This window comes from Paenibacillus sp. P4_E11 (assembly GCF_056401635.1).
Genome location: NZ_JBFUIX010000035.1, coordinates 1 through 57,671, shown reverse-complemented (window position 1 = coordinate 57,671; position 57,671 = coordinate 1). Strand labels below are relative to the sequence as shown.

Here is a 57,671-nt window from a genome sequence, read left to right as displayed (position 1 = left end):
GCCTAAGGCTACTGTTGCAGGTCCAAGTAGGAATACGATCAAATCCCCACCAACTCGATAAGAATCGTAGGAGATTCCGCTGAGTGTAAGAAACAGGATGAGGGCGGTACAGCACACAAACATGGCGTTTATACGCGGCCAGCGCTTTTGCAAGCCTAGTGCTACGACATAAGCGATCAACGTCACGGTTACGCCAAATAAGGGGCTATCCCCCAAGTGTACGGGATTCATGAGGCGCCTCCTTATCCTTGTCAACTCCCGCTCCTAGCTGCGTAACCCAACCGGTTACCAACACGGTAACGAGCGTACTGAATACTAGGCTGAGCACTATTGGGACACCGTTGTTAATAATGACGGGTACGAAGGCAATCGTACCTACGATAACGGGCACACAAAACAACATCATATGCTTAAGCAGAAATTGTGCGCTCTCCTCTACCCACTCCAGTCTGACCACACGGGTAAACAAAGCAGTAGTAAACAGGGCTAGCCCGATTACATTACCTGGTAATGGGAAGCCGGACACTTGATGGATCAGGGTGCCTAGCCATTGAAAACCGAATAATATTGCCAAACCTTTCAACGCCATTTCCCCCAATTGCTGTGCAAACTGTGCAACTCTTCTCTTGTTATACGACGACTCGGTTTAGATTTGCAACTTTTTTATTATCCTTCCGTAAAGTTAGGGGATGTTATTATTGAACACTAGATTTATTCCAACTTTCAAGGAGGCTATTAACATGATTATTACAACTACACCGACGATTCAAGGCAGAGAGATTACCGAATATGTGTCCATCGTAACCGGTGAAGCCATTATGGGGGCTAATATCGTCCGAGATTTTATGGCATCAATCACCGACATAGTGGGCGGTCGTTCCGGCGCTTATGAGAACAAGCTGAAAGAAGCTCGCGAGGTAGCATTCGATGAAATGCGCTCATCCGCTTCACGTATGGGGGCGAACGCCATCGTAGGCATCGATATCGATTATGAAGTCATTCGTGATGGCATGTTGATGGTCGCCGTAAGCGGAACTGCAGTAAAAGTTCAATAACATTTCTCACAATTATTGTGAATCAAAAACGGAAGTCCTATCGCTCACCATGAGCCGGACTTCCGTTTTGTTATATTCCGGTAGGCGTGACTCGCTCCGATTGCATCACAACGACAACATCGTTTCCTCATACTTCGCCTGATATTTATGCACATCGCCTGCTCCCATGAACAGTAACACACAGTCGGAATAATCCCGCAGCACGTCCATGTTATGCTCCGAGATCAATCTAGAAGAAGGAATGCGGTCAATCAGATTCTCGATAGAGATGTTGCCTTGATTCTCGCGTGCTGATCCGAATATGCCGCATAAGTACACTTCATCCGACCCTGACAAGGAGTGGGCGAAATCATCCATAAATTTCTCCAAACGTGAATACGTATGGGGTTGGAACACGGAAACGACTTTGCGGTCCGGATACTTGCTGCGTACAGCATCCAATGTTGCCCGAATTTCTGTCGGGTGATGAGCATAATCGTCGATCAGCACATTACTAGCGAGAAGTTTCTCCGAAAATCTTCGTTTCACCCCGCTAAATGTAGCCATATGCTCACGAACCTGATCGAGATTGAAGTCCTCCAACACACATACCCCGATAACGGATAGTGCGTTAAGCACGTTGTGTTTTCCATAGCCCGGAATCGTGAATCTCCCCAACGAATGACTGTGCAGGACCGCTTCGAAGGAGACCCCTTGCTCGTCAACATTCAGATCAACGGCTCTCAGATCGTTTCGTTCACCAAAACCATAATGCATGACCGGTACTTTAGGACGCAGCGAGCGAACATGCTCGTCATCGCCATAAGCAATCAAATGCTTGCGTACTTGATCCGCCATCGATTGGAATGCAGCCGTAACGTCTTCGATCCCGCTGAAATAATCAGGATGATCGAAGTCAATGTTCGTAATAATCGCATAATCCGGGGAATACGCGAGAAAATGCCTCCGGTACTCACAGCTTTCAAATACGAAGTGCGTGCTGTTCGGTACACCAGCTCCCGTTCCATCGCCAATCAGGTATGAAGTGGGCTGAATCGCCTTGCACACATGGGCCAGCATGCCGGTCGTTGACGTCTTCCCATGGGCCCCAGTCACCGCAACACTAGTAAATTGATGAATCCATTCCCCCAAGAAACTGTGGTACCGGTAATACGGCACATGCTGACGCATAGCAGCCGCTACCTCCGGATGATCATCCTTAAAAGCATTGGATGCAATGACGCAACGGGCCGAAGCCCCCGAGATATTGTGCTCGTCGAACGGCAACAGTCGGATGTTCTTGTGTTCAAGTGGCGCCTGCGTGAAAAAATAGGTGTCCACGTCCGATCCTTGAACGTCATGACCCATATCGTGCAGCACTTGCGCTAATGCGCTCATTCCAGCCCCTTTGATCCCAATCATGTGAAACTTGGTCACGCGGATCCCTCCAGACTTCCTTAATGATGTTAATAGTCAACTTACAGATTTCGGGTCTCGACTCAGTATATGAAGCGAATCGGAAGTATGCTTCTGCCTATTGACATTTATGCGAAAGCTGTAGTTCTATGTAGCTTTCCCATAACTAGGCAGGGATATAGCTCACCCGGGGCGATCTATTCCAAACGAAAGTTATTCGGGAGTTGGAACCGGAAAACATGCGAAATCCGAGGCAATCTCGGTATTCGGGAACGTCTTCCTTGCTTGCTCCAGCAAATCTTGTCCATCGTCACTGGCGTATCGGGAGCTGATATGCGTCAGTATGAGCGTCTTCACACCCGCTTCAACAGCCACCTCAGCCGCACCGACCGAAGTCGTGTGATAATACTGCTGAGCCATCTGCGCGAGCTCGCCGGCGAATGTCGCCTCGTGCACGAGCACGTCGGCGCCACGGGACAGCTCCACGACCGACGCACAGCGCCGCGTGTCGCCCATAACCACGACCGTGCGCCCCAAGATCGGCGCACCGACGCAGTCCGCGCCGCGCAGCGTACGGCCATCCTCCAGCGCGACGTCTTCGCCGCGCTTCAGCTTGCCGTACAACGGCCCGGCAGGCACGCCGAGCGCCCGAAGCTTGGCTTCGTCCAGGCGGCCTGGACGGTCGCTCTCGCGGACGCGATAGCCGTAGCTGGCGATGCGGTGTTCCACCTTCGCCGCACTTACCTCGAATTGGTCGTCGGCGTAGACGACCCCCTCGCCAATCTCTTGCACCTTCAGCTCATACGTCAGATGAGCTTGGCTTAACCCTAAGGCGGTATCCACAAATTCCTTGATGCCGGGCGGCCCGAACAACGTCAAGGGAGTGTCGCCCCCTTGATAGGACCGGCTTGTCAGCAACCCCGGCAAGCCATAAATATGATCCCCATGCAGATGGGTGATGAAGATAAATTCAAGCTTGCTCAGCTTGAGCGGCGAACGCAGCACTTGATGCTGCGTGCCTTCCCCACAGTCGAACAACCAGAAAGTCCCCCTCTCCTCTAAGAGGCGAAGTGCTATCGCAGTGACGTTACGATCCTTGGAAGGCATCCCCGCCCCCGTTCCGAGAAAATATAGGTCCATCTTGGTCTAGTCCTTTACATGAATCATAGTGAGAATCGAATGTTTAAGCTTTATCCACATTGAAATAACGGGCTTCTGGATGCGCGAATACCATCGCTGTTACCGATGCTTCTGGCTCCATCATGAACCCTTCGGTAAGTTGAATGCCGATATCCTCGGGCTGCATCAGACGGAACAGCGGCTCCTGGTCTTCGAGATTCGGACAGGCCGGATAACCGAACGAGACGCGAATGCCTTGGTAGCGTGCGCCCCAGCGCTGTTGCATCGTCAATTCAGGCGAATCCGGGTATCCCCAGACGTCTCGCATCATATGATGGACACGCTCGGCAAAACCTTCCGCCATCTCCAGAGCCAAAGCCTGTAAGGCGTGCGATCTCAAGTAATCGCCCTTGTCCTTCCATTCGTTCGACAGCTCGCGTACACCCTGTCCGGCTGTGACAACGAGGAAGCCAACATAGTCCATCTCCCCGCTCTCCACCGAACGTAAGAAGTCGGCGAGACAGAGGAACGGCTCCACATCCTGACGCGGGAAGCTGAAGCGATGCAACACCTTCGTCGTATCGGTCGGGTCATAAATCAGAATATCGTTGCCTTCCGATTGGGCCGGGAAGAAACGATACATCCCTTGTGCACGCAGCGTTCCCGTCGTTCTGGCCTGGGTAAACAGCTCGTCGATCACTTCCTTCAGGTGTACGGCCTTCGGATCGCGCTCAGCGAGTAATTGCTCGACCTTGCCCTTCAAGCCAAGATGATGGCCGATAAGCGTCTGCAGGTTAACATACGGGAATATATGATCGATCGGATATTCTCGAAGCACATGCCGATCAAGGTCCGGCGGAATATACACTTGTACGTCGCGTGCCACAGATGAACGCGTAGCGCGGGTAAGCTTCACTTCCGTGTCCTTCGCACGTAGCCCCGCTTCCATCACATCAGACTGGATGCTCTCACGCAGCTCTTGAATCATCTTCTGGCGTTGATCGACATCGCTGATCTTGTTGGCAATGTCCAAGCCGTCCATTGCGTCCTTGGCATAGACGACCAGTCCGTTGTACTCCGGCGCGATGCGAGTCCGTGTGAACTTACGGGTAAGCGCGGCTCCACCGACCAGAATCGGCACATCGATGCCGGCTGACTTCAAATCCTGCGCGGTCGTCACCATCTGCTGGGCTGATTTCACGAGTAGCCCGGACAATCCGATAGCATCCGGCTTTTCCTTACGGGCCGCTTCAATAATCTGCTCAGGCGGTACTTTGATCCCAAGGTTAATGATTTGGTAGCCGTTGTTCGACAAAATAATCTCAACCAGGTTTTTACCGATGTCGTGCACATCGCCTTTAACAGTTGCGAGCAATATTTTCCCCTTCACGGCACTTTCGTTCCGCTCCATATACGGTTCCAAGTGGGCTACGGACGCCTTCATGACTTCTGCACTCTGCAGCACTTCCGCCACGATCAGCTCATTGTTATTGAACAATCTGCCGACCTCTTCCATCCCTCGCATAAGCGGTCCGTTAATGACTTCAAGCGGTGAATAGGTCTGGAGCGCAATCTCCAAGTCCGGAATAAGGCCTTCCTTGGTTCCCTCTACAACGTAGGAGCCGAGCCGCTCTTCAAGAGTAAGATTGGATATCTTCTCCTTCTTCTCCACCTTCTTCTCACGGAAATGAGCGACAAACTCTGCAAGCGTCTCATCATTCGTATTGAAAATCAGATTCTCAGCAAGTCTGCGTTCTTCTTCGGGAATCGAAGCGTATCTCTCCAGCTTCTCCGTATTTACGATCGCATAATCGAGACCTGCTTTTGTACAATGGTACAAATAGACCGAGTTCAACACTTCCCGACCTGCTGGAGGAAGACCGAACGAAATGTTGCTGAGCCCAAGAATAGTCTTGACCTCGGGGTACTTCAGCTTAATATTGCGGATGCCCTCGATTGTTTCCACGGCGGAACCTAGGTATTGCGGATCACCAGAGCCAATCGGGAACATATTCGGGTCAAAAATAATATCTTCTGCTGCAAGACCATATTTGTTAACTAACAGGTCATACGAGCGGGTAGCTACTTCCATCTTCGCTTCACGGGATACAGCTTGCCCGCGTTCATCAATTAGAATGACGACGACGGCCGCGCCATAACGGTGTATGAGAGGAAGAATGGCTTCAAATTTCGTCTCGCCGTCTTCCAAGTTAATGGAGTTAATGATGGCTTTCCCTTGCGAGTATTTCAGACCAAGCTCAATGATGTGATCGTAGGTAGAATCAATCATTAAGGGGACTTTCACTTTCTTAACGACAAGCTGCAAAAAGTTCTCCATCGCATACTTCTCGTCTATATCTGTATCCTGAAGGTTAATATCAACGACCTGTGCCCCATTCTTCACTTGTGCCCGGGCCACTTCAGACGCTTCTTCGAACTTGCCTTCCATAATGAGCCGCTTGAACTTACGAGAACCGGAAATGTTCGTCCGCTCCCCTACCATGTAAGGCCGATTCTCTGCTTCCAGATACACGGTCTCAATCCCTGATACAGCTGCCGGATGTTGACCCGTTTGCGGGCGCGGCTTGTAGCCTTTCATCGTCTCTGCGAGCGCCTGAATATGACTCGGCGTCGTTCCACAGCAGCCCCCTGCCATATTCAGCCAGCCTTGTTCTGCGAATCCGGCGAGCTTCATAGCTAGAGAAGTAGGGGATTCATGGTACTGACCGTTCTCGTCCGGCAATCCAGCATTCGGATAGCAGCTCACTGCAGTCTTCGCAATACTGGATAGCGATCGGATATGATCCTTCATAAACTCCGGTCCGGTCGCACAGTTAAGCCCGACAGAGATCGGCTTCAAGTGCTCCAGTGAAATATAGAACGATTCGATATTTTGCCCGGCTAAGGTTGTCCCCATCGGTTCGATCGTTCCTGATATCATAATAGGCAGTTCGCGGCCTAATGTTTCGAACGCTTTGCGTATCCCGATACTGCCTGCTTTTACATTCAGCGTATCCTGTGACGTCTCCAGAAGCAGCGCATCGACATCGCCCTCCATGAGCGCGAGCGCCTGTTCGTAATAGCTATCGACCAATCCGTCGAATGTAACTCCACCAGTCACGGATAACGTCTTGGTCGTCGGGCCCATGGCACCCGCTACATAACGCGGCCACTCGGGTGTCGAGAACTTGCGGGCCGCATCAACAGCCAGCTTGGCTGCAGCCAAGTTCAGTTCCCGTGCTCGCTCCGGAATATCATATTCCGCCAGTACGACGCTTGTAGAACCGAACGTGTTCGTCTCCAGAATGTCAGCACCTGCTTCCAGATACTGCTCATGAATGCGGGAGATGACATCTGGACGCGTCATACACAAGATCTCGTTGCAGCCGTCCATCTCCTCGCCGCCGAAGTCATCCGCGGTAAGATCGGCTTGTTGAACCATCGTTCCCATGGCTCCGTCCAGAATCATAATTTTATTTTTCAATTGTTCAGCTAATGCAAGTTTTTGCAACCCCGTCCACTCCTTTAACTATTTACCCTCTAGTTTTCGTATCAGACGCGCTTCCCGCTCGGAGATGCCACGTTAATGATCTGCATAGCAATGTAACCTTTAGTGTACCAGAATCGGCCATATTCGGAAAGTCGTATATTATACAGTTTTCTTATCGGAAATATCGGTAATATTTATGCAATCGCATCGACATCACTTATCGGATGTTCTATAATACTTAATAATGAAATGAATATCAATCTGAATGTGAGGGATTCTAATGGCAGAAATCCGTGTCCGTTCTACGAATGAACGAATTCAAGGTGAGCATAACGTGAAGTCTTTTCTGGAACGTCAAGAAGTGTTATATGAGCACTGGGAGCCTTCGAAGCTTCCGGCCAACCTGCAAGAGAAGTTTGTCCTTTCCGATGAAGAGAAAGCCGCTATTTTACAAACGTATGATAGTGAGATTCGTGATCTTGCTTCCCGCCGCGGGTATAAGATTTGGGACCTGATTGCATTATCCGAAGAAAATCCTAACCTGCCTGAGCTTCTGAAGAAGTTCGAGCAAGTACACACGCACACCGAAGACGAGATTCGTGCCATTACGGCCGGTAAAGGGATATTCATCATTAAAGGCACCGATGATGTCGGATACTTCGATGTCGAGCTTGAAGCGGGTGACGTCATATCCGTACCCGAGAATAAGCCGCATTTCTTCACCTTGATGGAGAATAAGCAAATCGTAGCCGTTCGTCTGTTTATTGAAACAGACGGTTGGATTGCTGAACCTTTCGATGATCCTGCTTTCCAAAAAGCTTAGCACACGCTTGTAATACACAAAACCCGCAAGTCTCACCCTCGTGGATGACAGCGGGTTTTGTTTTATTGTCTGCATAAAATTTCTGGTTAAGTGCGAACGATAGGAAGCAACTCACTCAAGCTGCGAATCTCATAGGCGGGGATGATCTCATCCGAGCGAACAATATCATGCCGATTCAGCCAAACTGACTTCATACCTATCCCATTCGATCCGAGGATATCCGTCGTTAACTTGTCCCCAACCATAACACCTTCGTCCGGGCCGATCTGAAGCAACTCCATGGCATACCGGAATATAGCAGCAGCCGGTTTACCTTGACCGAACGTTCCAGACACAATAATATGATCGAAATAAGCAGCCAACTGCGGGACACCATCGATTTTTTCCTGCTGGAGATCAGGCGATCCGTTCGTGAGAAGCAGAAGCTTATAGTTTCCTTTCAGCTCATCGAGTACTCGAAATGTCTCTTCATAGACGAGCGGACGAGCACGGCGTTCTGCCGGGAACGTGTCAGCAAGCCGTTTGCCCAACGTTCGGTCGGTCACGCCAAGCGCCGCAAGCCCCCGCGTCCACGCTTCCTCCCTATAACCAGGAGCAAGCTGCTGCAGCTTGCGGAACTCCTCTTGCTCGCCACCGGTAAAGTTGGCCCACAGCGCTTCGAAAGGATTTATCCCGATATTCTTGGTAAATGGGAACGTGTCGAACGATTCATACAACGCTCTAGCTTCACGACGAACCGATTGTTCCAACTCAACCGGATCAACGCCAGTCTCCAGTTGGCCCAACTCGCAAGTCGCACGAAAAGCCTCCTGTACGCTGCGTTCATCCCATAACAATGTATCATCCAGATCAAACAGAACTGCCCGTACCGCCATGCTACTCTTCTCCCTCGTCTCCCACTTTGGGGTCTGTTATACGGCTTTCCCGCTCGGGATGCCTTCTTCTTCATACTGGATTTGATGCTGATTTGCGAATACCTTCAACCGTTCTGCCAGAGCAGGGATATTGTATAAGTTTTGAAATTTCGTAAATACCCAGCGACTTTTCTTATCTTTCAGCTTGATTGTTACGCTTCCTGGTAGAACGGATATGGATTCGATCTCATCCGCCTGCAAAGACCGTTCCACACCCATCTTCTTCGTAGCCACTTTGTTCTTCCCTACCTTCAAGTAAGGCTTCCGCAAATAATACATCAACCCCAGTAGCAAGTAAGCGCCTATCGTCGCCCAGAGTAACGTGTCCGCTTCGTAGAAAGCGATGGAAATGGTGGCAAAAAACGCCGATACGGCCACGAAGAGTGCCGGTAGAAACCAACTACGGCCATAGAAGATGTCCATCTGTTCACTTGTCGAAGCTGACAGTGTCGGTTTACCCGTTTTGACCCGACGTTTATTTAGTTCTTTTTTGTTTTTCAATACCATACGTTCCCATTGTCGGGACATCCATGCTCCTCCTTATTTTTTGCGATTTTGCGGTTTATATGGTTTTCCGCCTGGCTCATCTACGAATTCGATGGTGTCAAGCTGGGCACGCATGTTAGTTTTGAACGCTTCAATATAACGCTTGCGTAACTCGTTGCGTTCTTCCAGTTCTTCGTCTGTTAACCCGGACGTCTTGGCTTTATGTGCCAATTCATTAATACGGGCGATCATTTGTTCGGTAATCATTATGCCTATCCCCTCTGAACTGTTCTGGTGTATAAGAACAAGGTCTTATAGTCTCTATTAATTTGACATTATTCCATTCCGCTTGTCAAGCTGACACCCTCATCTAGCTCTACGAGGTATAGAACGTTTGTTCTGTACATAAGAAAAACCCGGCTTATGGCCAGGTCCTTGGTGGTTGTGTTCAGTTTGGCGCGTGGGGAGGGAGTGAACAAGAGGTTCCACCCGCTGTTGAAATCGATTCCTTTGATTGAAATGTTGTCGTGGTTAGGAATCGGTTTCAAAGGCGGACGCTTCGCTTCTCCACTCTCCTGCTCACTCCCTTTTTGTTCTGCTTTCCTTCAAGGAGTTTCCTTTGTCCGTACGCTCCGCGTCCGGCTCACCACTCCTTATAGGATCGCTTCCTGCTCTTCACGAGCAATACACAACTTGTCCCTAAGGTAACACTAGCACTTGCCCCGCACGTAATGCACTTGAGGATAAATGGTTGGCTTGCTTAACCTTCTGAATGTATGTACGAATATCTTGACCCTTGGGAGCGTGTGAGTCTGCAATCGACCATAACGTATCTCCGATGCCTACGATGATTTGCTGCTTCTCGGGCTGGACTGATACAGGGGATGCGGACATTGTAGTTGCAGAAGTAGTCGCAATTGTAGCAGTCTGTACAGAAGCAGCTTGAACTTCGTCACTGCCGGTTATGATATGTACGACAATACCCATGAAGAAGCACAAGAGCATAGCCGCACAGATCATATAGATGCGAATATTCTTGATGGGAAGGAAAGCACGGGCTTCCTTCGTAGAGCGATTCTTGAGTGAGGATGCATGTAACTGATGGCGAGAAGCTCTATTGGGCAAAGATGTTATCGACCGAGTGTGGTTATTCGAATAGTAGGAATAGTTGGATACAGCGTTCATTAGAATCACTCCCAAACGTTTGTTCTTATTGATCCAATCATAGCACGAACAAATGTTTGCGTCAATAACAAAAAGAACGTTTGTTCCCTTTATTGCGAAACAATTTTGGATGAATTGACATGGGCCTGATTCAGGTCTAGATTATGCATATAAGATCATCTGAAAGGACGAAACGCGTATGTGTGGCAGATACACAATAACCATTACATTAGAGGAATTGGTTGTGAGGTTTGTCATGAATCGAACATCCGTTCCCTATAATAGACCTAAGTATAATGTAGCACCAGGCCAGATGATATTGAGTGTTATCCATGACGGTAATGCCAATCGCGCAGGAGAATTGAAGTGGGGACTCGTACCTTCATGGGCCAATGATGCCAAGATCGGCAACAAGATGATTAACGCAAGGGCGGAGACATTGCTGCAAAAGCCGGCTTTTCGACCCCTTCTGGAGCGCAAGCGTTGTTTGATTCCCGCAGACAGTTTCTATGAGTGGCGCAAAAATGCAGCAGACAACAGCAAGCAACCGATACGCATCCAACTTACAGGCGGTTCGCTATTCGCGATGGCCGGCTTATACGACACATGGCTCGCCCCTGATGGAACTAAATTGGGCACCTGCACCATCATTACGACCGAGCCCAATGAGCTCGTAGCGGACATTCACAATCGTATGCCGGTCATTATCCGACCTGAAGATGAGGCCACTTGGTTGGATCGCAACAACCGCGATGTTTCCATGCTGCAGAAGATGCTCAAACCTTTTCCTGCCAAGGAGATGCAGGCTTATCCGGTGTCTTCCATAGTTGGCAATGTGAACAACGACTCTCCGGCATGCGTGGAGGAAGTACCTGCTTTGTTCTAGCCACATTGTGGCACGACATGAAAAGGCAGACCCCCTGTCAGAGAGTCTGCCTTCTACTGCCTTCTTATATTGTCTTGTTATTCCGTCCACGTAGCTATCGAAACATGCCCCATAACTTGATTAGATGGAACGTATTGTTCGGATCGATCTTCGTGTCGATCACGAATTGGACCACTTGTTCCGTCTGTTTCGAGGAAAGCGGCTCATTCAACACTCTAGATAACTGCCCAACTAGTGAGCGTACCTTCGTTTTGTCCTGCAAGTCGTTCTTCGTCACGCCGTCCAGCACGGATTTGACCCGATCTTTCACTTGCGTGTTTTTCAACTTTGCTTTAATGCGCTCTACCAGCTCGCGCTCAATGCCATACTTTAGATAGCTCATGTCGACACCTCCGGAAAACGTCATTCTCCATTGTATGCGGCATTCGTCTATTTCGTGCCTGAAGGTGCTCATCTACTGGAAAATGTTACGTCAATCCAGCGATTCCCCGTCCAGAATCTGTTCCCTCTGCAAATATTCCCTTAACGACAAAAAAGCTGCTCCAGTCCAGAAATCCGTCCTTGCCACAAGCTCCGCCGTATCATCTCTGGCTGTCTCCATCGTCTCGAAATCCTTCATCAGATCAGCTACATGGAACTCCGGCATGCCACTCTGCTTCGTCCCGAAGAAATCCCCCGGTCCACGCAGCTCCAGATCCCGCCTTGCAATCTCGAAACCATCGTTCGTCTCGGTCATGACACGCATCCGTTCCTTGGCCGTCTCGTTTTTCGGGTCGGCGATCAATACGCAGAACGATTGATGCTCACCCCGACCCACACGACCACGCAACTGATGCAGCTGCGACAATCCGAAGCGTACAGCATCATATATCACCATGAGTGTGGCATTCGGTACGTCAACACCGACCTCGATTACCGTAGTTGCAACGAGTACTTGCACTTTATTCTCACCGAAGTCACGCATCACTTCGTCCTTCTCAGCCGTCGTCAGTCGACCGTGCAGCAACCCGACACGGAGTTCAGGGAAGGCCTGGCTTAATTGTGCGTGCACATCGAGTGCGTTCTGTACATCAAGCTTATCGGACTCTTCGATTAACGGACAAATGACATATGCCTGCCGCCCTTGCATAACTTCACGGCGAATGAAACCTAACACACGATCAAGCATCTCATGACCGACTGCATAGGATTTGATCGCCTTACGCCCTTTCGGCAGCTCGCGAAGCGTCGACACGTCGAGATCACCGAAGGCGGTTATGGCCAACGTCCGGGGAATCGGAGTAGCCGTCATCGTCAGCACATCAGGGTTCAACCCCTTGCGACGCAGTACACTTCGCTGATTAACCCCGAAGCGGTGCTGTTCGTCTGTAACGACGAGAGCCAGCTTGCGGAACAATACATCATCCTGGATGAGCGCATGTGTGCCGACTACGACGTCAATGAGTCCCATATGCATCGAAGCAATCATATCTCGACGTTGTCGATCGGTTAAACTGCCGGTCAGGAGCCCTACTTGGATACCATACTCAGCGAACATACGTTCCAAAGAGCGCTTGTGCTGTTCTGCGAGAATTTCTGTCGGCACCATAAGTGCCCCTTGTCCGCCCGCCTTCACAGCTGCGAACAACGCGGCCGCCGCGACAACCGTTTTGCCCGAGCCTACATCACCCTGCAGCAGCCGATTCATTGCATATGGCTCCTTCAGATCTTGCAAGATCTCCCCGATCACTTTCTTCTGGGAGTCGGTGAGTGTGAACGGCAAACTGCGTACGAACTGACGTACGTCCTCATTATCGAATTCATGGGCAATCCCATCCGTTCGCTTACGCTGTATGGCTCGGAACGCATGAAGCTTGAGCTGGAAGAAGAACAACTCCTCATACACCATCCGTCGCCTCGCTTCTTGCCCGGCCTCAATTTCTTCCGGATGGTGCAGCGCATGAACGGCTTGCTTGCGCGGCATGAACCCATACTTATTGATGATCTCGGCAGGAAGCACCTCTGGAATCATCGCGCTGAACTGCGTCAGCGCTTGTCCAATCGCTTTGCGCATCCATGCCTGGGTAATGGTCCCTCCGACGGAATACACAGGCTGCAGCGTCCCCGAACGCCCGCCAGAAGCCCCGCCAGGGAACTCGGAATCCGTAACCGTCATTTGCTTGCGTCGCTGATCCCATTTGCCGGACAGCACGATCGCCTGACCCGCGACCAGCTTTTCCTTCAGAAAGGGACGGTTGAACCAGACTGCCGTCACGATAATTGAACCGCACAGCACCCTAACGGACAGACGGGATTTGCTGCGACCATAACGTTGTAAGACCGCCTCGCTATAAATGCTGCCCTCTATGGTCACCTTCTCACCATCACTAACATCGGCCAGATCACGGATTCGGTAATCCTCATAGCGAAATGGAAAATACTCGATCAGCTGCCCAATCGAGTATATACCGAACGATTCTAATTCCTTGGCCTTCTGTTGACCGACTCCCTTTACCTGTGTGAGCGGAAGAGTGAATAAGTCCAAGCCCGCGGATAACCCTTGCATCTTCATCGTGCCGGAATCATGAACACAGCCAACAAACCTGGACCTGTGTGCGTGCCGATGACCGGTCCGACAGAAGTGTATGACATCTCACGAATATTGAGATGTTCACGCAGCTGCCCACTGAACTCTTGTGCCGCATCGGGGGAATTGGCGTGAGCGACTGTGGCCAGTACCTCAGATTGTCCGAATTCAGCTTTCAATAGCTCCAGTATGCGGGCAATTGCCTTCTTCTGACCCCGCACTTTATCGACTGGTGCTACCTGTCCTTCGGTATCAATTGTCAGTATAGGCTTAATGTTCAACAACGAACCGAATAAAGCGGACGCTTTCCCGATCCGGCCGCCCTTCTGCAAATATTCCAACGTGTCTACCAAAAAATAGATTCGAGTCTCACCGCGTATTTGCTGGATCAGTTCGACGATCTCTTCCTTGCTCTTGCCTTCCTGCGCCGCCTTGGCAGCAGAAACTGCTAACAATCCGAACCCGTATGAAGCGGATTTGGAATCAATCACGGTCACATCCACCTGCTCGTCCAACAACGACTTAGCCAATACCGCTGATTGATAAGTTCCACTTAATGCAGAGGAAAGCGTTAAGGCAATAACAGGGCGGGACTGCTCCTCCCTGCTACCCTTAAATGCATCAACAAAATCGACTGGTGAAGGCTGCGATGTAGTTGGCAGCTTCGAAGTTGTCTTGAGCTTCTCATAGAACTGTTCCGGTTGAATCGTAACAGCATCATAGAACGTTTCAGTATTGAAATGAACTTTAAGCGGCACCATCTCGATACCGAGTTCCTTGCGTACCTGCTCAGGAATATCGGACGTGCTGTCAGTCAATATCCGAATGTTAGCCATGTATGTTCCTCCATTCGAATGCGAATTTATTCTACAGCAAAAATATAATAATAAAGCGGCTGTCCGCCTCTATGCACTTCCACTTCTGCATCCGGGTATTCCGCTCCTAACCAGTCCACCAATTGCGCAGTTACGTCCTCCGGAGCTTCTTCCCCAGACAAGATCGTAATAATGTCGCCGCTATCAGCAGTCATGGAACCTAATAACGCCTGACACGTCTGAATTAATTCCGGTGTCGAGGTAACGATCTTATTATTGTGAATACCTAAGTAATCGCCTTGCTTAATATCCAGTCCGTCAATCTGCGAATCGCGAACGGCGTATGTGACTTGCCCCGAATGTACCCCTGCAATCGCGCGAAGCATCGCTTCCGTATTGCGTGACGTATCCGCGTTGTCCTGATAGGCAAGCAACGCTGACAAACCTTGTGGAATCGTCTTGGACGGAATTACGATCAGTTCCTTATCCACCAAGCTCTTCGCCTGCTCCGCTGCCATGATGATATTCGAATTGTTCGGCAGGACGAATACAGTCCGCGCCGCAACTCGCTGAACCGCATTCACGATATCTTCAGTGCTAGGGTTCATCGTCTGACCCCCAGACAGGACTACATCGGCTCCCAGACTTTCGAGGATAGCGGCTATACCGCCGCCCATCGATACGGCTACGAATCCGAATGGTTTCTCTTCCCCAGTAGTCCTAGTGGAAACAGCTTTACCATCATGATCAGAACCTGACTTCGACGCCGCTTCTACTTCTGAGTCCTCTACTAGCAAATGGGTGTGCTGTTCCCGCATATTCTCAATCTTGATCTTGATCAATTCTCCATATCGTTGCGCCATTGTCAGCACTTCACCTGGGTGTTCCGCATGCAGATGCACCTTCACCAAGTCCTCGTCTGCTACGACAAGAACCGAATCGCCGTGCTTCTCCAGGTCGGAACGAAACCCGAGCTCGCTGAACACCCAACCAGCTGATTTACCCGCCTCGAGTTGAATCATAAATTCCGTGCAGTAGCCGAATTCAATATCTTCCGTAGACAGCTGCGCTTGGGCACTCCGCATTACATGAGCATGAGAAGCCTGATCGAATCCAGAAGCGGTATTCACTCCTCTTGATAAGGATGCCTCAGCTCTTGATCCCCCAGGTACAGATGCTGTCCCCGAAGTAGAAGAAAGCAGCTCACCCTCACCTCGAAGCGCTGACACGAAGCCTTCATAGATGCAGACGAGCCCTTGCCCACCAGCATCTACGACGCCGACTTGCTTCAGCACGGGAAGTTGCTCCGGAGTTTTGGCCAGCGCTTCATTCGCTTTATTCAGCACTTCGATCATGAGTTCCAGGACGTCGCTCGTACGACGGACAGCTACGGATGCATGTTTGGCCGCTTCACGGGCTACCGTTAATATCGTGCCTTCAACAGGCTTCACGACCGCCTTGTATGCGGTATCGACGCCGTTCTGAAGAGCGGCTGCGAACTGTACGGCGTTAATCTCACCTTGTTCCGGAATCGCTTTGGCGAATCCTCTGAACAATTGCGACAATATGACCCCGGAGTTGCCTCGCGCGCCCATAAGAAGCCCCTTGGATAAAGCTTCTGCACACTTCCCTATATGTGAGGACGTTTTTTTCTTAAGCTCTTCCACTCCTGAAGTCAAGGTCAAATTCATGTTAGTTCCAGTATCTCCGTCCGGGACGGGAAATACGTTCAACGCATTGACATGACTTACATTTGCGTTTAAATTCGCCGCCCCCAACAATACCATCTGGGTGAAATCCGACCCATTGATCAAATTAAAGCGCTTACTCAAGAAAAAATCCCCTTCCTATCGCGATACGCGGACACCTTGTACAATTATGTTAACGAAATCGACGCGAAGCCCGACTACTTCATTCAATACATACTTCACTTTGGACTGCACATTATGTGCGACAACCGATATCTTGGTCCCATAGCTGACAATGATATGAAGGTCGATATGTACCATCTCAGAATCGAGTCGCACCTCGACGCCACGGCTTAGATTGTCGCGGCCGAGCAGCTCGGCGATCCCGTCCTTCAACTGTTTGCGTGAAGCCATCCCCACAAGCCCATAACAGTCCAATGCCGCTGAACCGGCTAGAACCGCAATAACATCATTCGAAACGTGTACGGTTCCCAAATCGCTCTTGATTTGCATCGGCATGCTCCATCCTTCCTTGAAAAATCGGCCATCATTCCAATCCATACTTCACATCAAAAGTTAGATGTCTTTTCATTTTACTATAATCGACCCAAGAAATAAATGCAAACGATGCATCTGTTATCATTGACTACCTGAAAGTGGTTATGCTATTATATTAAAGTATGTTTTCGGAGTTATTTCGCTGCACTTGAAGTTATCGTTAGGAGGTGTTTTAATATGTCCCGCAAATGCTTTATTACAGGAAAAGGCCCTCACCAAGGCAACAACGTTTCCCATGCTAACAACAAGACGAAGCGCACCTGGGGAGTGAATGTTCAGAAGGTTCGCATCCTCGTGGACGGTAAACCGAAGCGCGTGTATGTGAGCACTCGAGCTCTTAAGTCTGGCAAGCTCGTTCGCGTGTAACTTATGCATTCGGCGTCAGCCGAATCTGCATAGACAAAAAGCACCTTCAATCGGAGGTGCTTTTTTTTGTGTGCGAACCTCTACGCTGACTCCAGAGGTCACATCTTAAGTATGATGGTGGCAATCAAATGTTGCTTCGAACATCAGACTATGTCGGATTTAATTTTTACTGAAAGAACCCAGAATCGCTTTCACGAAACCGCCCAGAAATTTCGGTAGCTTGATCGTATAAAATTTCACCTCTACCCCTCCTTAAGCATTTGCCAATGATTAAGCCATATAATACATCTTATTCAGCGATCCCGACAAAAGTGCCTGCCCACAAAAGAAAAAAACTACAGGGATTCGGCTCCTGTAGTGATGTGTATGCGAAATACTTCCCAAACATGCAGACTAGGCTTACATATTGAGTCCTGGTGGTTCGAGATTKAACAATGGTATTTTCCCCACAATGACATAAAAGACGGTGAGGATAAAGTAAAAAAGGACCGAAACAAGAATGAATGAGATTCGTCTCCATTTGGACTCATACATTTTGAAGAAATAAATGCCTAGAAACAATGCTCCCAAGGAGTATACATATCGGAATATCGAGGTGCCGCTCCACGAAAAAATGAGCAGCAAATGGCCTGCGATAAAACTAAACAAAAGTAACTTCAACGTCTTCATGCTAGTGGGTGTCCCCCCCTCGTCCTCGAATCCGTTCCATTGCCAACCTGCGGTCAGTCATGCCGAATACGGCATTGCCGGCTACAAGTACATTAGCCCCGGCTTGAATAACCAAGGGCGCGGTCTCCTCTTTAATCCCGCCGTCCACCTCAAGATACACCTCAGACCGTCCAATACGTTCAAGTCGATTGCGAAGTTCGGCGATCTTAGGGATCATGGACTGAATAAACTGCTGGCCGCCGAACCCGGGATTGACGGTCATAATCAACACCAAATCAACCTCATCTAACACGTGGTCCAATGAGGACAGAGGGGTAGCCGGATTCAATACGACACCTGCCTTAACGCCGAACGACTTTATATACTGGATCGTCCGGTGCAGATGCGGGCAAGCTTCCGTATGAACGGAAATAATGTCAGCACCCGCACGGGCGAACGATTCGATATAAACGTCCGGATTCGATATCATCAGATGCACATCGAGAGGCAGCTTTGTATAGGGACGAATCGCCTCAACGATAGCAGGCCCGAGTGTAATATTAGGAACAAAGTGGCCGTCCATGACGTCGACATGTATCCAGTCGGCGCCGCCCTGCTCAACGTCGCGAATTTCTTCGCCCAGCCGGGCGAAATCAGCCGATAATATCGAAGGAGCCAAAACTACCATCGGTCAGTACCTCCGTTTCCTCTCCTTCATTTCAATCAGAAATGAGCTGTAATGCCGATAACGGCTAGGTGCAATCTTCCCTTGCCCCAGTGCTTCCAGCACCAGACAGCCTGGCTCTTGCTGATGCAGACAGCCACGGAACTTGCACCCTGCACTGTAGCCCCGCATCTCGGCGAAGCAACCTGACAAGTCTTCCGGTTCGAGCTGAAGGAAATCAAGCTGGCTGAAGCCTGGCGTATCGGCAACGAAGCCGCCGCCAGCCAAGGGAAACAGCTCCACATGGCGTGTCGTATGCTTACCCCGACCGAGCTTCATACTGATTTCATTCGTCTCTAATGTTAGTCCAGGTACAATCGCATTCAGCAGTGATGATTTACCTACTCCGGATTGCCCAGAGAAGACACTGATCCGATTGGCTAACGCTGCACGGACTTCATCCAGGCCTTCCCCGGTCTTGGTACTCGTAATAATAACCGTATAGCCGATCGACTCATACAGCTGCTTGGCTTGTTCCAGGGTAAGCTCATCTGTAACCGTAGTCACTTGACCGTCAAGTAATAGATCCAGCTTGGTCAAGCAAATAATCGTGTCCAAACCAGCTTGTTCGGTATGAACCAGAAACTTGTCCAACAGCTGCAAGTTCAAATCGGGTTCGATCGAGGAGAAGACGAGCAACGCCATATTCACATTAGCAATTGGCGGCCGGATCAATTCGGTGGAACGAGGAAGGATCTCATCTACAGTCCCTTCCCCGTTCTCCGTCTGCTCGTAGAGCACATGATCCCCCACAAGAGGGGTGATCCCTTTTTTCTTGAAAATCCCTCTTGCCCTGCACTGTGTGACTTCCCCGGCATGTTCCGCTGCATCAGAGGGCTGTACGTAATAAAAACCGCTCAATGCCTTTATAATCAATCCTTCTGGCATTAGTTCCGGCCTCCAGTACCGGTTCCGCTTGGTGTAGGTGTCGGAGTCGGCTGCGTGGTAGTACTAGGCGTACCGTTAACAGGCTTGCTCGTAGGCGATGGAGTAGGACTTGGGCTGGTTGAACCGCCAGTACCCGTGCCGTTACCAGTGCTTGAGCCGCCAGTTCCCCCGGTCCCTGTTCCCGGCTTCGCATTGTACAGAACCGATTCAATGTCAATCCGGTTGCCATCGACGAAATACTGAATCGAGCCGTCTTTATCCGGCGATAAGACCAGAGGGACGTCGAATGTCTGCACATCGGATATTTTCCGCTGACCCCACTCAATATTGTCGCCTCTTGCGTCACTGTAAATGATCTTAATCGTGCTTTCTTTCCCTTTGACTGCAGGCGAGATCGTCCTTGATTTCGTCACTTCTTTAGCTTCGGGTGGGTATCCGCTGCTGACAAATATTTTGATCTTCTCTCCCTTGGTGACGAGCTCACCTTTCTTGTACGGGAATTGATCGAACACTTTACCTTTGGGCTGCTTATAAGTAGGCGCATTCTCAATCGTAGGCTTCAGCTCCAGAACTGTAGCTTGCTGAGTTGCTTCCGATGCCGTCAGTCCTGACAAATCCTTCATTTCGAACTGTTCGCGTCCCTTGCTATACGTAAGCTTGATCGCAACAGTCTTCGGATCGTATTCCTCATTCGCTGCAGGAAGCTGCTTCATAATCGTTCCCGGCTCATCTGTGCCGAATATTTCGTCACGGGTTACTTGAGTAGGCGCAATCCCTAAACGGACAAGTTCTGTATTTATAATGTCGTTGACATTTTTACCTGTCCAGTCAGGCATCTTCAGCTTTTCCGTTCCCAGGCTCACATAGAGCACGACCTCATAGTTAATCTTTACTTTCATAGGTCCTGGGTTCTGATCGAATACGATGTCTTTGGCGAACTCTTTGCTCGGTTGTTGGACAACCTTGGTCTTAAGCTGAAGTGCTTCCAGTTCCTTCTGAGCATCCGCCACATTCTTGTTCACAACATTCGGAATGTCCACCTCAGGCACTGTAATCATATCTTTCACTACCCCTACGGCATACCAAAGTCCGAGCAGCAGCGCGATAATAACAACGGCCCAGATCGTCGGCTTCAGCCATCGCATGCTGCGCTTAGGCTTATCCGTATAATCTCCACGCGAATCGAGAGATCGGTCATTGATACCGTAGCCATCACCCTTGATCGCAGGCAGCACCCTCGTCTTCTCCTGGTCATCCGCATCGCCCGCGAATACGATCTTCGGCTCATTGCGTCGCTCAGGTAGCAGACACGTCTCTAAGTCCATAAGCATATCTTTGGCTGACTGATAACGCTCATCCTGATTTTTGCGCATCGATTTCAGAATCATATTTTCTACACTTTGCGGAATAAGCGGGTTTACCTTACGAGGTTCCTCAACATTTTCCTGCAAATGCTTCAACGCTACGCTGATCGGACTTTCTCCAGAGAACGGAAGAGTATCCGTCAACATTTGATACAGTACGATTCCTAACGAATAAATGTCGGACTTCGCCCCGGTAGACGTACCCTTTGCATGCTCAGGAGAAAAGTAATGGACAGAGCCGACGACAGAGCCGGTCTGCGTAATCTGTGACGAATCTGCAGCTCGCGCAATCCCGAAATCTGTTACTTTGACTCTGCCGTTCTTGCCCATCAAAATATTGTGCGGTTTAATGTCCCGGTGTATGATCTGGTTGTGGTGGGCGTGGTCAAGCGCATCGCATATTTGACCGGCAATCTGGATTGCTTCCTCCACTTGCAAGGGCGCACGCTCTTTGATCACATCGTTAAGCGTCTTGCCTTCCACATACTCCATCACAATATAGTGAATCTCATCTTCCTGACCCACGTCATATATACTGACCACATTCGGGTGGGATAGTGAGGCAGCAGCCTGAGCCTCACGCCGGAACCGGCGAATGAATTCCTCGTCATGCACGTATTGCTGGCGCAGCACCTTGATTGCCACTTTACGATTAAGTAAGATATCATGCCCTTTGTACACCAAGGCCATGCCTCCGCCGCCAATCCGGTCAAGGATCTCATAGCGTCCTGCCAACACGTGACCGATCATTCATCATCCCCCCCGTCTTTTATAAATTTGGTCGTTTCCTTATTCTCGAGCAGTACGACGGTAATGTTGTCATCTCCGCCCTCTTGCAGCGCCAATCGAACCAATTCGTCCGCTTTCCATTCCAGATCCTGGTTAGTAGCCAGCACTTGCGCCATAACGTCGTCATCGACAAGACCGCTCAAGCCATCACTGCACATAAGGAGGATATCGCCATACTGCCACGTGAGCAGAGTAACATCCACTTCGGCGTGTTTATCCGTCCCAAGTGCACGGGTCAGAACATTGCGCCGGGGATGTGTGCTTGCTTCGGTTGGTGTAATTTGACCCGAACGGATCAACTCATTAACAAGCGAATGATCCTCAGTCACTTGGCGGAATTGAGCGGCACCCTTCCCTTTGTCAGCGTCATTAACATGCCACAAATAAGCCCGGCTATCGCCGATATGGCCTATCGTAATGTCCTTTACGGAAGCTAAGGTCACAACGACAGTCGTCCCCATTCCGTAGTAGCGCTGTTGATTCGATGCAAATTCGAACACCGTTTCATTGGCGTGAACAATAGCCTGTCTAACCGCTTCTGGACGCCGTTCGTTAGACAATCCATTATGTACGGCAAGCAGATGCGATTGGACTAACTCCACCGCCATCTTGCTTGCAATTTCCCCTGCCTGGTGTCCTCCCATCCCGTCGGCCACAATGGCGAGGGTGAAACCATTCAATCCAGTTTGAACGGCAGCCCGATCCTCGTTAATTAAACGGACCTTCCCAATATCCGTTCTATAGGCCGTAAGCATCCTTCTCACCTCACCCCTGACTCCAAATGCTTTGCACGCAGCTGACCACAGGCGGCTGCTATATCACTTCCGTGTTCTCTGCGGATCGTTGCCGGGATATTATGACGTTCCAGTATGCGTTGAAACGTGAATATATCATCCCGAACCGTTCTCTTGAAATCCCGTTCCAATACGAAGTTGACGGGAATCAAGTTGACGTGGCAAAGCGGCAGCATCTCCTTCAACACGAGGCCAAGCTCTTCCGCATGTTCAGCTTTGTCGTTGACCCCACCCATTAAGGCGTATTCGAACGTGATGCGGCGACCCGTCTTCTCTAGATAATACTTGCAAGCATCGATCAGTTCCTGGAACGGATACCGCCGATTCACTGGCATCAGCTTGGAACGAAGCTCATCATTCGGAGCATGGATGGAAATCGCCAGATTGATCTGGGTTCCAGCGTCGGCGAATTTATAGATGTTCGGCACGATGCCGCTCGTAGAAACGGTAATATGCCGCGCCCCGATGTTCAGACCTTTCTCATGGATCATAATGCCGAGAAACGTCATCATCGCTTCGTAGTTCTCGAACGGCTCCCCGATTCCCATGATGACAATACTGCTCACCCGTTCACCGTTAGCATCAAGTGTTTTCTGAGCCTGAACAACCTGAGCGACGATCTCTCCAGCAGACAAATTCCGCTTCAGTCCACCTAATGTGGAGGCGCAAAATGTGCAACCGATTCGACAGCCAACTTGCGTAGTTACACATACGCTGTTGCCATAATTATGTTTCATTACAACGGTCTCGATCGCATTCTTGTCTTGCAGCTCGAACAAAAACTTGACCGTGCCGTCCTTGGACTCTTGCTTGGCGATCTCGGTCAACGAGACGAATTCGAACTGGTCGCACAGCTTATCACGCAAGCCCTTGGATAAGTTCGACATCTCGTCGAACGAATTCACCCGCTTCACGTACAGCCAATCGAATATTTGACCTGCACGAAAAGCCGGTTCACCGTTGTCCTGCACCCAAGCTTGCCAGCTTTCCAGGGAGAGGTCATATACAAACGGCTTTTCCGGCACATGGGGGGCAAGCGGTTTTAATGGTTTCAATCGTTGATCTTCGTTCATCGAATCACTACCCGTATATTAATTTCTATTCATAACCGAGGATACGGCTATTTCAACTAGTTTATCATAGTTTGCCGAATTGCTAAAGTTACGCCTCTATTCGACGAAGCCGGGCTATGAAGAATCCGTCGGAGCCATAGTCAGGAGGCAGAATCGTTACCTTGCCGCTATCAGCTCCCGGTAGATGGCGCAAGGCTACAGGCATGGAATCGAGCTGGAAATCTGGGTGGTCAGCGAGAAACCGTTCAATAGCATCTTCATTCTCCTCGGACATCAAGGTGCAGGTGCTGTACACGAGCACGCCGCCTGGAGCAACGAGTTGCTGAGCGCTCTCGAGCAGTTCGGCCTGCAGGATGGCGATAGCGGCAACCTCATCAGGCTGCTTGCTCCATTTCAGATCCGGCTTGCGGCGTATCACACCGAGCCCCGAGCAAGGAGCGTCCAACAGCACGCGATCGAACGAACCGGCAGGGAACTTGTCCGGCAGCTCGCGGGCATCGCCAGTTCGCGTCTCGATGCATGTCAGCTCCAGGCGGCGCGCCTGATCTTCGATCAGTTGCCGCTTGTGCTCATGCGCATCGCAGGCGACGATCTGGCCGCGATTGCCCATGCGCTCGGCCATATGAGCCGTCTTGCCGCCTGGCGCGGCGCAACAATCGAGTACCCGCATGCCAGGCTGCGGGTCGAGTGCCTCGGCCACGAGCATCGAGCTCTCGTCCTGGATGGAGAGCAGGCCTTCCTTGTACCAAGTGGTGAAGGCCATATTACCTCCACCCTCGGCGATGATCCCCGCCGGGGCAAGCTCGGACGGCCGTACCGATACGCCGCCGTCTGTCATGGCAGCCAGCAGCTGTTCCCGGCTGCTGCGATTCGTATTGACGCGCACGCTCACCTTCGGTGCGGTGTTGTTCGCGGCGCAGATGCGCTCCGTCATCGCTTCCCCGAACTTGGCGATCCACGCCGACACCATCCATAACGGATGGGAGTGCGTGAGCGCGATCCGCTCCGCCGGTGGCAGGTCGGTGGGGATGGTCAGCGAGCTCCGTTGCCGGATCAAGTTGCGAAGCACGCCATTCACCATGCCGGAAATACCAGCATGGCCCTTGCGCTTGGCCAGGTTCACGGCCTCGTTCACAACAGCATGTTCCGGAATACGGTCCAAGTACACCAATTGATACAAGCTGAGCCGAAGCAGATTGCGTACCCAAGGTTGAAGCTTGGGTACGCCTTTGTCTACGAACTGGCCCAACCAATAATCGAGCGTATTAAGACGTTGAATCGTCCCGTAGACGAGCTCAGTCGTAAGAGCGGCATCCGGACGATCCAGGGAGTGCTTCTGTAGGGACTGATTCAGCAACAGGTTACTGTATGCCTGTTCCTGCTCAACCCGGGTCAAGATGTCCATGGCAAGCTCGCGGGCACTGATTGGGCGAGAAGTTGGTTTACTCTTCATTGTGCGGCCCCTTCCTCTTCCACTGCGGAAGAAGACGARGCTCCCAGCACTGTCCCTCGCGGAATGGTCGTGCCGCGAGAAAGCTCGGATACATCCATTGCCTTCTTGCCTGCTGGCTGGACTCGAGTCAGCCAGAGCGAGCCAGAACCGGTCTGTACTTCTAGGCCATCAGCCGTCATCTGAAGCACAGTTCCTGGCTCAACAGACGACTTCTCCGGGTGAATAGAGGAAGAAGCGTTGGACGATTCGGGGTTACGGCTAGCCCATACTTTGAATACATCGCCCTCATACGTGGTGAAGGCACCTGGAGATGGGTTCAGTCCGCGAATCTGATTGTACAACTGCTTGGAATCCCGATCCCAACGGATCAGCTCATCCTCACGACTAATATTCGCTGCATACGTTGCTTCCTCGTGTAATTGTGGGACGGCCTTCAGCTCACCTGCAAGCAGCGAAGGCAATGTGCGCTTCAACAGCTCGGCGCCGGCTATACTCAGCTTCTCGAACATCGTTCCATTCGTATCCTCGTCACCGATCGGAACCTCCACTCGGCTGATCATATCACCCGTATCAAGTCCTGCAGCCATATACATGATCGTGACGCCAGTCTCTGGCTCTCCGTTCATGATCGCATGATGAATCGGTGCACCGCCTCTGTACTTCGGAAGTAATGAAGCATGCACATTGATGCAGCCGTATTGCGGCAAGCTGAGTACTGCCTTGGACAACAGCTGTCCATAGGCGGCCGTTACGATCAAGTCCGGTTGTAGTCGAGCTAATTCCTCCACTGCAGCAGGATCGCGCAGCTTGGCAGGCTGCAGCACCGGAATGCCGTGCAGCAGTGCTTCTGCCTTGACGGGTGTCGGGGCCAGCTCGCGCTTGCGTCCCTTCGGCCGATCCGGCTGGGAGATGACACCAACTACGTTATACCCTTCTTGCAACAGCGTTCTTAGAGAAGGAACGGCGAATTCTGGCGTCCCCATGAACACGATGTTCATGCGCCTCACTCCTCGTCGTTTCCTGGCCGGTCCGCACTGCGGTATACGCTTTGCGCTAGATCGGTGAACAGGACGCCATTCAGATGGTCTAATTCATGCTGGAACGCTCGCGCTAGCAGTTCCGATCCGGTATATTCAATCGATTGTCCGTTGCGGTCTTGACCCTTAACCGTCACTTTCAAGGCACGGTTGACGTCGCCAGTCAGTCCTGGAATACTAAGGCAGCCCTCGGGACCGAACTGCTCACCTTCCTTGCTCACCAATTCCGGATTTATCATTTCAATCAAGCCATTCTCATCGCCCACATCAACTATGATAACTCTTTTCAATATGCCGATTTGCGGTGCTGCCAATCCTACGCCTTCCGCGTCATACATCGTGTCCGCCATGTCGTCCAGCAATTTATGCAGATTGGCATTAAATTTACTCACCGGAATCGCTTTTTCCCGCAACACCGGATCAGGTTCTTTTACAATTATACGTATGGCCATTACAGCACGCTCCTTCAACTTTCTCTTATAGCTTGTGTGCTTACATGAGCACTTGCGGATTGACGTCCACGCTAATCAGCAGCTTCTGCTGCCGTACCAGCTCCTCGAAGGCATCGGTCGTTGCACCGATCATGCCTGTCGCATCGATATCTCCCCGATATTTTACCATGCATTGAAATCGATATCTATCCTTGATTCGGGGAATCGGCGAGGCAATCGGACCCAGCAGCTCAAATTCATTTCCAGGTATTCCACAGGCAGCACAACGCTCCCACTTTTCCCGTAAATTAGTTGCAAAGGCTTCCGACGCTCRCACAAGAACCGGAACCTGTTCATGTGAAAACGTAATGAGGATCAGCTTATAAAAAGGAGGATAACCCCGTTCATGTCGCGCATGCAGCTCCTCTCGCAGAAACGATCCATAATCATGATGGCTCGCATGCTCGATGCTATAATGCTCAGGCGTATACGTCTGGATGTATACTTCGCCCGGAAGGGTATGCCGTCCAGCTCGTCCTGCTACTTGTGTCAGTAATTGGAATGTCTTCTCAGCTGCACGGAAATCAGGCAAATTCAACACCGTATCGGCCGCAATGACGCCAACCAGAGTTACATCAGGGAAATCGAGCCCTTTCGCCACCATCTGCGTCCCTAACAGCACGTCTGCCTGCTTGTTACGGAATCGGGTCAGTAGCTTCTCGTGGGAGCCCTTCTCGGCCGTCGTGTCGACGTCCATCCGAATGACGCGGATACCAGGGAACAGCTTGCCAAGCTCTTCCTCCACCTTCTGTGTTCCCGTACCGAAATATCGAATATGCTCGCTTTCGCAACTTGGGCATATCCGAGGCTCCGGTTCGCTCAAACCGCAATAGTGGCAGCGCATCGTGCGTGATACCTGGTGATACGTCATCGCGATATCGCAATGTGGACACTGGACGACGTAACCGCACGAACGGCACATCACAAAGGTGGAGTACCCCCTGCGATTCAGCAGTAAAACGATCTGTTGTTTCTTGTGTAACCGATCTTCAATCGCTTTATACAGCGGTCGGCTGAACATGGAGCGATTGCCGCCGCGCAGCTCGTCTCGTAAGTCTACGATATGAACTTCCGGCAACGGACGGCCTTCCACACGTGAATCCATACGCAACAACTCGTAAGGTGGCTTGAGTTGCAGCCCCGTGATGGAGCCGTCATGCGTCTGCCGGATCAATCCAGCGGTTCGCGCTCCACGCTCGCCTTCGAACGACTCACTGCCATGCTGCGTCCGATAATAGCTCTCAAGGGATGGTGTTGCCGAGCCTAGCACAACAGCGGCTCCATGGGAGCGAGCTCTCGCAATCGCCACGTCACGGGCATGATATTTGGGGCTCTCTTCTTGCTTATAGGATGACTCATGCTCTTCATCAATAATAATAAGTCCAATTCGGGTAAACGGAGCAAACACTGCAGATCGCGCTCCAATCGCTACCTTTACTTGCTTCAAGCCAATCTTGCGCCATTCATCATACCGTTCTCCTGTGGATAGCCGGCTGTGAAGCACGGCGACCAGGTCGCCGAATCTCCCCTTGAATCGCTCCACCATCTGCGGAGTGAGTGATATTTCCGGGACGAGCACGATGGCTTCCCGCCCTTGATCCAGGCATTGTTGTATCGCTTGCAAGTACACCTCAGTCTTCCCACTACCGGTCACACCATGGAGCAGGAACACCTTGTGAAGTTGATCGGATAATGACTGGGACAACGGCTCGAACGCTGCGCGTTGTGTCGGGGTCAAGGGCAAAGGTTCGGTCGGCACGAAGTGACGGCCCGCATACGGGTCACGGAATACCTCCACCTCTTTGATGTCGAGCCAGCCTTTGTCCGCCAAACTCTTGACCGTCCCTGCACTTATCCCATACTGAGCTAGCAAATCCGCCAGCTTCATCGGCTCTGGATGATCGATGAAATGTCGGATCACATCTTGCTGCCGTTTGGCACTGGTGGACAGACTCGCAAGCGCTTGTTCCAAAACTTCTCCGGTAACCACGGGAGTAACCGTTAACGCCGTCTTCAGACCCATCTTGTCCTTGACAGTCTGCATCTCACTTAACACGCCATGCTCCAGCAGTCGTTTCAGCAGCTTGCCTTGCCCGGGGAACTTTTGCAGCAACAGCTCTGTCTTTACTTGCCCCCGGTTGCGTACGAAGCGGAGCAGTTCCTCTTCTTCCGGATCCGCGAAGGACATTTGCATGGAAGCTGTATCTTCGTTGCCATATACCGGTACGGCTGCAGATGTAGATACGGTAACTACTTTCTCATACTTCGCTTTCAACGCACCCGGAATCATCGCTTGAAGCGCCGTTACCTCATGGCAAATATACGATCTGCTCATCCACCGCGCCAGYTCCACCAGCTCTTCGGTCAACGGAGGAACAAGGTCCATTACTTCCTGGACTGACTTCATCTTGGCTGGAGGCGTATCCGAGTGGTCGGACATTCCAACGACGAACCCTTGCACATTCCTCGGCCCGAATGGCACGCCGACGCGGCTTCCGATCTGAACCCATTCGCGCAGCGCTAGTGGAATGGCATAATCAAACGGCCGATTCGTCTGCTTGGAAGAGACGTCGACAATTACTTGTGCGTACATCAATGGTCACTCCCGACCTCTGCGTCAGAAGTCGCAGTTTGTGTCGGACCGCCCGGCACTCGCGTGCTGATACGATCAGCCACTAACGTGAGCAGCTCATGAGCTACTTCCTGCTTACTCATCAGAGGTAGAGCACGAACTAGACCGTGTTCATCATACAGCTTCACAATGTTCGTATCCGTGCCGAATCCCGCTCCTGGGACAGATACGTCGTTTAGCACAAGCAGATCACTTTTCTTCCGCCGGACTTTATCCATCGCATAGTGCTCCCCATCGTTCGTTTCCGCAGCGAAACCGACGATGTATTGATGCTGCTTGTGCTCCCCTAACCATTGCACGATGTCTGGATTTTTCACCAGTTGGAGAGTCAGCGTCTCTTCTTTCTTCTTGATCTTGCGATCCGCTACTTCTGCAGGACGATAGTCAGCAACCGCAGCTGCTTTCACTACAATATCCGTACTTGCGAATCGGTCCTGGACCGCCTTCATCATATCCACAGTCGAAACGACATCCACGATCTCCACACCCGAAGGAGGTACAGCCGTCGTCTTGGCTTTAATAATTGTAACCCGTGCGCCCATGTCTCTCGCTGCTTCTGCGATCGCAAAACCCATCTTGCCGGATGAATCGTTCGTTATGTAACGAACCGGATCGATACGCTCCAAAGTACCACCCGCAGTCACCATCACATGACGTCCGAGTAAAGGCTGGTTGGGATGAAGCATACGGCTGATCGCCGCCATCAGTTCTTCGGGCTCTGCCAGTCGACCTTTGCCCACATAGCCGCACGCCAACTGCCCTTCGCCCGGCTCGACGAAATGGATGCCGCGATCGCGCAATGTCTGCATATTCGCCAGCACGGCCGGATGGGCGTACATATGTACATTCATGGCAGGCGCGACCATCACTGGCGCTGTAGTGGCAAGCAGGGTCGTACTGAGCATATCATCAGCCAATCCGTGAGCCATCTTAGCCAGTATATTCGCCGTAGCCGGTGCCACTACAACCAGATCGGCCGAGTCGGCCAAGTTGATATGTGAAACGACAGACGCGTCCTTCTCATCGAACGTATCGATGATGACATCGTGTCGGGACAGTGTCTGGAACGTAAGCGGCGCAACGAATTTGGTTGCCGATTCCGTCATGATGACGCGCACATCTGCCCCGGTCTGAGCGAGCTTGCTGCACAAGGCAGCCGCTTTGAAGCAGGCAATGCCGCCCGTAACCCCCAACACGATCGTTTTACCTTTCCACATCGCGATTCCTCCTACTTCAGGCCGATTGTTGTTCCTGAGAACCCCGAATTTAACTATTTGCTGAAAAAAATAACAACCTCTGCGAAGGTTGTCACTTTTCCGAATTCAATTACTTGATGTTCTCGTGGTCGGATTCGACCAGTACCAACCCGCCATATATTTCTTCCAACGCTACACCAACCTGCTTATGAGCTTTCGGATCACGTAATTCTGACTTCGTGCCTTCCCTCAGCACTCTCGCCCGTCTCGAAGCAGCTACAACCAGCGAATACTTACTGTCCACCTTGTCGATCAGCAAATCTATTGAAGGATATAACATGTTAGTGCACCTCTTCCATCCATTTTTGAATACGCGGCAGAACTCGTTCCCGCTTGCAATGCTCAGCAATTAGAATCGCTTGTATGCGCTGGCAGGCCAAATCCACCTGATCGTTCACAACCGCATAATCATACTGCTCCATCAATCGGATTTCATCAATCGCCACCGTCATCCGGCTGCGAATCGAATCTTCCGTCTCGGTTCCTCTGTTCACAATCCGACTCTGAAGTTCAGGCAATGATGGCGGTGTGAGGAAGATAAACACTCCTTCAGGAAATTTCTCCTTGACCTTGAGCGCCCCTTGAACCTCGATCTCCAATATGATGTCTTTGCCTTGATTCAACATTTGTTCCACGAAGCTGCGCGGCGTCCCATAGTAGTTGCCTACGTATTCCGCCCACTCCAACAGCTCATCGTGCTCGATCATGGAGCGGAACTGTTCCTTCGTCTTGAAGAAATAATTAACGCCATCCGTTTCTCCGGCCCTTGCGTTCCTAGTAGTTGCGGATACCGAATAGACTAGTTCTGGAGCCAGCTTGCGCAATGCTGTACATACTGTTCCTTTTCCTACTCCGGATGGTCCAGACAGAACAATAAGCAGGCCTCTGTCCGTACCGGGCCGTACACTATTCGTCATGATCGTCATCCTTATTGTTCGACAATCGATGAGCCACCGTCTCCGGCTGTACCGCCGACAAGATTACGTGATCGCTGTCCGTAATAATAACGGCGCGAGTCCGTCTTCCATAGGTTGCATCGATCAGCATGTGCCGATCGCGTGCTTCCTGAATAATTCTCTTGATCGGTGCTGACTCGGGACTGACAATCGAGATGATCCGATTCGCGGAGACGATGTTTCCGAACCCGATATTGATTAATTTAATGGCCATTATTGCCCTCCTACATCCTTTTACCCCACAAAATTGAAGCGGTGCGTCGAAACGTTATCCGAACCCTTTATGGGACCCCATAATCAAGAACTGCTTGGCGGTTGATGGCAAACTTATACAGTCTGCTCTATTCTTACCGTTTCCGCATTTACTCATACTTTTACCGCTTATTAACGCTGGTTGCGGCCTTATCCTCCGCCTTACTCGATATTCTGAGCCTGTTCGCGCATTTTCTCGAGTTCGGCCTTCATCTCCACGACCTGGTTCACGATGTCAACGCGGTTCGCCTTGGAACCAATCGTATTGACCTCTCGATTCATCTCCTGAATGTAGAAGTCAAGCTTGCGTCCGATCGGTTCGTCTGCCTGCAGCAGCAAGCGGCATTGGACGAAGTGACTGTCCAGACGGGTCAGTTCTTCCTGAATATCGGACCGCTCCGCAAGCATGGCGACTTCCATCGTCAGCCTTGCCTCATCTTGCACCCCGCTGACACTTCGATCACCAAGCAGTTCGTTCAGACGCTGTGTCAGCTTGGCCCGATATTCAACGGCAACAGCGGGAGCCACTCCAACCACTTCACGCTGCATGTGCTCCAGGGCACCTATGCGTTCGGCGATATCTCGCGACAGATGTGCTCCTTCCGCTTCACGAACGACAACCAATCGTTTGGCCGCCTCGCGGGCAACGTCCAGTAGCGCATCCTCCAGCTTATCGTTGGAAGGTGCACCTGCTGCACCGCCGTGTTCGCGGACGACGATAAGATCGGGCAGCTGCAGCAGCTGTGTGAGTGTCAGCAGCTCCGATTCCGGCAATCCGAGCCGGTGACGAAGTTGTTCCGCTGCATCGCGATACGCCTCCACAAGCGCCCAATCAACTTCCACCGTTCTTCCAGCTGCAGTCAATCGTTCCAGCGTTACGGACACTTCGATGCGACCGCGCTTCACGAACGGCTGGATCGTGCGTTTGATCCCATCCTCCCAGACGAGCCATTCCCGTGGCATTCGTACCGACATCTCACAGAAGCGGTGATTGACTGTACGAATTTCCACTTGCATGTAGTAACCGTCGCAATTACCCTCAGCCAGGCTATAGCCTGTCATACTGCGAATCATTTGGGATCACATCCATTTCCACCATTTTAATAGATTTTACTAGTGGGTACAAGTGGAATTGTTCCTAATGCGCAGTCGAGCTATTAACACGCGCGGTCTGACCTGTCTTTTCCCATACATATTGCGTTAAGTCCACACACATCCCGTAAAAATGCATGGGTGTCATCAAGTAGATTCCATTGAAGAGAGGCAAGGTCACATCCAACAGTTCCTTCATGATCGTAACACCCATAGCGCGACCTTCAGGCCCGCTCAAGCCAGCCATCCGGCTCCTTACTTCGTCGGGAAGTACGATACCCGGTACTTCATTGTGTAGAAACTCTGCATTATTCCCGCTGACCAGCGGCATTAGTCCCATGAATATCGGCACATTCAAATGCTTCGTAGACTCATAGATCCGCTCAACTAGACGCGCATCGTATACCGGTTGGGTCATGATGTAATCAGCCCCGACTTCGATCTTCTTCTCCAGCCGTTGAACCGCTTTATCCAAATGCTTAACGTTCGGATTGAACGCCGCGCCTACTACGAAATTAGACTTCATCTTCAGCGGCTTGCCCGAGAAAGCCATCCCCTCGTTCAATTGCTTGATCATCCGGATCATCTCGAATGAGGTCATGTCATACACCGAGCTCGCTCCGGGCAAGTCACCGAACTTCGACGGATCGCCGGTAATGACGAGCACATGATCGATCCCGATCGCATGCAGCCCCATTAAGTGCGATTGCGTGCCGATCAGATTGCGATCCCGACAGGCAATGTGCAGCAGCGGGCGAGCGCCCAGTCGCTCCTTCACGAGGAAGCCAAGCGGCATGTTGCTCATCCGCGTAACCGCGAGCGCATTGTCCGCCATCGTGATGGAATCCGCGCCTACGGCCATGAGCGCTTGCGCGCCTTCCATGAAGCGCGTAATGTCCAGGTCACGCGGCGTGTCCCACTCGACGATGACCGTGTGGCGCTCACGCGCCAGCTCAACCAGCGTCGGCGCATCCGCCGCCGCCGACGACGCCCCGCCGCCCGCCTCTGCGGCGGCGGAAGCCCCTGCCGAGCCCGCTGCGCGGGGCTCGGTCACTTGCACCGGCGCCGCGGCTAGCGCGCCGGTATCACTTGCCGCGCCGCTGCCCGGCTGCGGCGCGTAATCTTGCAGCGCCGCGGCGATCGCGGCGATATGCTCGGGCGTCGTGCCGCAGCAGCCGCCGACGATACGGGCGCCGAGCGCCGCGAACTTCAGCGCGTTCTCGGCGAAGTATTCAGGCGTCGAGCCGTACACGTAGCGCCCATCGACGTAGCTCGGCAAGCCTGCGTTCGGGAACACCGATACAGGCAAGCCTAGTGTCGGTGGAAGCTGCTCCAGGGAACGGAGGATGCCGTTCGGGCCACTGTGGCAGTTGAAGCCGACAATGTCAGCGCCAGCGTCGCGCAAGCGGGTAAAGGCGTCCGCGTACGGAACGCCGTCTCGCGAACCGCCGCTGCCTTCGGCGGCGAACTGGCAAATGACCGGAAGCGAACCTCCAAGTCTCCTTACCACTTGCAGCGCCAGCTCCAGCTCTTCGAGCTCGTAGAACGTCTCCAGCAAGATGCCGTCTACACCTTCCTCGAGCAAGGCAGCGATCTGTTCTTCGTAATCGTTCAGCAGGGCAGACGTCTGGATCGCGCGTCTTCCACCGCCGCGAATCGAGCCCACCGCTCCGACAACATAGGCGTCCGATCCCACCGCGCTGCGCGCAATTGCTGCTCCAGCCCGATTGATCGCCCGGACTTCCTGCTCCAGTCCGAACTTGGACAGCTTCTCGCGGTTCGCTGAGAACGTATTCGTCTCAATTACGCGCGCACCTGCTTCGTAGTAGCGGCGATGGACGTCCGCGATCGCATCCGGATTCAGAATGTTGAACTCCTCATAGGATGCACCAACGGTAAAGCCAAGCTGATACAAATATGTCCCCATCGCGCCGTCGCCAGTCAATACTTGACTCGCTAATACGCTTCTAAAATCTTTACGCATCCCCATCTCCACCATTCTCTTAAATAACCTCACAAAGTGAAGGCAAAACCTACGTATCTTAAGCTATCTAGGTTACTGACGGCAGCTCACCGTCAAATACGATTTCCGCTCCGCCTGTCATGTATATCCGATTGTTCGACTCGTCCCATTCTATCGTCAAATCTCCTCCGGCCAGCGACACGGTAGCGACACGATCGGTCAAGTCATTCAACACCGTGGCAACCAGTGTGGCACATGCACCTGTTCCGCATGCAAGAGTTGGACCCGCTCCCCGCTCCCATACGCGCATATCGACATGGGCTCGAGAGCGCACGGTCGCGAATTCCACATTCACCCGGTTCGGGAACAGGGGATGAACCTCTAACTTAGGACCCCAATTATGCAGATCGTATTGGGGAGCATCCTCCACGAATATGACACAATGTGGGTTGCCCATTGACACCGCAGTAATCTGAAACACGGTTCCATCAGCTGCAACAAGAGGTTGATTGACGATCTGCTCTTGCTCAAGCGTAGTTGGAATGGCCGGTCCTTGCAAAATCGGCTCCCCCATATCCACCGTTACAGATGAAGCTTTACCGTCGACAGCAACGATGCGAACCGACTGTACACCGGCACCAAGCGTCTCAACTGTAAGCTCCAACTTCTCAGTCAAGCCTCGGTCGTATACATATTTGGCCACGCATCGGATGGCATTTCCGCATTGCTCTGCTTCTGATCCGTCGGCGTTAATGATGCGCATCCGGAAATCCGCCTGTTCAGACGGAAGTATATATACAAGACCGTCGGCACCTATGCCGAAATGACGGTCACACCATTGTATAGCAAGCTGCGAAGCTTGTTCTGGCAATACGTCTAGGCCGGCAATGACGATAAAGTCGTTGCCCAGGCCGTGCATCTTCGTAAAGTTCATAGCGATCCTACTCCTTTTTCAATTAGCCCTTATTATATTGCATATCACGGTCTGTGCATAGTAGATGTCCCATAAGTGACTACTGTTGGAGCCACAAGAGCTTATGCAAGAAGTAAACAAAAAGCCCGTTGTTGCAGGAGCAGCTACTTTCAGCTGCTTCTGCAACAACGGGCTTCCTCGGTCATTCCATATTATCTGGTAATCGGCTTGGAGCTGTATTTGATCGGTGGACGCTTCGACTTCTTGCTTGTGCCCATCACGCTGCCTAGACCCATCAGGAACGTTGGTATGCCGGCGAAGATGAGCACCACCATCCAATCGATCAGGTCAAGCGGCACGGTCTTGAAGATGGGCTGCATCGGTTCGATATACACCACACCGAGCATGAGCACTAACGACGACAGCACCGCCAGTACCAAATACTTATTTTGAAACGGATTACGATGGAAGATTGACCTCGAACTGCGGCAGTCAAACACATGAATGAGTTGGGCCATGACAAGCGTTGCGAAAGCCACTGTCTGAGCGTGTATGAGATTGCCGGCGCTGGTCGGATTGTCCTTCAGGACAATCCAGAAAGCGACCAACGTACATACCCCGATCAGAATACCGCGACTAATGATCTTCCAACCTAATCTCCGTGCGAATATATTTTCCTTGGAGCCGCGTGGTCGTTGCTGCATCAAATCCTTCTCAGCTTGATCGACACCAAGCGCCATTGCAGGCAAGCCGTCAGTCACCAGGTTGACCCACAAGATCTGGATCGGGATAAGCGGCAGCGGCATGCCGGCCATCATCGCCAAGAACATCGTCAGAATTTCACCAACATTGGAAGCGAGCAAATACCGGATGAATTTCCGAATGTTCTCGTAAATACCGCGCCCTTCTTCGATAGCCGCTACGATTGTAGCGAAATTATCGTCGCTCAATACGAGTGCGGATGCTTCCTTGGACACGTCGGTACCGCTGATCCCCATCGCAATACCGATATCAGCCGCCTTGATCGCCGGGGCATCATTCACCCCGTCTCCGGTCATAGCCACGACGTGGCCTTGCCGTTGCAACGCCTTGACGATGCGCAGCTTATGCTCAGGTGATACGCGAGCGTACACATAAATCTGATCGGCCTCCGCTTCCAACTGTTCATCGCTCATCGCAGCAAGCTCCTGCCCATTGACGCATCGACCTCCGCTTGGCAACATGCCGAGCTGTTGAGCAATCGCTTCTGCTGTTGCTTGGTGATCCCCCGTGATCATTACCGTCTTGATCCCTGCCCGACGGCATGTAGTGATCGAATCACGCACTTCTTTGCGCGGAGGATCGATCATACCGGTAAGACCCACGAAGATCAGTCCGCTCTCCAGACCTTGGGCGGTGTCATCCCGTTCTGTCGTCTTCAATTCCTTATAGGCAAGACCGAGTACACGCAGCGCGGATCTAGCCATCCCAACGTTTGCCGCTAACACCTTCTGCTTCAAAGTTGAAGTGAACGGAATCACCTTTCCGTCCCATAATATGTACGCGCATTTGTCAGCGATCACATCCGGCGCGCCTTTCGTATACAGCAACCGCCCTCCTTGATGCTGCACCAGCACCGACATGAGCTTACGCTCGGAGTCGAACGGAATTTCGCCAACACGCTTGTACAGTCCTTCCAGTGAACTGTTCGTGACACCACCTTTAGCTGCCAGGACGACAAGAGCGCCTTCCGTAGGATCACCTTGGATGCTCCATATTGGCTTCAGCACTTCCTTGGACGATTTCTTCTTCGATTCCGGTAATTCTTCTACCAGTGAGGCGTTATTGCATAACACTCCGATCTGTAGCAACCGCCGCATCATCTGGTTGTTTCTTACGTCCATATGTGCTCCGGATGATAGGATATTGCCATTCGGTTCGTAGCCTTCACCGGTTACTTCCAGTACGTCTCCGCCGAGCCATACGTGAGTAACTGTCATTTTGTTCTGAGTGAGCGTACCGGTCTTGTCGGAGCATATGATAGAAGCACAGCCCAGCGTTTCAACAGATGGAAGCTTGCGAACGATGGCCTTACGTTTGATCATGCGCTGAACGCCCAATGCGAGCGCAATCGTCACGATCGCAGGCAATCCTTCGGGGATGGCGGCGACTGCAAGGCTTACTCCAGCCAAAAACATGCCATACACCGGTTGGCCATGCATAATGCCAGCGATCACGACCATAATGGTCAGGCCAATTGCGACGGCGATTAATATTTTCCCAAGTTGCTCTAATCGATGCTGAAGTGGTGTTTCCATAGATTCGGTATTCTGAATCAGATCCGCAATCTTGCCCATCTCCGTTGCCATTCCTGTTCGGACTACGAGGCCGCGGGCCGTTCCGCGCGTCACCATCGTGCCCATAAAGCCGATGTTCTTCTGATCACCTAGCGGAATATCATCGCCTGTCAACGCCTCAGTTAGCTTGCTGACAGGTACGGATTCCCCGGTGAGCGCGGATTCTTCTACATACAATGCGTTCGTCTCCAGGAATCGTACATCCGCCGGCACCCGGTCTCCACTTTCGAGCAACACGATATCTCCCTGCACAAGATCACGTGCTGAGATTTGCTGAATCGTCCCACTCCTTAACACTTTGGCAGACGGGGCAGACAGCTCCTTCAATGCTCGAAGGGACCGTTCTGCGCGAAACTCCTGGATAAAGCCCAAGATACCGTTCATGACGATTATGGCAACGATGGTGATTGCATCCAGGTATTCACCCAACAGCCCAGATACGAGCGTTGCCGCCATCAGCACCAGCACCATGAAATCTTTAAACTGGTTCAAGAACAAAGTAATGAGCGGGACGCCTTTCTTCTCCGACAATTCGTTGTATCCGCCTTGTTCCAGGCGATCCCGGACTTCGTCACTGGAAAGCCCTTGCGACGGATGCACCTTGTTCTCGGCTGCGGCTTCCTCCGGATTTAATTGATACCATTGCTTCTGACTCATCCCGTTTTTCCCTCTTTTCCACGAAAAATCTGTACAACCCTAAAGTATTCAGACAAGCTGGGAAATATGAGGCGATTGTGTAAATGTTATAGATGATGATCCCTCCATTCGTCAGGAGAATCGACTCCTATTCAAAGTCTCCTTTGCTTTTTTGTCCAAGAGTATTTAAACTTTCAGTTAGCCGGGCAAGTTGCGGCTGCAAGCCAAGTTTGAAAGGACGTGTTTCGATTATGTCACTAGACGGTCTCGTTACTCATGCAATCGCCCACGATCTCGGGGTATGTGCAGGAGGACGTATTCATAAGATCCACCAACCTACTGAGCACGATATCGTGATGCAAATTCGTTCACAAGGATCGACTTATAAGCTGCTGTTGTCCGCCAATCCTACATATCCACGCGTACATTTCACCAGCGAGTCGTTTGTCAACCCGACTGAAGCTCCTATGTTCTGTATGCTGATGCGCAAACATTGCGAAGGTGCTGTTATCGAATCCATCTCTCAAGTCGGTATGGAGCGCATGATTCAACTGGACGTTCGGCAACGTGATGAAATTGGTGATGTTAGCTCTAAGCGGGTTCTCATTGAGATTATGGGCAGGCACAGCAATATTATATTGATGGACCCGCAGTCAGGCATCATTCTCGACGGCATTCACCATGTCACCCCTGCGATTAGCACGTACCGAATTGTTATGCCGGGGAGCGCCTATGTGTTTCCTCCTGAGCAGGGCAAGCTCAATCCACTGAACGTCATCCAGGAACAATTTGTCGCTGCGATGGCCGATCACCCCGTTGACTCGGAACAGCGAACAACCTTACAACAGCAGTTGGTCGCGAAGTTCAGCGGGATTAGTCCCCTAGTCGCCCACGAAATTGTTCATCGCAGCGGATATCCAACTTCGTTGGGAAGCGAGCATGCTGATACTTTGCAAGTGTGGAGTCCTTTCGAATCAATGATGCAAGATGTCAAGGAACATCAGTACAAGCCGAACATCGTCATCGACTCCAAAAGCGGCAAGGCTATATTCTCCATCGTCTCGCTGACGCATGTGAATGGTGATGCAAAGTCGTATGCCACGGTAAGTGAATGTTTGGAATCGTATTATGGCGATAAAGCGGAACGTGATACGGTTAAGCAACGCACGTCCGATATGAATCGATTCCTGATTAATGAGCGGAACAAAAACGTCAAGAAGCTGGAGAAGCTCGAAGAAACGATTGAGGAAGCGAAGGATTCCGACAAATACCGGATCATGGGGGAACTCCTCACGTCCTCGCTGCATCTCATTCGCAAAGGGATGAAGCACGTGGAAGTCGTCAATTATTATGATTTGGAGCAGCGATCCATGCGGATCGAGCTTGATCCGCTACTTACACCTTCGGAGAACGCTCAACGATTATTCCGCAAATATACGAAGAGCAAGAACAGTCTCGCGATCGTCTCGGAGCAAATCCAGAGCACTCACGAGGAAATCGTTTACTTGAACACGATTCTTCAGCAGCTGGATAATGCAGGAATCGTGGACATTGAAGAGATCCGTGAGGAATTAATCCAGCAAGGCTACATTCGAGATCGCAGTAAAAAAGCACGAAAAAAGAAAAAACCGACTGACAAGCCCGTTCTTACCTGCTACACCTCAAGTGAAGGATTTGCCTTGTATGTGGGGAAGAACAACAATCAGAACGAGTATTTGACTAATCGATTGGCTCAAGCCAATGACACGTGGCTGCACACCAAAGACATTCCTGGATCGCACGTCGTCATACGGGGAAGCGGCTTCGGCGATCAGACGCTGCATGAGGCGGCGAATCTCGCAGCCTACTACAGTCAAGCCAAGTCATCCAGTCAAGTCCCAGTCGACTACACCATGATCCGTCATGTTCGCAAACCGAACGGCGCAAAGCCAGGTTTCGTCATCTATGAGCAACAGAAGACGCTGTTCATCACGCCAGACGAAGAGCTGGTTAAGCAATTGCCCTTGTCGGTCAAAGCTTGAGATTCGTCTAAGTAAAGAAAAACCGTCCGGAAGATCGATTGATCATCGGACGGTTTTTGGCGTTTGAGCTCTGTATTTCGCGGTGAGGAGAAAGTATGTGGAGGATTCCGACCGCTATTGAAATCATCGCCCTTGGATTATAGGTTTGTCATTGTTGGGCCAACATTTCAAGGCGGACACTGTCGCTTCTCCACTCCATCTGCCTGCCTACTCCTGTTCTTCTTTCCTTCAAAGGGATCTAAGAACAGGACTTTATCAAAACTGCTGCAAATATGCAGGATTTCAGAGCTAAAAGCCCATTCGGAGGGAAAAATCTTGCAAATGTACAGGATTTCGTGGCCTTCCCTCCCTGAATGGGACCGTTTGGCGGAACAATGATGTACTTTTGCAGCAATTCGACTTAAATGGGGGATTCCAGCTACAAATGATGTATATTTGCAGAATTTCCCCCTCCCAAGTAGTATTCGATCCTTGTACCGGCAGTTCGATTCCGCCCACTTGCAGCAGCGTTATGGCTCCACTGTTGCTAAAATTACCAGAAAAACCGCTCTCAAACGATCCATCCGAACGGCTTAAACTCAGCAAGGGGTCCAACATGTTCGAGCAAAGCCGTTCCGTTGGCGACCGTTCCGCTCGTATGGGTCGGTTCGGACGTGCCCGTCGTGCCCGCCGTCGTACATCGGTAAACCCGGTTAGCCGTCGTATAGGTCAAAGCTCCCAATGTGCAAGTGGCGGAATTCTGCCAAGCAACAACCGTCATCGTCCCTCCCTGCGTGCAAACCCACCCTACATAACCTCCGGCCACCGGAGCCGTATTGTACACCAGATCGGACGCGAGCCAATTGCCGGAAGTCGGAGCAAGGGCAGCCTTGATGATTCGATTGCCATTGTCCGTCAACTCGTGGCTCACTCCGGTTCCCTTGCGAAGCTTACCTTTCCCTTGAAGCCGATTCGCATTGTATGCATTCGTTCCCAATGCGAGTGCGGAAGCAGTTTGATCGATGAAGTCGTAAGCGTAATCGGTAGCGTTTCGGACACCGAATGATATATTTTCCTCGACCATGACGTTGGAACACGATTCGTGCACTTGAATGGAATATGCGGTGTCATTCGTTTTATCGCCTAGCACGTTATCGCGTATAGTGAGAATGTTCGTATTCTTGGCTACGATTTGTCCCGTATACACAGGTGACGTCACATTCGGATCCAATACGTTCACGCCGCATTTGCGAATTCGATTACGTATGATGGAGACATTGGATAAGCCGACCGACGAGCCCGTGCCGCCATAAACACCATAGTAAAACAAGTTATCCATATCGCAATCGAGAATTGTCACTCCGTCGACATGGAACGGATAATAGACACCGGAATGTCCGTTTCGAATTTTGCACCGGACGATGTCAATTTCCCGAGCCATTCTTGCGGCAAGCACTTGGGTGCCCGCTGCGGCCGAAATCGTCGACGGTTCAATATGAAACGAGGTCGCTTCGGTAGAAACGTAGAAATCGCTCACCTTGACCGTTCCGACTCCCGCAATTTCTACGAGTTGACGGAATTCGAGCGAATCGATCTTCGCATTTAGTGTTATTGTCGTATCCCCAACTTGCAGAGCCTGAGCTAGTGTACTCGTTTTCAGCGTTCCTTCGATGCGAATCGGATACGCATCTGCATCGGTTCTCACATTTGACGAATCGAGTTGGATCGAACTGTCCATGATAGCGACATTCCCGCTCTGGTTGATGAATACCCCCCTCTTCACTTCCATCAAATTCAATCCCGACAACCGCACGTTCTCCGCCCGGAATACGTATACACTGTAGCCCTTGTAGTCGGCCGTCCGGATGTTCTCTGCAGACAGATTGCTGAATCGGTCGATATAGATGGCATAGTCGGTCGAGTTGCCGCCTCTAACTTCAATATTTCTCAGGACAGCGGAAGATTGCCTCGATTTGGACCAAACTGGTTTGCCCTGAGCGTCATTAACGGCACCGATCATGCCGAAGAATATAGCTGATGTAGCAACATTCTCTGCGTACACATTTTCCAACAAGATGCCGGTCATCGATTTCCCGCGTTGGTCTTCATGAGTTGTACCATTGCCTGGGTAGCTTCGTGAATCAGCCAAGTCTCCAGCCATCGCCCGGAAAACCGCCCGTACATTCCTCGCCTTCAGTCCCGATACTTTGAAATTATATGAGGCCGAAGGACAGATGGCAGATTCCTGTGAATCCTCTATATCCACGTTACGGATTTCAATATCATGAGGGTGATACGATACGAGCGAGTTGCTATTCGCTGGAGAGTCACCCGACCAGTGCGCCATGATACCGATTGTATTTTTACCTCTTACTTTAATATTCTCGACGAGAACATGATGCGCGTCTCCGGAAATCGCCAAAGCGTTATTAAGATAACCMGTGTCCTGCCGGGTCAACCATAGATCCCGGATGATGATGTTATTCAAATTTTTGTAGCTAGTCGACACGTATTCCCCGACGGACACGTTGTTCCCTCGAAATCCATGAAGAGTGGACGTTAATTTCACATCGATATGCAGCCGTTCCACGCACAGATCGGAACCGAGAACAAGGACACCGGTAGTTGTGGCAGTATTGCCGGACAGCTCGAACACGAGCTTGGATTCCGTGAACTGTCCCTGCAGATTCATCTTGTCGTTCAACACAAGTGCGGTCTTCAGAAGGAACGTACCCTTGGGAACATAAATCGTTCCACCATTCGTACGTATGGCATCAAGCGCATTGGTGAATGCGGTGGAATTATCTGTTACTCCATCCCCTACTGCGCCAAACCAGGTTACATTCATCGGTTCCTTGAAAATACGCTTAAATCGTTTGCCTGCGTTCGACACCATAATCGTTCCCCTATTAGCTTGGGATGTCGTATCGTTGGAGTCGTAGATGAACGGACCTTCCTTGCCCGGGTCGGTAACAAAATAAACGGTATCGGGATTAGGTTTCGATAAAGCTTCCAGTCCAGCAATCGTAATCGCTATACAGTAGGTAAGGTCCTTCCATTCCGGCGGTCCTCCGTATACGTCCTCCCTAACGGATCGTCCTCCGCCCTTCGCCAGAGCTTCAGACCCTCCAATAGCAGAATACAGGACCGCTGCCGCTCCGGCCGTACCAAGTATGGTGAGCAGTTCTCTTCGGCTGACACTTTTCTCTTCCTTCATGTACTCGTACCCCTTTCATTCCCCAACATCTTTTGGCATTCAACTATGGAATCGCTTACAAAAAAATAGCTACCGCATAGAATTGCTATGGTCACGCATGGTTTTCACACGATTGACCCTCTCCTTTTTCGCTTGAGAAATGGCTTGTTAATTGGATTATAGAGATTCCTAGGCTCAATAAATACAGGATATTTTTTTGATTCGGATTCAAATTCTTGCTGTTAGTTATACATTCTAATTTTAATATGACAAAGAAAGCCACCCGTACCAGATAAGGTTCGGATGGCTTTCTTGTCATTGGATACGTACAGGTTGATGATCGCTATTAATGTTACGCTGTGATCTCATCCAGTCGCACAGGACGTTTCCGTTCTGCCGACAAGTTCGCTGCTTCCATGAGCGTCGTCAGGTCAACAGCCAAGGCAATATTGTCGGTTGCTTCCGTACCGTTCACGATATGATCGACCCACTGATGGAATGCAGTCGGCTGATCCGCCGGAATAGGAAGTTCACTCCATTGCTTCGCGGCCTCTTCCCCGAGTTTGCTACTACGAAGCAACAACTTACCGTCTAATTGGCTATATTGCAAGGAGCCTTCTGTCCCTTGGACTTCAAGCTCGAACGGCGAGAATGAAGTGACGAAGCCTGCTTCTACAACAGCAATGCCCCCTGCATCGTTTTGCAGAACAGCTACTGCATTGTCTTCCACTTCCTTGCCCGACACGTAGCCGAAATGTGCACTTACTTGCGTGGGCAAGCCGAGGAACAATCGAGCCAAGTACATCGGATGGCAACCGAGATCGATTAGCGCCCCTCCACCGCATTGCTCCAACGAGAAGAAGTGTTCTGGCAGCCAACCGGCTGTTGAGCCGTTATGCGCCAACCTGGCGCGAACGAACGAGACGGTACCTAGCAAACCTTGCTCCAGCACCTCGTTAATCGCTAGTGTATAACCATAGTATACACGCGGCAGTGACACGGTGAGCTTCACACCATTCGCACGCACAGCATCCAGAACGTCGTTCACTTCGCTCAATGTCGGTGCGATGACTTTCTCCGTGAATATATGTTTACCTGCCTTAGCTGCTTTCACCATTACATCTCGATGGATATTCGTCGGCGCATCGACGATAACGGCGTCAATATCCGTCTGCTGCAGCAGCTCGTCCAGTGATTCGTACCAGCGGACACCGCGCTCCTCTGCTTCCTTGCGGCCTCGTTCTGGAAGCTCGTCCCATATCGCGGTTATTTGTGTCCCCGGGTGCTCATTGGCTTGTCTAGCATAGTCTTTGGCATGTACATGCCAGAAGCTTAACATTGCTACTCGAATCATCGTTCCCCACCCCTTCAGATGTTTCCTAAACTTACTTCGTATCCCATTGCCGAACAAGATTGGTCAAGTATTGTTGGACTTGTGGCTGCAGATCGCCCCGTTGTAAAGCGAATTCGATCGTAGCTTCGATATAGCCGAACTTGTCCCCGACATCGTAGCGTTTGCCTTCCAGATGATAAGCGATCATCGACTGCTTCTGGTTCAAGATGCGCAGCGCGTCCGTAAGTTGAATTTCCCCATTTCGTCCAGGCGGAAGCTTCTCCAGAATTTCGAATACTTCCGGGTCAAGCACATACCGTCCGATGACTGCATGGTTAGAAGGAGCTTCCGTTGGGTCTGGCTTCTCGACCAGATCAGATATGTAGGAGAAATAGTTCGACCCTTGTCCCGATTCCGGCGACACGACACCGTATTTGCCAACATCTTGCCAAGGAACTTGCATGGTCGCAATAACGGAACGATGCTGCTGCTCGTACAGTTCAAGCATCCGCTTCAAGCATGGGGGATCTGAATTAATGATGTCATCACCCAGCAGAACGGCGAATGGTTCGTTCCCGATGAATTTCCTGGCGCACAGCACCGCATGACCGAGACCAAGCGGCTCCTTCTGGCGAATGTAATGAATGTCCACCATGTTGGAAATATCCTGCACGAGCTGCAGCAATTCGGTATTGCCTTTCTCTCCAAGAATCGTTTCCAGCTCGACTGATTTGTCGAAGTGATCCTCGATGGCCCGCTTGTTGCGGCCAGTTACGATAATAATATCCTCGATTCCAGAAGCGATTGCTTCCTCGACGATGTATTGGATCGCAGGCTTGTCCACGATCGGCAGCATTTCCTTCGGTTGAGCTTTTGTCGCTGGCAGGAAGCGGGTTCCGAGACCTGCTGCGGGTATAATTGCTTTTTTGATTTTAACCATAGTGTGATTCCTCTCCTTAACCTCTCGCAAGAAAAGTTGTGTCTATTTATGTACGAATAACAGCTTGTAATTGTTCCAGCACTTCAGATCCTATTCTTCGTGATCCGATCGGTGCATGGAACTCATGTCCATTGCGGACGCCGTGAAAGTCCGATCCTGCGGTTACGAGAACACCCAGCCGGGTGGCCATCGCTGCATATCGGGCTTCGTCTTCCATCGAGTGGTCAGAGTGGTAAGCTTCAATTCCTACCGCTCCATATTGCACGATTGATTCCACCAGCGCGTCATCCCCATACAAGCCCGGATGAGCGACTACGGCGGCACCGCCTGCTTCCTTGATCCAATCTACAGCATCGAACGGAGTAATTCGCGGCGCGTTCACATAAGCGGCTCCACCCTTACCCAAGTATCGGTCGAATGCTTCGCTAATGGAGGACACATGGCCTTTGTTAAGAAGCACACTGGCTATATGCGGGCGTCCGATTGTCTCGTCGCTTAGTACACGCTTACCAGCCTGCTCAAGCACTTCCTCCATTGTGATGGCCATTCCAAGCTCCTGCAAACGATCTAGAATGAGAGTGTTGCGCTCTTCTCTCGTATTTCTCAACTGTCGGAGCCGACTTAGCAACAATGCGTCATCCACATTCATATAGTACCCCAGAATATGAATATCTTGACCATTCGCCACTGTACTGATCTCAACACCTGGTACGATATGTATGCCCTGCTGTTGCCCTGCTAGCCTCGCTTCTGCGAATCCTGCTACGGTATCGTGATCCGTAATCGCGATTGCGTACAACCCGGCAGCCTTCGCCAGTCTTACATTTTCCGAAGGTGCATTCGTCCCATCTGAAGCAGTAGTATGCATATGCAGATCAACCTCGTTCACCATAACCACCTCCTCCTCTTATAGCCATACCTGCAAATCTTTTTCCCTAAGAAACGTCAGGAAAGTTACAGCTGATATGGGCAGCAGCGTCGCTTGCAGGTAGATCGAATAGAAGTGTCGGGTGAACGTGACCCCTTCGATCCGCTTCACTTGGAACAAGCCTAGCGCGACTTCGTGCTTCACCGATGACGGAGATAGTACCGTGATGCCCAAGCCGGCTTCCACCGCTGATTTGATCGCTCCGGTACTGCCAAGCTCCATGACGATCTTCAACTGACTCGGACCGATGCCGACCCGCAGCAACTCTTGCTCCATCACCTGACGCGTACCGGAACCTTGCTCACGCAAGATGAACGGATAATGGGCCAGATCTTCGGGGTATATGACTTCCTTCACGGCGAGCGGGTGGTCGGACGGTACGATCAGCTTCAGCTCATCATTCAATACCACTTCAGTTCGCACGTCAGCATGATGAACAGGTGCTTCGACCAGACCGAAATTCAGTTGATGATTCAGGATCTCTTCCAGAATTTGAGTCGTATTCATTACTTTCATACTGACCGAGATATTCGGGTATTCTCTACTGAACGGGCCAAGTAGACGTGGGAGCACATACTCTCCAATCGTCAAGCTTGCGCCTAGCTGCAGCCGTCCTTCCACCATATGCGTGAATTTAGACATAGCCACATCTGTTTCCTTGATCAGATCGATGCTGCGCTTGGCGAAAGGGAGCAACGTCCGTCCGGCCTCGGTAATCTCGATCTTCTTGGTTGACCTCTGAAACAACTTCGTCCCGAAGTAGTCCTCCAGTCCCTGCACTTGCATCGTTACCGCAGGCTGTGTCATGTGGAGCGCTTGAGCTGCCATAGAGAAACTGCCTTTCTCGGCAACCGTGTAGAAGATGTGCAGTTGGTGAAAGTTAAGCGCCACGCGTTCCTACCCCCTGCTAACGAAGTGCGTTTCTGCGAAACGCTTAATCCAATAAATTAAATCTATCTTAACCATCATCGGTTTGCAACGTTCAACGCAAAAAAGCATGCAGGAAATTCTACATGCCCTAGGCTTCAGTCATGTCAAGTTTCTCATTCATCCGGATTAAGGAGTCCAGCTCGTATTTGTTGTCATGCCACGCTTACTTGCGCTTGCGGCTATTCTTGATCAAGGTCATTCTCCGGGAGTGGCGTAGCCAGGAATAGTACGACTTCAGATCCCTTAGCTCAATCACTTCGGACATCCGACCGAGAAACGTGACAACGATCATCTTATGAAGCGGGTTGCCCGCAATGTCGAATTCATTCTCCAGCACAGTGAACTCTGCCACCATGACCAAATCTTCTTCGATCACATAAACGTCCTTCTCATTCTTGTAATACGGTTGCACTTGTTCTTTCTTCAGTCGATCCCACAAAAATGCGCATATGTCTTCAAACCCGGTCTTCTCGAATTCTACACGATCCGCCCAACGAGAACGGGCATGGTTCGTTATGATAATATCTGCTACTTTCTTATCTCCCAGCAAGACATAAAATGGTTCATAAGTATTCCACCTATCCATCATCTTATCCTTCATGATTGTATCCCCATCCCCATAAAATAGGTCTCTATTCCTATGTACAGCAAGATAGCTTTATTTTACTCGATTTCTAAATATTTTCCAATTGAAAAATGCATCATTTTTTTAATTTCTATATAATATTGTGAATTGCGTGAAATTTAGAACAAAAGTTTAGCGTTATCATTTGTGTCGCCATACTTATGTTAGAAGTACTTTTTTATTAAAAACACACCCTATGCACCATAGTAAGCTGAGCATCAGGGTGTGCGCAATTTCGACTAACCTATTGGACTTTTTTTTGCAAAAGGTTTAGCATAGGCTTCCGTAGCCACAATTCAATGGAAACAATCTTATGTGTAAAGTTTGGATTTATCCGGTACATTACTATTATATTCAGTCCGGATTTCGCTGCGCATCGATCGCTCGACTTTTTTTACAAACGGATATTTCTGGATGGCTTTGGTCGCTTCGTCCACTTTATCCGCATTCATGTAGATCACCACATAATGCATTCGTTTGGAAATGTAGTGGATGGAACCGAACCGTTCCAAGTTCTTAATGGATTTCAAATCATTAACCCAAATAATAAGGCCGGTGCGTTCAGGGAACATGACATGCCCCTCCTATTCGTTTTTCGTTCTCCCGTACCGAGCATTGTATCTCAGGAGTGATATCATCTATGTCTAATCATTCATTGCATGCAGAACGTCTTGTTTCCATTACACGCGGTCCGTTGGTCGAGTCGGTGCATCGGGGTCATATCGCCGTCGTTGACACCCAAGGACGTCTTGTTGCTTCCATAGGGAACCCTGAGGTCACTACATTCGCACGATCGTCTGCCAAGCCATTACAGGCTATTCCTGTCATTGAATCGGGTGCTGTCGAAGCCTATGGGCTTGTCCCGGAAGAAATCGCACTCATGTGTGCTTCTCATAACGGTGAAAGCGGCCATCTCGAAGCGATAGAGCGCTTTCTCAATAAATTAGGGTTGAACGGGGATCACCTAGCCTGCGGTCCCCATTACCCTTATTATGAACCTGCCGCTGACCGAATGAAGCATAACGGCGAAGTGCCTACTACCCTACACAATAATTGCTCCGGTAAACATTCCGGGATGCTCGCCTTGGCGTTGCGACTTGCCGCTCCGCTCGAAGGCTACGAATCGCCGGCGCATCCGGTGCAGCAGCTCATGCTGGCGACTGTCAGCGCCATGAGCGGCATTCCGTCCGAGCGGATCGCGCTCGGTACCGACGGTTGTGGCGTGCCGGTGTTCGGCATGCCGCTCGCGGCGTTGGCCCGCGCCTACGCCGTCTTCGGCCAGCCGGATGGGCTGGTGCCACAGACGCGTGCGGACGCGTGCCGGACGCTCGTAGCGGCGATTCGCCGCGCACCGTTCTACTTGGCCGGCTCGGGCCGATTCGACACACGCCTGGTCGAGGCGACGGGCGGCCGGCTCATCGGCAAGATGGGCGCCGAGGGCGTGTTCGCCGTGACCGATCCCGAGAGCGGCATGGCGCTCGCGGTCAAGATCGAAGACGGTGCCCAGCGCGCGTTGTACCCGAGCGTGGTCGAGGCACTTAGTCAGCTCGGCTGGCTGAGCGCCGACGAGCTTGACCAGCTGTGCGTGTTCCACACGCCGCCTGTACGCAATTGGGCCGGCGACATCGTCGGCTCCATTGAACCGGACTACAAGCTGCATCAGCTCTGATGCAGCTTGTAGTCTGCCAGATCGTGCAGCGAGCAACAGGCGCGCTGCACGTAGGCAACAGGCGCAGCGGCTATCTAGCCGCAGCTGCAGCTGCCTCCTGAACCGCATCCGCTCTTAGTCGGGAGCGGATTGTTGCTCGGCACCTTAATGGATTCCGAGACGGAGAACGCGATCGCCTCAGAGACACTGAATAACAGATCGTCCAGCTTCGCTTCCGCTTCCTTGAAGCGGCGAACGGAATCATACTGTTCCAACTTCTCTTCCGCCACCTTCACCGCATCTAACGCTTCGTGGTAGTTCGGATGAAAGTGACCGAATCGTTCCGTCTCCCCGAACTTCTCTTTCAACTGTGCAAATCGGCTTAATGCGGACTGCACGTCCGTGTCCATCTCGACTTGGCGTTTCCAATATGCATAATCCGCTACTTCGGCGGAAGCGTTAATCATGTCGCCTACCTCATATGCCTGCGACAAAAGCTCGGCTACATCGATGGTTGCCGGTTCTGTTATGGTCATCATGGCGGTTCCTCCTAACTTTACCCCAAAAAGTGATGTATTGCTGTCGTAGCTTATTCCTATTACTTTTCGGGGACCCCATACCTTTACCCCAAAAAGTGACGTAGATCTGTCGTAGCTTATTCCGATTACTTTTCGGGGACCCCGATGTCTATACCCCAAAAAGTGATGTATTGCTGGCGCTTCTTATCCTTCGTCGTTGATGCCCGGTAGCACAAGCTGCATCTCTTCCCACTGTTCGGGAGAAAGCTTCACTTCACCGGTCGGATTATACCCCGATACGATCCATCGTTCCGACGTTCCTTCCAGACGTTCTGGTACAAGCAGACGGTCTTGACCCTCCTGCCGTAATCGAACGCATGCTTTCCATTCCACTGCTTTGCGGATCATATCCATTCGGGTCGCCGCGTGATAGGACCTGCATTCCTTCAGCCAAATGTTAGGTACATCCTGCAAACCCGGATACAAATCCTCCAACCGTGGAAAGGTCCGCTCAATATCATAATACTGCACGGACACTCTGGAGTAAATAAGTCCTTGTGGATCATCGTCTCCGATTCGTGATTCCGTCTGCTTAATAGTTCGAGTTGCCAAAGTTTGCTGACGTCCCGATACAGGGTCAGAAGCGGATGACGCACGGGAGTCCGACTTGCCTTTATCGGCGTCGAAGCCAAGTGACAAACGACTGGGACTGTAGCCGCATGCTTCCAGCTGTCCGAACAAAGCCTGTGCGCTACTAGGCTCGACAAGCCAGACGAGTGGTCCAATTTGCTCTAGCAAGAACGGCTTCAACTTCACGTTTTGTTGCATCTCCCTCGCTGTGTCCTCATCCCGGCAGCGGAATATAACTGCGTCCTCCACCGCTGCCCTTCCGTACTGCCCTGCCCATTGGGTTAGTGAATATTCCACTAGTTCCGGAACTCCGTACTTGGCATGCTTGCGCAGTGTGGATAAGATGCGCTCTGCAGCGTATCCTGCCTCCAGTGCTTGAATCGTGCATTCTCGAGTCAGCCTATAACGGCTAATTCCCCCGGCTTGCTCCTGCTCAGCGAATTGTTCCAACTCCCAGCGTGCTTTGTAAGAGACTCCTGGTGGAACGATGATTTCAAAATCCGGTTGCACAAATATAGGTTCGTTCTTCAGGGAATGCTCCACAGCTGCTTGATGAGCTTCCGTACGGGCCGCGGGTGTAGTCCACCGTGCGGTCCGTTCGCCATCTAAGGAATAGCCCATCTCAATAAAGCCGAGGGACTCTAGCGGCTGCAGCCAATGTGATATGATACCATCGATATGAAGAGATCCGCTCTGGATGATCATGCGCTGCTCAAGTTCTGTAATTAATTGCTTGATGGAAAACCAACATCGCGGTGCTTGTTCTTCGGATCGAACAATCCAATGACGCATCGAAGGCTCTACAGGCACCAGCAGTTGAAACAAACTGGCGTATATACTCTGATTCATCTCCTCCTCCGACTGTTCCAGCCAGATGTTTAGCTTGTCCTCATTTAGCATATACGAATGGGCTTGTGCCTTTAACAACCCGAACCGCAAACACATATCGACAATCGCAGCGAACGTAAAAGGATACGTATCCTCGCCTACATACCGAATCGCAGGCACCCRTGCCTCGTTGTCCAACAATCGGAGCTTGGCTGTAAGCTTCATGACATGCCTTTTGGCGATCGTTCCTTTCTGTGTGAGCGGAAGACCTTCTCTGAAGCAATAAGCAAGTGCAGTTAGTATTCGTGCCGAGGGAAGTGGTCCTTCGATTGACGACGTTGTAATCGTCTCTTCTTTCGTCGAGTGTAGCTGTTGGTGATTGACCGGGAATAGAAGCTTGCTCCATATGGCCATCGTATCAGCCGGGAGCATGTACAACTGCTCACCCCATGACTTTCTTAGAGCGAATACGATCCCTTTGCGACACAGCCGCATTAAACCAACCTTAATCGCGGCTCCTGACAGTTGCGAACGACCGGACCTCCCCAGCTTTGCATCATCAAAGGGCTCACAACCGAATGCTGTGACAATAAGTCGCAACGTAAGCATTTCCATCTCGCGTAGTGTTGTGTATAAAAGCTCCAGAACATCCGGGGCAATAAGCAGTTGCTGCAAAGAATAATCCTCTTTGGAAGACACTGCAGGAAGAGCATTGTCCAATTGTTTGCGAATTTCTTCCGCTATCGTAATTGGCAGTTTTTGAGCAAAAAAAGCTACATTCATTCCACACCCGCCTCCTGGCTTGCATACCTATTCGTTCCCAAGCTTTCCGCTTGACGGATTTCATAGCGATATCCCTGTTCTACTAAGAATAGCTGCCGATGGATGGAGAATTCCTGTTCTCTCGATTCATCCGAGACAAGTGTGTAGAAGAACGCTTCATTATCGGCCTTAGGTCTTAATATACGACCCAGTCGTTGCGCCTCTTCCTGTCGAGAACCGAAGCTTCCGGATACTTGAATCGCAACTCGTGCATCCGGCAAATCAATCGCAAAATTAGCGACCTTGGAAACAACTAGTGTACGAATTTTTCCCTCATTAAAGCGTGCGTACAGATCGTCTCGCTCATCGTGCGGCATTTCACCCGATATCATGGGAGCCTGTAACTCTTCCGAGATGAGCTTCAGTTGATCGARATATTGGCCGATAACGAGTGTCGGTTCTTGGTCATGCCGACGGAGTAGTTCACGAATAACCGCCAGCTTATTCGGATTCTCGCCAGCAATCCGTGTTTTGGAGCGATTCTCCGCAGCGGCATATGCATCTCGAACGTCCCTGGGCATCGAGACTCGCAGCTCGGTGCAACGAACTTTGGCGATCCATCCTTCTTTCTCCAGGTCTTTCCACCCTGCCTCGAATAACTTCGGACCAACTAAGGAGAACACATCGTCCTCACAGCCGTCCTCCCGAACAAGAGTAGCTGTAAGTCCCAGTCGTCGAGTTGCTTGAATATCAGCCGTTACGCGAAATACTGGAGCCGGTAGTAGATGGACTTCATCATAGATGATCAATCCCCAGTCCCTCTCCTTAAAGAGCCGCATGTGCGAGAACGGATCGTCTTTGCGGTTGCGATGTGTCAATATTTGATAAGTGGCGATCGTCACAGGGCGCACTTCTTTACGTTCTCCGTTGTATTCCCCTACTGCTTCTTCCGGCAAATCGGTCTTCTGCAGGATCTCCTTCCGCCATTGTCGGACAGACGCTACGTTCGTAGTCAAGATGAGCGTAGCGCATTGCAGACGCGCCATCGCTGCTATTCCTACGATCGTTTTGCCCGCCCCGCAGGGCAGAACGATAACTCCACTACCACCGTGGCGCTCATCCTCCGAACACAACGATTCCACCGCTTTCAACTGGTAGTCCCGCATTGAGAATGTCTTGACATCGCCTTGACTATGAGTAACATCGTTAGACCCCTTGGAAGCCTCACTCGTTACCCTGAGCGACATCGTCAGTGACTCGCCCTGATGGTAACCCGCCGTATCGGTGACCGGATAGCCCAGCTTAATTAGCTCCTGCTTGATGATTCCCCGGTAGGCAGGCACGATCTCAATCTTATAGAGGTCGATCATCCTGACAAAGAAAGCTTTGGTGGACGTATAGTTCGCAAGTTCATTGATTACGGCTGGATCGTCCGATTCAAGTAACATACTGCCGTCTTTCCGAGAAACTAACCGGACTAACCCATAGCGCGCCACATAATGGCGAATGTTATTCTGTACTTGACCGGGCACTTCGAACTTGCTGTTGATGCGCAGACAATACAGAATCTGATCGGCAGACATTCCCGAGGAAGCCGCGTTCCATAAGGATAGTGGTGTTAAGCGATAACTGTGCAGGTGTTCCGGGGCTTTGATCAATTCGGCGAACTGCCCCAGCTCCACGCTCAAGCTCTCGAATTTGTTATGATTCGTTTCCAGCAGCACAGTTGAATCGCTCTGAACTAGGAGCGGTTGCTCAGGATTGTAATTCATGGAATGACAGCCTCCGTTCCAAAGTGTATAAATGGTTTATTCCTAGTATGAAGGGATGGAAACGGATTTAAACACGAAACAGGTCAAATCGTTGTGGGACCGTCTCATAGTCAGGTATAATAAATTAAATTCCCCACAAAGTGACGTGAACCTTCGAAGCTTTTTCCATGGCGAAGCCCCTTTGCGGGGACTTCATAACTCTATTAATGAGGTGAGTTCTTGTTCAACCGAATCTTCCCACTCCTGCTCCTTCTATGTATCCTGGCCGGTTGTACCGCCACCACCTCCGCCAAGCCGGACACCGATGTCCAATCGATCCTCCAAGCTTACCCTGAACTCAAAAACCAACCCTGGACGCAAGCAGATGTGAAGCGGGTTGTTGATGGCGACACATTCGAGACGAAGCAAGGCGAGAAAGTCCGATTGATCGGAGTGAATACGCCGGAAACGGTCAAGCCGAACAGTCCAGTAGAAGCTTATGGCAAGGAAGCGAGCGATTTTACGAAAAAAATGTTATCAGGCAAACCGATTTATATGTTCAGAGATGCAGGTGACAAGGATACGTATGGAAGGCTGCTCCGATATGTATTCATAGCTGGTGAATCCGTCATGTATAATGAGCAGCTTGTAAGTGAGGGTTATGCGAATACGATGACCATTCAGCCCAATGTGATGTTCCAGAAAAAGTTTCTGGAGCTTGAACGTGAAGCAAGATCTAACAATAAGGGGCTTTGGCTTACTTMAGGTTCAGCAAATGCGCCAAGTTCAACAGCACCAACGAAATCTGCACCCCCACCGAGCACAAATACGAAATGTGCGCAACCCAAGATCAAGGGCAACATTAACTCCAAGAAGGACAAAATATATCATATGCCGGGCGGACGTTATTATGAAGAGACGGTAGCGGAACAACTGTTTTGCGACGAAAAAGAAGCCCAAGCAGCAGGCTTCCGAAAATCCAAAGACTAAACAATTCAGCAGAAACCCGCCACCAGATTCAGGTGCGGGTTTCCTGCTTTGTCTAGTCGGTATTATCTAGATGAAGCCATGTGATCTACGTTTTCCGAGATGTCGCTTAACGCTTCTCCGGCTTCGTTCACAAAGATTTCACGAACCGCCAAATCCGCAATAGCCACAACACCGACCAGCTTCCCACCATCAACAACCGGTAAGCGTCTGATCTTATTGCTGGCCATCAGCTTTGCAGCTTCGTTCACCGATGTATCCGAGGTGATCGTCGTTACGTCTTGCGACATGACATCTTTGACGGCGCTGGAGCCGGAATGTTTCTCAGCATAACCTCGTACAACCAAATCGCGGTCTGTCACTACTCCAATCAGCCGATCTCCATCAACAACCGGGATAAAACCGATGTCGTTTTGTTTCATTTTCACCGCAATTTCATAAATATTGTCCTGCATCGTGACAGTCACACAGTCCGTGCTCATAATATCGCGAATCGTTTTCATCGGGTATGGTTGGCCTCCCTCATAGCGGTTGTCTTATTAAGTACATCATTAAAGTACCCCAGCACATCTACTGCGATTCCTGCGAGTTTATGGCATACCACTTCTTCGTAACGAATGCTTCACTTGCACAACTCCGGGAAACATACTATCATGAATAAAGACAAATGAACCTCAGGAGGGTAATGCTGTGATTATCGAGAATGCTGGACTTAGAGCTTTGAAAAGTGACTTGAAACATCTAGATACCGTTTCGACTGCGCTCGGATTCGTTCGTTGGCAATGGGAATATTATCGCGCTACATACGATTTGAAAATTGACCATAATGGTGACGAGTATTTCCTTCGCATCAACACACGTGCTGTAGAAGGAAAGCTGGAATCGCCACACGCGATACTGGTTGTAGAAGAAGTTTATCTCGGGAGAGGCACGTTCCCTCATGGTTTGGATTATGAATCGGCCGTTCCGGAGCCTGTCGTCAAAATCGCCGAGCAGAAGCTAAACGATCTAAAAAAACAACTGACGGACTAAGGGGAACTTTATGCAGCCATCGCGAAGAGGAACGCCGGATTTCCTGCTTCTGCTGCTCACCTTTTTATTGGTCGGCTTTGGTCTGGTCATGGTATTCAGCGCCAGCTCCGCTATCGCCATCTCGTCCAAGGACTACAATAACAACGCATTTTATTTCGTGAAAAAACAAGCCATTTTTGCCGTACTCGGCACAATTGGCATGTTTTTTCTTATGAATATCCCGATGAATAAGCTGAGGCTGCTTTTAAAACCCTTTTTCATCATCGTGTTGATCCTGTTAGCGCTCGTTCCCTTTATCGGTCATGAAGTAAAAGGAGCTACAAGCTGGTTTATCATCGCTGGCTTCAGCATGCAGCCTTCTGAATTTGCCAAGCTGGCCGTAATCTTATATTTAGCTGGTCTGATAAGTAAAAAAGGGGACAAAATCAAAGAATTTCGACGAGGACTCGTCCCTTCTGTCGTTATCGTTGGAATCGTCGCTTTCCTGATCATGCTGCAGCCCGATTTCGGTTCTATGGTCATTCTCGTGCTATGCGCATCACTGGTCATCATTGTCGGCGGGGCGAATATGAAGCATATCTTGACTGCATCAGCAGCTGTAGCGATTATTGGCTGTCTGGGTGTGCTCATCTATATATTCTCCGCAGATTCACTCGGTTATCGGATGGACCGTATCTCCTGTTACATGRATCCTTGGTCAGACGCGCAGGGATCTTGTTATCAGATCGTGCAGTCGATGTATGCTTTCGGTCATGGAGAATTAACTGGAGCTGGCATTGGACAAAGCATTCAGAAGCTGCACTATTTGCCGGAAGCACACAACGATTTCATATTCGCCATTATTGGGGAAGAGCTTGGTTTCGTTGGAACCGTCGTATTTCTTCTGTTCTATCTGGCCTTCATATGGCGCGGACTGCTTGTTGCTCTTCGTAGTACGGATA

The 57,671-nt window shown here is 50.9% G+C and carries 52 protein-coding genes (1 of these 52 running past the window's edge); 9 read left to right on the top strand and 43 right to left on the bottom strand.

Annotated features, from left to right (window positions below):
• A protein-coding gene (locus tag AC1DWB_RS15425) for an LrgB family protein (RefSeq protein ID WP_477541963.1) crosses the window boundary here: on the bottom strand, positions 1 to 231 show its beginning. 465 nt of this gene lie to the left of the window's left edge; only the first 231 of its 696 coding nucleotides appear in the window; the start codon lies at positions 229 to 231; its stop codon lies beyond the left edge, outside the window.
• Complete coding sequence (locus AC1DWB_RS15420) at positions 206 to 583, bottom strand: CidA/LrgA family protein (protein WP_477541962.1); 378 nt, start codon at positions 581 to 583, stop codon at positions 206 to 208. Before AC1DWB_RS15420 ends, AC1DWB_RS15425 begins: the two co-directional genes overlap by 26 nt.
• Before the next feature lie 157 nt (positions 584 to 740).
• On the opposite strand from AC1DWB_RS15420, the gene AC1DWB_RS15415 reads away from it, so the two are divergent.
• Positions 741 to 1,055, top strand: coding sequence for a heavy metal-binding domain-containing protein (locus AC1DWB_RS15415; protein ID WP_477541961.1), 315 nt, complete (start codon positions 741 to 743; stop codon positions 1,053 to 1,055).
• A 105-nt stretch (positions 1,056 to 1,160) separates the two neighbouring features.
• Here AC1DWB_RS15415 and murC read toward each other — a convergent pair whose 3' ends face one another.
• The 3 genes from murC to metH all read right to left on the bottom strand — a co-directional run bounded on the left by murC (position 1,161) and on the right by metH (position 7,038).
• The gene (gene murC / locus AC1DWB_RS15410; protein ID WP_477541960.1) at positions 1,161 to 2,471 is read right to left on the bottom strand and encodes a UDP-N-acetylmuramate--L-alanine ligase; all 1,311 of its coding nucleotides are present in this window, start codon (positions 2,469 to 2,471) and stop codon (positions 1,161 to 1,163) included.
• Between the two features lie 192 nt (positions 2,472 to 2,663).
• Positions 2,664 to 3,590: a ribonuclease Z gene (gene rnz, locus AC1DWB_RS15405; RefSeq protein ID WP_477541959.1), complete on the bottom strand. Its 927-nt coding sequence runs from the start codon at positions 3,588 to 3,590 to the stop codon at positions 2,664 to 2,666.
• A 43-nt stretch (positions 3,591 to 3,633) separates the two neighbouring features.
• Positions 3,634 to 7,038, bottom strand: a complete 3,405-nt coding sequence (gene metH / locus AC1DWB_RS15400; RefSeq protein WP_477541968.1) for a methionine synthase — start codon at positions 7,036 to 7,038, stop codon at positions 3,634 to 3,636.
• Between the two features lie 301 nt (positions 7,039 to 7,339).
• Between metH and AC1DWB_RS15395 the strand changes: the two genes are divergently transcribed.
• On the top strand, positions 7,340 to 7,882 hold the full coding sequence (locus tag AC1DWB_RS15395) for a cupin domain-containing protein (protein WP_477541958.1): 543 nt from the start codon (positions 7,340 to 7,342) through the stop codon (positions 7,880 to 7,882).
• A gap of 86 nt (positions 7,883 to 7,968) precedes the next feature.
• Here AC1DWB_RS15395 and AC1DWB_RS15390 read toward each other — a convergent pair whose 3' ends face one another.
• From AC1DWB_RS15390 to AC1DWB_RS15375, 4 genes are all read right to left on the bottom strand, one after another.
• Entirely contained in the window at positions 7,969 to 8,757 is a 789-nt protein-coding gene (locus AC1DWB_RS15390; RefSeq protein ID WP_477541957.1) for an HAD family hydrolase, read from the bottom strand.
• Between the two features lie 36 nt (positions 8,758 to 8,793).
• The gene (locus AC1DWB_RS15385) at positions 8,794 to 9,324 is read right to left on the bottom strand and encodes a hypothetical protein (protein ID WP_477541956.1); all 531 of its coding nucleotides are present in this window, start codon (positions 9,322 to 9,324) and stop codon (positions 8,794 to 8,796) included.
• Between the two features lie 12 nt (positions 9,325 to 9,336).
• Positions 9,337 to 9,549 (bottom strand): DUF896 domain-containing protein, encoded by a 213-nt coding sequence (locus AC1DWB_RS15380; protein ID WP_477541955.1) that lies wholly within the window; start codon positions 9,547 to 9,549, stop codon positions 9,337 to 9,339.
• 432 nt (positions 9,550 to 9,981) lie between these two features.
• A complete protein-coding gene (locus AC1DWB_RS15375) occupies positions 9,982 to 10,467 on the bottom strand; it encodes a LysM peptidoglycan-binding domain-containing protein (RefSeq protein ID WP_477541954.1) in 486 nt (161 codons plus the stop codon).
• Positions 10,468 to 10,645: 178 nt separating this feature from the next.
• On the opposite strand from AC1DWB_RS15375, the gene AC1DWB_RS15370 reads away from it, so the two are divergent.
• On the top strand, positions 10,646 to 11,332 hold the full coding sequence (locus AC1DWB_RS15370; protein WP_477541953.1) for an SOS response-associated peptidase: 687 nt from the start codon (positions 10,646 to 10,648) through the stop codon (positions 11,330 to 11,332).
• 94 nt (positions 11,333 to 11,426) lie between these two features.
• Here the strand turns inward: AC1DWB_RS15370 and AC1DWB_RS15365 are convergent, their stop codons facing one another.
• From AC1DWB_RS15365 to AC1DWB_RS15345, 5 genes are all read right to left on the bottom strand, one after another.
• On the bottom strand, positions 11,427 to 11,714 hold the full coding sequence (locus AC1DWB_RS15365; protein WP_477541952.1) for a stage VI sporulation protein F: 288 nt from the start codon (positions 11,712 to 11,714) through the stop codon (positions 11,427 to 11,429).
• A gap of 90 nt (positions 11,715 to 11,804) precedes the next feature.
• A complete protein-coding gene (gene recG, locus AC1DWB_RS15360) occupies positions 11,805 to 13,883 on the bottom strand; it encodes an ATP-dependent DNA helicase RecG (protein ID WP_477541951.1) in 2,079 nt (692 codons plus the stop codon).
• A complete protein-coding gene (locus AC1DWB_RS15355; RefSeq protein ID WP_477541950.1) occupies positions 13,880 to 14,734 on the bottom strand; it encodes a DegV family protein in 855 nt (284 codons plus the stop codon). The genes recG and AC1DWB_RS15355 overlap by 4 nt, the downstream gene beginning before the upstream one ends.
• Positions 14,735 to 14,760: 26 nt before the next feature.
• Positions 14,761 to 16,545, bottom strand: a complete 1,785-nt coding sequence (locus tag AC1DWB_RS15350; RefSeq protein ID WP_477541949.1) for a DAK2 domain-containing protein — start codon at positions 16,543 to 16,545, stop codon at positions 14,761 to 14,763.
• 15 nt (positions 16,546 to 16,560) lie between these two features.
• Positions 16,561 to 16,920: an Asp23/Gls24 family envelope stress response protein gene (locus AC1DWB_RS15345; protein WP_477541948.1), complete on the bottom strand. Its 360-nt coding sequence runs from the start codon at positions 16,918 to 16,920 to the stop codon at positions 16,561 to 16,563.
• A 216-nt stretch (positions 16,921 to 17,136) separates the two neighbouring features.
• Between AC1DWB_RS15345 and rpmB the strand changes: the two genes are divergently transcribed.
• Positions 17,137 to 17,325: a 50S ribosomal protein L28 gene (gene rpmB / locus AC1DWB_RS15340; protein ID WP_477541947.1), complete on the top strand. Its 189-nt coding sequence runs from the start codon at positions 17,137 to 17,139 to the stop codon at positions 17,323 to 17,325.
• A 159-nt stretch (positions 17,326 to 17,484) separates the two neighbouring features.
• On the opposite strand, the gene spoVM is transcribed toward rpmB, so the two are convergent.
• From spoVM to AC1DWB_RS15250, 18 genes are all read right to left on the bottom strand, one after another.
• Complete coding sequence (spoVM, locus tag AC1DWB_RS15335; RefSeq protein WP_127584398.1) at positions 17,485 to 17,565, bottom strand: stage V sporulation protein SpoVM; 81 nt, start codon at positions 17,563 to 17,565, stop codon at positions 17,485 to 17,487.
• 430 nt (positions 17,566 to 17,995) lie between these two features.
• Complete coding sequence (gene rpe / locus AC1DWB_RS15330) at positions 17,996 to 18,661, bottom strand: ribulose-phosphate 3-epimerase (RefSeq protein WP_477541946.1); 666 nt, start codon at positions 18,659 to 18,661, stop codon at positions 17,996 to 17,998.
• 3 nt (positions 18,662 to 18,664) lie between these two features.
• Positions 18,665 to 19,585 carry a ribosome small subunit-dependent GTPase A gene (gene rsgA, locus AC1DWB_RS15325; protein ID WP_477541945.1) on the bottom strand — a complete coding sequence of 307 codons (921 nt, stop codon included), beginning with the start codon at positions 19,583 to 19,585 and terminating at the stop codon, positions 18,665 to 18,667.
• On the bottom strand, positions 19,585 to 21,699 hold the full coding sequence (pknB, locus tag AC1DWB_RS15320) for a Stk1 family PASTA domain-containing Ser/Thr kinase (protein WP_477541944.1): 2,115 nt from the start codon (positions 21,697 to 21,699) through the stop codon (positions 19,585 to 19,587). Before pknB ends, rsgA begins: the two co-directional genes overlap by 1 nt.
• Positions 21,696 to 22,493 (bottom strand): Stp1/IreP family PP2C-type Ser/Thr phosphatase, encoded by a 798-nt coding sequence (locus tag AC1DWB_RS15315; RefSeq protein WP_477541967.1) that lies wholly within the window; start codon positions 22,491 to 22,493, stop codon positions 21,696 to 21,698. Before AC1DWB_RS15315 ends, pknB begins: the two co-directional genes overlap by 4 nt.
• A 5-nt stretch (positions 22,494 to 22,498) precedes the next feature.
• Positions 22,499 to 23,605 (bottom strand): dual-specificity RNA methyltransferase RlmN, encoded by a 1,107-nt coding sequence (gene rlmN / locus AC1DWB_RS15310; RefSeq protein ID WP_477541943.1) that lies wholly within the window; start codon positions 23,603 to 23,605, stop codon positions 22,499 to 22,501.
• Between the two features lie 88 nt (positions 23,606 to 23,693).
• Positions 23,694 to 25,058 (bottom strand): 16S rRNA (cytosine(967)-C(5))-methyltransferase RsmB, encoded by a 1,365-nt coding sequence (gene rsmB, locus AC1DWB_RS15305; RefSeq protein ID WP_477541942.1) that lies wholly within the window; start codon positions 25,056 to 25,058, stop codon positions 23,694 to 23,696.
• Positions 25,055 to 26,056, bottom strand: a complete 1,002-nt coding sequence (gene fmt / locus AC1DWB_RS15300; protein WP_477541941.1) for a methionyl-tRNA formyltransferase — start codon at positions 26,054 to 26,056, stop codon at positions 25,055 to 25,057. Before fmt ends, rsmB begins: the two co-directional genes overlap by 4 nt.
• 5 nt (positions 26,057 to 26,061) lie before the next feature.
• Entirely contained in the window at positions 26,062 to 26,547 is a 486-nt protein-coding gene (gene def, locus AC1DWB_RS15295) for a peptide deformylase (protein WP_477541940.1), read from the bottom strand.
• A 40-nt stretch (positions 26,548 to 26,587) separates the two neighbouring features.
• The gene (gene priA, locus AC1DWB_RS15290; protein WP_477541939.1) at positions 26,588 to 29,179 is read right to left on the bottom strand and encodes a primosomal protein N'; all 2,592 of its coding nucleotides are present in this window, start codon (positions 29,177 to 29,179) and stop codon (positions 26,588 to 26,590) included.
• The gene (coaBC, locus tag AC1DWB_RS15285) at positions 29,179 to 30,435 is read right to left on the bottom strand and encodes a bifunctional phosphopantothenoylcysteine decarboxylase/phosphopantothenate--cysteine ligase CoaBC (protein ID WP_477541938.1); all 1,257 of its coding nucleotides are present in this window, start codon (positions 30,433 to 30,435) and stop codon (positions 29,179 to 29,181) included. The genes priA and coaBC overlap by 1 nt, the downstream gene beginning before the upstream one ends.
• Positions 30,436 to 30,544: 109 nt before the next feature.
• Entirely contained in the window at positions 30,545 to 30,754 is a 210-nt protein-coding gene (gene rpoZ, locus AC1DWB_RS15280) for a DNA-directed RNA polymerase subunit omega (protein WP_477541937.1), read from the bottom strand.
• Position 30,755: 1 nt separating this feature from the next.
• Positions 30,756 to 31,400 (bottom strand): guanylate kinase, encoded by a 645-nt coding sequence (gene gmk, locus AC1DWB_RS15275; protein ID WP_477541936.1) that lies wholly within the window; start codon positions 31,398 to 31,400, stop codon positions 30,756 to 30,758.
• On the bottom strand, positions 31,381 to 31,644 hold the full coding sequence (gene remA, locus AC1DWB_RS15270) for an extracellular matrix/biofilm regulator RemA (RefSeq protein ID WP_477541935.1): 264 nt from the start codon (positions 31,642 to 31,644) through the stop codon (positions 31,381 to 31,383). Before remA ends, gmk begins: the two co-directional genes overlap by 20 nt.
• A gap of 200 nt (positions 31,645 to 31,844) precedes the next feature.
• Positions 31,845 to 32,756 (bottom strand): YicC/YloC family endoribonuclease, encoded by a 912-nt coding sequence (locus AC1DWB_RS15265; protein WP_477541934.1) that lies wholly within the window; start codon positions 32,754 to 32,756, stop codon positions 31,845 to 31,847.
• A gap of 64 nt (positions 32,757 to 32,820) precedes the next feature.
• Positions 32,821 to 34,758 (bottom strand): bifunctional homocysteine S-methyltransferase/methylenetetrahydrofolate reductase, encoded by a 1,938-nt coding sequence (locus AC1DWB_RS15260; RefSeq protein ID WP_477541933.1) that lies wholly within the window; start codon positions 34,756 to 34,758, stop codon positions 32,821 to 32,823.
• 67 nt (positions 34,759 to 34,825) lie between these two features.
• The gene (dapF, locus tag AC1DWB_RS15255; protein WP_477541932.1) at positions 34,826 to 35,671 is read right to left on the bottom strand and encodes a diaminopimelate epimerase; all 846 of its coding nucleotides are present in this window, start codon (positions 35,669 to 35,671) and stop codon (positions 34,826 to 34,828) included.
• A gap of 191 nt (positions 35,672 to 35,862) precedes the next feature.
• On the bottom strand, positions 35,863 to 38,643 hold the full coding sequence (locus AC1DWB_RS15250; protein WP_477541931.1) for a calcium-translocating P-type ATPase, SERCA-type: 2,781 nt from the start codon (positions 38,641 to 38,643) through the stop codon (positions 35,863 to 35,865).
• Positions 38,644 to 38,873: 230 nt separating this feature from the next.
• On the opposite strand from AC1DWB_RS15250, the gene AC1DWB_RS15245 reads away from it, so the two are divergent.
• Positions 38,874 to 40,643, top strand: coding sequence for an Rqc2 family fibronectin-binding protein (locus tag AC1DWB_RS15245; protein ID WP_477541930.1), 1,770 nt, complete (start codon positions 38,874 to 38,876; stop codon positions 40,641 to 40,643).
• 550 nt (positions 40,644 to 41,193) lie between these two features.
• Here AC1DWB_RS15245 and AC1DWB_RS15240 read toward each other — a convergent pair.
• From AC1DWB_RS15240 to AC1DWB_RS15210, 7 genes are all read right to left on the bottom strand, one after another.
• Positions 41,194 to 43,839 carry a right-handed parallel beta-helix repeat-containing protein gene (locus AC1DWB_RS15240; protein ID WP_477541929.1) on the bottom strand — a complete coding sequence of 882 codons (2,646 nt, stop codon included), beginning with the start codon at positions 43,837 to 43,839 and terminating at the stop codon, positions 41,194 to 41,196.
• A gap of 331 nt (positions 43,840 to 44,170) precedes the next feature.
• A complete protein-coding gene (locus AC1DWB_RS15235; RefSeq protein ID WP_477541928.1) occupies positions 44,171 to 45,172 on the bottom strand; it encodes a Gfo/Idh/MocA family protein in 1,002 nt (333 codons plus the stop codon).
• A 31-nt stretch (positions 45,173 to 45,203) separates the two neighbouring features.
• Positions 45,204 to 46,091, bottom strand: coding sequence for a UTP--glucose-1-phosphate uridylyltransferase GalU (gene galU, locus AC1DWB_RS15230; RefSeq protein ID WP_477541927.1), 888 nt, complete (start codon positions 46,089 to 46,091; stop codon positions 45,204 to 45,206).
• 46 nt (positions 46,092 to 46,137) lie between these two features.
• Entirely contained in the window at positions 46,138 to 46,983 is an 846-nt protein-coding gene (locus tag AC1DWB_RS15225; RefSeq protein WP_477541926.1) for a PHP domain-containing protein, read from the bottom strand.
• 15 nt (positions 46,984 to 46,998) lie between these two features.
• Positions 46,999 to 47,910: a selenium metabolism-associated LysR family transcriptional regulator gene (locus AC1DWB_RS15220; protein WP_477541925.1), complete on the bottom strand. Its 912-nt coding sequence runs from the start codon at positions 47,908 to 47,910 to the stop codon at positions 46,999 to 47,001.
• 202 nt (positions 47,911 to 48,112) lie between these two features.
• Positions 48,113 to 48,550, bottom strand: coding sequence for a hypothetical protein (locus tag AC1DWB_RS15215; protein WP_477541924.1), 438 nt, complete (start codon positions 48,548 to 48,550; stop codon positions 48,113 to 48,115).
• 335 nt (positions 48,551 to 48,885) lie between these two features.
• The gene (locus tag AC1DWB_RS15210; RefSeq protein WP_477541923.1) at positions 48,886 to 49,146 is read right to left on the bottom strand and encodes a YlbG family protein; all 261 of its coding nucleotides are present in this window, start codon (positions 49,144 to 49,146) and stop codon (positions 48,886 to 48,888) included.
• Positions 49,147 to 49,214: 68 nt separating this feature from the next.
• On the opposite strand from AC1DWB_RS15210, the gene AC1DWB_RS15205 reads away from it, so the two are divergent.
• A complete protein-coding gene (locus AC1DWB_RS15205) occupies positions 49,215 to 50,243 on the top strand; it encodes an asparaginase (RefSeq protein WP_477541922.1) in 1,029 nt (342 codons plus the stop codon).
• A gap of 74 nt (positions 50,244 to 50,317) precedes the next feature.
• Here AC1DWB_RS15205 and AC1DWB_RS15200 read toward each other — a convergent pair whose 3' ends face one another.
• From AC1DWB_RS15200 to AC1DWB_RS15190, 3 genes are all read right to left on the bottom strand, one after another.
• On the bottom strand, positions 50,318 to 50,758 hold the full coding sequence (locus tag AC1DWB_RS15200; protein ID WP_477541966.1) for a YlbF/YmcA family competence regulator: 441 nt from the start codon (positions 50,756 to 50,758) through the stop codon (positions 50,318 to 50,320).
• 186 nt (positions 50,759 to 50,944) lie between these two features.
• Positions 50,945 to 52,981, bottom strand: a complete 2,037-nt coding sequence (locus tag AC1DWB_RS15195; RefSeq protein WP_477541921.1) for a helicase-associated domain-containing protein — start codon at positions 52,979 to 52,981, stop codon at positions 50,945 to 50,947.
• Entirely contained in the window at positions 52,978 to 54,732 is a 1,755-nt protein-coding gene (locus tag AC1DWB_RS15190; protein WP_477541920.1) for a DNA repair helicase XPB, read from the bottom strand. Before AC1DWB_RS15190 ends, AC1DWB_RS15195 begins: the two co-directional genes overlap by 4 nt.
• 219 nt (positions 54,733 to 54,951) lie before the next feature.
• On the opposite strand from AC1DWB_RS15190, the gene AC1DWB_RS15185 reads away from it, so the two are divergent.
• Complete coding sequence (locus tag AC1DWB_RS15185) at positions 54,952 to 55,701, top strand: thermonuclease family protein (protein ID WP_477541919.1); 750 nt, start codon at positions 54,952 to 54,954, stop codon at positions 55,699 to 55,701.
• Positions 55,702 to 55,763: 62 nt separating this feature from the next.
• Here the strand turns inward: AC1DWB_RS15185 and AC1DWB_RS15180 are convergent, their stop codons facing one another.
• Positions 55,764 to 56,201: a CBS domain-containing protein gene (locus AC1DWB_RS15180; protein WP_477541918.1), complete on the bottom strand. Its 438-nt coding sequence runs from the start codon at positions 56,199 to 56,201 to the stop codon at positions 55,764 to 55,766.
• A gap of 187 nt (positions 56,202 to 56,388) precedes the next feature.
• Between AC1DWB_RS15180 and AC1DWB_RS15175 the strand changes: the two genes are divergently transcribed.
• Complete coding sequence (locus tag AC1DWB_RS15175; protein ID WP_477541917.1) at positions 56,389 to 56,730, top strand: YugN family protein; 342 nt, start codon at positions 56,389 to 56,391, stop codon at positions 56,728 to 56,730.
• Positions 56,731 to 56,740: 10 nt separating this feature from the next.
• Positions 56,741 to 57,671: FtsW/RodA/SpoVE family cell cycle protein (locus tag AC1DWB_RS15170; RefSeq protein ID WP_477541916.1), on the top strand; the 931-nt coding region annotated here is incomplete at its 3' end.

Bases quoted from the DNA above. Each gene is read 5' to 3' on its own strand.
- AC1DWB_RS15415 (WP_477541961.1), top strand. From the start codon at position 741: ATGATTATTACAACTACACCGACGATTCAAGGCAGAGAGATTACCGAA.
- rnz (WP_477541959.1), bottom strand. From the start codon at position 3,590: ATGGACCTATATTTTCTCGGAACGGGGGCGGGGATGCCTTCCAAGGAT.
- metH (WP_477541968.1), bottom strand. From the start codon at position 7,038: ATGATTCTGGACGGAGCCATGGGAACGATGGTTCAACAAGCCGATCTT.
- AC1DWB_RS15395 (WP_477541958.1), top strand. From the start codon at position 7,340: ATGGCAGAAATCCGTGTCCGTTCTACGAATGAACGAATTCAAGGTGAG.
- AC1DWB_RS15390 (WP_477541957.1), bottom strand. From the start codon at position 8,757: ATGGCGGTACGGGCAGTTCTGTTTGATCTGGATGATACATTGTTATGG.
- AC1DWB_RS15385 (WP_477541956.1), bottom strand. From the start codon at position 9,324: ATGTCCCGACAATGGGAACGTATGGTATTGAAAAACAAAAAAGAACTA.
- AC1DWB_RS15380 (WP_477541955.1), bottom strand. From the start codon at position 9,549: ATGATTACCGAACAAATGATCGCCCGTATTAATGAATTGGCACATAAA.
- AC1DWB_RS15375 (WP_477541954.1), bottom strand. From the start codon at position 10,467: ATGAACGCTGTATCCAACTATTCCTACTATTCGAATAACCACACTCGG.
- AC1DWB_RS15370 (WP_477541953.1), top strand. From the start codon at position 10,646: ATGTGTGGCAGATACACAATAACCATTACATTAGAGGAATTGGTTGTG.
- AC1DWB_RS15365 (WP_477541952.1), bottom strand. From the start codon at position 11,714: ATGAGCTATCTAAAGTATGGCATTGAGCGCGAGCTGGTAGAGCGCATT.
- recG (WP_477541951.1), bottom strand. From the start codon at position 13,883: ATGAAGATGCAAGGGTTATCCGCGGGCTTGGACTTATTCACTCTTCCG.
- AC1DWB_RS15355 (WP_477541950.1), bottom strand. From the start codon at position 14,734: ATGGCTAACATTCGGATATTGACTGACAGCACGTCCGATATTCCTGAG.
- AC1DWB_RS15345 (WP_477541948.1), bottom strand. From the start codon at position 16,920: ATGCCGATGCAAATCAAGAGCGATTTGGGAACCGTACACGTTTCGAAT.
- rpmB (WP_477541947.1), top strand. From the start codon at position 17,137: ATGTCCCGCAAATGCTTTATTACAGGAAAAGGCCCTCACCAAGGCAAC.
- rpe (WP_477541946.1), bottom strand. From the start codon at position 18,661: ATGGTAGTTTTGGCTCCTTCGATATTATCGGCTGATTTCGCCCGGCTG.
- rsgA (WP_477541945.1), bottom strand. From the start codon at position 19,585: ATGCCAGAAGGATTGATTATAAAGGCATTGAGCGGTTTTTATTACGTA.
- pknB (WP_477541944.1), bottom strand. From the start codon at position 21,699: ATGATCGGTCACGTGTTGGCAGGACGCTATGAGATCCTTGACCGGATT.
- AC1DWB_RS15315 (WP_477541967.1), bottom strand. From the start codon at position 22,493: ATGCTTACGGCCTATAGAACGGATATTGGGAAGGTCCGTTTAATTAAC.
- rlmN (WP_477541943.1), bottom strand. From the start codon at position 23,605: ATGAACGAAGATCAACGATTGAAACCATTAAAACCGCTTGCCCCCCAT.
- rsmB (WP_477541942.1), bottom strand. From the start codon at position 25,058: ATGAAGAGTAAACCAACTTCTCGCCCAATCAGTGCCCGCGAGCTTGCC.
- def (WP_477541940.1), bottom strand. From the start codon at position 26,547: ATGGCCATACGTATAATTGTAAAAGAACCTGATCCGGTGTTGCGGGAA.
- coaBC (WP_477541938.1), bottom strand. From the start codon at position 30,435: ATGTGGAAAGGTAAAACGATCGTGTTGGGGGTTACGGGCGGCATTGCC.
- rpoZ (WP_477541937.1), bottom strand. From the start codon at position 30,754: ATGTTATATCCTTCAATAGATTTGCTGATCGACAAGGTGGACAGTAAG.
- gmk (WP_477541936.1), bottom strand. From the start codon at position 31,400: ATGACGATCATGACGAATAGTGTACGGCCCGGTACGGACAGAGGCCTG.
- remA (WP_477541935.1), bottom strand. From the start codon at position 31,644: ATGGCCATTAAATTAATCAATATCGGGTTCGGAAACATCGTCTCCGCG.
- AC1DWB_RS15265 (WP_477541934.1), bottom strand. From the start codon at position 32,756: ATGATTCGCAGTATGACAGGCTATAGCCTGGCTGAGGGTAATTGCGAC.
- AC1DWB_RS15260 (WP_477541933.1), bottom strand. From the start codon at position 34,758: ATGCGTAAAGATTTTAGAAGCGTATTAGCGAGTCAAGTATTGACTGGC.
- dapF (WP_477541932.1), bottom strand. From the start codon at position 35,671: ATGAACTTTACGAAGATGCACGGCCTGGGCAACGACTTTATCGTCATT.
- AC1DWB_RS15250 (WP_477541931.1), bottom strand. From the start codon at position 38,643: ATGAGTCAGAAGCAATGGTATCAATTAAATCCGGAGGAAGCCGCAGCC.
- AC1DWB_RS15245 (WP_477541930.1), top strand. From the start codon at position 38,874: ATGTCACTAGACGGTCTCGTTACTCATGCAATCGCCCACGATCTCGGG.
- AC1DWB_RS15235 (WP_477541928.1), bottom strand. From the start codon at position 45,172: ATGATTCGAGTAGCAATGTTAAGCTTCTGGCATGTACATGCCAAAGAC.
- galU (WP_477541927.1), bottom strand. From the start codon at position 46,091: ATGGTTAAAATCAAAAAAGCAATTATACCCGCAGCAGGTCTCGGAACC.
- AC1DWB_RS15225 (WP_477541926.1), bottom strand. From the start codon at position 46,983: ATGGTGAACGAGGTTGATCTGCATATGCATACTACTGCTTCAGATGGG.
- AC1DWB_RS15215 (WP_477541924.1), bottom strand. From the start codon at position 48,550: ATGAAGGATAAGATGATGGATAGGTGGAATACTTATGAACCATTTTAT.
- AC1DWB_RS15210 (WP_477541923.1), bottom strand. From the start codon at position 49,146: ATGTTCCCTGAACGCACCGGCCTTATTATTTGGGTTAATGATTTGAAA.
- AC1DWB_RS15205 (WP_477541922.1), top strand. From the start codon at position 49,215: ATGTCTAATCATTCATTGCATGCAGAACGTCTTGTTTCCATTACACGC.
- AC1DWB_RS15200 (WP_477541966.1), bottom strand. From the start codon at position 50,758: ATGACCATAACAGAACCGGCAACCATCGATGTAGCCGAGCTTTTGTCG.
- AC1DWB_RS15180 (WP_477541918.1), bottom strand. From the start codon at position 56,201: ATGAAAACGATTCGCGATATTATGAGCACGGACTGTGTGACTGTCACG.